The organism is Paenibacillus sp. JGP012, from assembly GCF_014203995.1.
Lineage (GTDB): Bacteria > Bacillota > Bacilli > Paenibacillales > Paenibacillaceae > Paenibacillus > Paenibacillus silvae.
On the sequence record NZ_JACHKG010000014.1, the window covers coordinates 115,344 to 156,312 of the forward strand.

Annotated in this window: 31 protein-coding genes, 1 pseudogene and 1 riboswitch (1 of these 33 running past the window's edge); of the genes and pseudogenes, 20 read left to right on the forward strand and 12 right to left on the reverse strand. The window is 48.1% G+C overall.

Translation table 11 applies throughout. The features are described from left to right. On the reverse strand, positions 1-10 hold the 5' portion of the coding sequence (gene melA / locus HNR77_RS17665; protein WP_184187069.1) for an alpha-glucosidase/alpha-galactosidase. Its footprint begins 1,292 nt before the window's first position; 10 of the gene's 1,302 nt are visible here — the first part of the coding sequence; the start codon lies at positions 8-10; its stop codon lies beyond the left edge, outside the window. Positions 11-286: 276 nt separating this feature from the next. Between melA and HNR77_RS17670 the strand changes: the two genes are divergently transcribed. The 6 genes from HNR77_RS17670 to HNR77_RS17695 all read left to right on the forward strand — a co-directional run bounded on the left by HNR77_RS17670 (position 287) and on the right by HNR77_RS17695 (position 6,665). Continuing rightward, positions 287-1,120 (forward strand): AraC family transcriptional regulator, encoded by an 834-nt coding sequence (locus tag HNR77_RS17670; RefSeq protein WP_184187072.1) that lies wholly within the window; start codon positions 287-289, stop codon positions 1,118-1,120. Positions 1,121-1,248: 128 nt separating this feature from the next. After that, positions 1,249-1,443: riboswitch (cobalamin riboswitch) on the forward strand. A gap of 165 nt (positions 1,444-1,608) precedes the next feature. Next, on the forward strand, positions 1,609-2,547 hold the full coding sequence (gene nikB, locus HNR77_RS17675) for a nickel ABC transporter permease (protein WP_184187076.1): 939 nt from the start codon (positions 1,609-1,611) through the stop codon (positions 2,545-2,547). Beyond that, positions 2,548-3,381 carry a nickel transporter permease gene (nikC, locus tag HNR77_RS17680; protein WP_184187079.1) on the forward strand — a complete coding sequence of 278 codons (834 nt, stop codon included), beginning with the start codon at positions 2,548-2,550 and terminating at the stop codon, positions 3,379-3,381. A gap of 17 nt (positions 3,382-3,398) precedes the next feature. Continuing rightward, positions 3,399-5,012, forward strand: coding sequence for an ABC transporter substrate-binding protein (locus tag HNR77_RS17685; RefSeq protein WP_184187082.1), 1,614 nt, complete (start codon positions 3,399-3,401; stop codon positions 5,010-5,012). A gap of 2 nt (positions 5,013-5,014) precedes the next feature. Beyond that, positions 5,015-5,836 carry an ABC transporter ATP-binding protein gene (locus HNR77_RS17690; RefSeq protein WP_221443895.1) on the forward strand — a complete coding sequence of 274 codons (822 nt, stop codon included), beginning with the start codon at positions 5,015-5,017 and terminating at the stop codon, positions 5,834-5,836. Next, the gene (locus tag HNR77_RS17695) at positions 5,826-6,665 is read left to right on the forward strand and encodes an ABC transporter ATP-binding protein (protein WP_184187085.1); all 840 of its coding nucleotides are present in this window, start codon (positions 5,826-5,828) and stop codon (positions 6,663-6,665) included. The genes HNR77_RS17690 and HNR77_RS17695 overlap by 11 nt, the downstream gene beginning before the upstream one ends. Positions 6,666-6,855: 190 nt before the next feature. On the opposite strand, the gene HNR77_RS17700 is transcribed toward HNR77_RS17695, so the two are convergent. Beyond that, positions 6,856-9,699, reverse strand: a complete 2,844-nt coding sequence (locus tag HNR77_RS17700) for a DUF5704 domain-containing protein (RefSeq protein ID WP_184187088.1) — start codon at positions 9,697-9,699, stop codon at positions 6,856-6,858. Between the two features lie 310 nt (positions 9,700-10,009). On the opposite strand from HNR77_RS17700, the gene HNR77_RS17705 reads away from it, so the two are divergent. Further along, a complete protein-coding gene (locus HNR77_RS17705) occupies positions 10,010-10,237 on the forward strand; it encodes a hypothetical protein (RefSeq protein ID WP_221443896.1) in 228 nt (75 codons plus the stop codon). On the opposite strand, the gene HNR77_RS17710 is transcribed toward HNR77_RS17705, so the two are convergent. The 6 genes from HNR77_RS17710 to HNR77_RS17735 form a co-directional block, all read right to left on the reverse strand. After that, a complete protein-coding gene (locus HNR77_RS17710; RefSeq protein ID WP_184187093.1) occupies positions 10,234-11,514 on the reverse strand; it encodes an S-layer homology domain-containing protein in 1,281 nt (426 codons plus the stop codon). The two genes, HNR77_RS17705 and HNR77_RS17710, sit on opposite strands and share 4 nt — an antisense overlap. Positions 11,515-11,848: 334 nt before the next feature. Further along, entirely contained in the window at positions 11,849-12,178 is a 330-nt protein-coding gene (gene csaA, locus HNR77_RS17715) for a chaperone CsaA (RefSeq protein ID WP_145405761.1), read from the reverse strand. Between the two features lie 150 nt (positions 12,179-12,328). After that, positions 12,329-12,961, reverse strand: coding sequence for a uridine kinase (udk, locus tag HNR77_RS17720; RefSeq protein WP_184187096.1), 633 nt, complete (start codon positions 12,959-12,961; stop codon positions 12,329-12,331). Positions 12,962-13,161: 200 nt separating this feature from the next. Continuing rightward, positions 13,162-13,743 (reverse strand): VanZ family protein, encoded by a 582-nt coding sequence (locus HNR77_RS17725; protein WP_184187099.1) that lies wholly within the window; start codon positions 13,741-13,743, stop codon positions 13,162-13,164. 33 nt (positions 13,744-13,776) lie between these two features. Next, positions 13,777-14,901, reverse strand: a complete 1,125-nt coding sequence (locus HNR77_RS17730) for a DUF4179 domain-containing protein (RefSeq protein ID WP_184187102.1) — start codon at positions 14,899-14,901, stop codon at positions 13,777-13,779. Beyond that, positions 14,885-15,421: a sigma-70 family RNA polymerase sigma factor gene (locus HNR77_RS17735; RefSeq protein WP_184187105.1), complete on the reverse strand. Its 537-nt coding sequence runs from the start codon at positions 15,419-15,421 to the stop codon at positions 14,885-14,887. Before HNR77_RS17735 ends, HNR77_RS17730 begins: the two co-directional genes overlap by 17 nt. 330 nt (positions 15,422-15,751) lie before the next feature. On the opposite strand from HNR77_RS17735, the gene HNR77_RS17740 reads away from it, so the two are divergent. The 4 genes and pseudogenes from HNR77_RS17740 (at position 15,752) to HNR77_RS17755 (ending at position 21,412) form a co-directional block, all read left to right on the forward strand. Then, on the forward strand, positions 15,752-16,597 hold the full coding sequence (locus tag HNR77_RS17740) for a PRD domain-containing protein (RefSeq protein ID WP_311768645.1): 846 nt from the start codon (positions 15,752-15,754) through the stop codon (positions 16,595-16,597). 139 nt (positions 16,598-16,736) lie between these two features. Continuing rightward, positions 16,737-18,665, forward strand: coding sequence for a beta-glucoside-specific PTS transporter subunit IIABC (locus HNR77_RS17745; RefSeq protein ID WP_184187111.1), 1,929 nt, complete (start codon positions 16,737-16,739; stop codon positions 18,663-18,665). Between the two features lie 324 nt (positions 18,666-18,989). Then, entirely contained in the window at positions 18,990-20,447 is a 1,458-nt protein-coding gene (locus HNR77_RS17750; RefSeq protein WP_184187114.1) for a glycoside hydrolase family 1 protein, read from the forward strand. A 60-nt stretch (positions 20,448-20,507) separates the two neighbouring features. Continuing rightward, positions 20,508-21,412: pseudogene (locus HNR77_RS17755) on the forward strand (2-keto-3-deoxygluconate permease). 103 nt (positions 21,413-21,515) lie between these two features. Here HNR77_RS17755 and HNR77_RS17760 read toward each other — a convergent pair. Then, positions 21,516-22,199 (reverse strand): type 1 glutamine amidotransferase domain-containing protein, encoded by a 684-nt coding sequence (locus HNR77_RS17760; RefSeq protein ID WP_184187116.1) that lies wholly within the window; start codon positions 22,197-22,199, stop codon positions 21,516-21,518. A 282-nt stretch (positions 22,200-22,481) separates the two neighbouring features. Between HNR77_RS17760 and HNR77_RS17765 the strand changes: the two genes are divergently transcribed. Next, entirely contained in the window at positions 22,482-22,949 is a 468-nt protein-coding gene (locus tag HNR77_RS17765) for a hypothetical protein (RefSeq protein WP_221443897.1), read from the forward strand. A 129-nt stretch (positions 22,950-23,078) separates the two neighbouring features. Here HNR77_RS17765 and HNR77_RS17770 read toward each other — a convergent pair whose 3' ends face one another. Next, positions 23,079-26,111: a DEAD/DEAH box helicase gene (locus tag HNR77_RS17770; protein ID WP_184187119.1), complete on the reverse strand. Its 3,033-nt coding sequence runs from the start codon at positions 26,109-26,111 to the stop codon at positions 23,079-23,081. Next, a complete protein-coding gene (locus tag HNR77_RS17775; RefSeq protein ID WP_184187122.1) occupies positions 26,108-27,949 on the reverse strand; it encodes an SWIM zinc finger family protein in 1,842 nt (613 codons plus the stop codon). Before HNR77_RS17775 ends, HNR77_RS17770 begins: the two co-directional genes overlap by 4 nt. Positions 27,950-28,176: 227 nt before the next feature. On the opposite strand from HNR77_RS17775, the gene HNR77_RS17780 reads away from it, so the two are divergent. Continuing rightward, the gene (locus HNR77_RS17780; protein WP_184187125.1) at positions 28,177-28,995 is read left to right on the forward strand and encodes an endonuclease/exonuclease/phosphatase family protein; all 819 of its coding nucleotides are present in this window, start codon (positions 28,177-28,179) and stop codon (positions 28,993-28,995) included. A gap of 250 nt (positions 28,996-29,245) precedes the next feature. Here HNR77_RS17780 and HNR77_RS17785 read toward each other — a convergent pair whose 3' ends face one another. Then, positions 29,246-30,073 carry a methyl-accepting chemotaxis protein gene (locus HNR77_RS17785; RefSeq protein WP_184187128.1) on the reverse strand — a complete coding sequence of 276 codons (828 nt, stop codon included), beginning with the start codon at positions 30,071-30,073 and terminating at the stop codon, positions 29,246-29,248. A 371-nt stretch (positions 30,074-30,444) separates the two neighbouring features. Between HNR77_RS17785 and HNR77_RS17790 the strand changes: the two genes are divergently transcribed. The 7 genes from HNR77_RS17790 (at position 30,445) to HNR77_RS17820 (ending at position 40,334) form a co-directional block, all read left to right on the forward strand. After that, entirely contained in the window at positions 30,445-32,748 is a 2,304-nt protein-coding gene (locus HNR77_RS17790) for a glycoside hydrolase family 88/105 protein (protein WP_184187131.1), read from the forward strand. A gap of 221 nt (positions 32,749-32,969) precedes the next feature. Further along, positions 32,970-34,301, forward strand: a complete 1,332-nt coding sequence (locus HNR77_RS17795) for an ABC transporter substrate-binding protein (protein WP_184187134.1) — start codon at positions 32,970-32,972, stop codon at positions 34,299-34,301. Between the two features lie 101 nt (positions 34,302-34,402). Beyond that, positions 34,403-35,353, forward strand: a complete 951-nt coding sequence (locus tag HNR77_RS17800) for a carbohydrate ABC transporter permease (protein WP_221443899.1) — start codon at positions 34,403-34,405, stop codon at positions 35,351-35,353. Beyond that, the gene (locus tag HNR77_RS17805; RefSeq protein ID WP_184187137.1) at positions 35,350-36,198 is read left to right on the forward strand and encodes a carbohydrate ABC transporter permease; all 849 of its coding nucleotides are present in this window, start codon (positions 35,350-35,352) and stop codon (positions 36,196-36,198) included. The genes HNR77_RS17800 and HNR77_RS17805 overlap by 4 nt, the downstream gene beginning before the upstream one ends. A 27-nt stretch (positions 36,199-36,225) precedes the next feature. Next, on the forward strand, positions 36,226-38,061 hold the full coding sequence (locus tag HNR77_RS17810) for a sensor histidine kinase (protein ID WP_184187140.1): 1,836 nt from the start codon (positions 36,226-36,228) through the stop codon (positions 38,059-38,061). Further along, complete coding sequence (locus HNR77_RS17815) at positions 38,058-39,665, forward strand: response regulator (RefSeq protein WP_184187143.1); 1,608 nt, start codon at positions 38,058-38,060, stop codon at positions 39,663-39,665. Before HNR77_RS17810 ends, HNR77_RS17815 begins: the two co-directional genes overlap by 4 nt. 114 nt (positions 39,666-39,779) lie before the next feature. After that, positions 39,780-40,334 carry a GNAT family N-acetyltransferase gene (locus tag HNR77_RS17820; RefSeq protein WP_184187146.1) on the forward strand — a complete coding sequence of 185 codons (555 nt, stop codon included), beginning with the start codon at positions 39,780-39,782 and terminating at the stop codon, positions 40,332-40,334. The last annotated feature ends 635 nt before the right edge of the window (positions 40,335-40,969 follow it).

Here is a 40,969-nt window from a genome sequence, read left to right on the forward strand (position 1 = left end):
TTTTGTTCATCTCAAGTTCATCCTCCCTGAAAAAATGTTGTACCCCAACTATAGGCCGAACAGGCCCGTATCACTATGGCTCAACCCCTCTCAAACATGGCATAATCCCATTTTTGTTCCCGTTTTCAGTCCAAATTTGCGTTATACAGCTGTTATAATTTAAGGTGAAGTAAGTGAGGGGAATTGTAATGAAGTAAATGAGGTTAGACGTAGTGAAGTGAGAGGGATTATGTATGTAAGTTTACGTCCAAGGCTGCATGACTGCTGCATTGAGAGGAGGAGAAGCATGAGCCGGAAAATAGAGATGAACGTGGTTTCTGCGGGCTGGACGCAGATGGAGCTGGTTTTGTTATTTTACGGATGGGAAGCGTGTGATTCTGCCCATTACTGGGGGCCGGGTGTTCGGGATTCCTATATTGTGCACTACATCCATGAAGGCTTCGGCACAGTGTATATGGGGGATCGGGAGTATCGTCTGACTAAGGGAGAGGGCTTCATCATATTGCCTGACACGGTCATCCATTATGAGGCTGATGCGCACGAGCCCTGGACTTATTCATGGTTTGGCTTCAAAGGCGTGCAGGCCAAGGCGTTTATGCAGCGTGCGCAGCTAAGCGCCGAGCATCCGGTATTCAAGGCGCGTGATGCTGAAACGATGGCGCTTTTATATGACGAGATGGTTCAGGCTGGAGCGAGCCCCCTTCCGGGAGGGGATGTGCTTCATCAGAGTTTGTTATATCGACTGATCGCGGCTTTGATATCTTCCGCCCCTGCCAGTGCTGAGGATCGCCAGCTGCTTTCGACCAAAGAAACTTATATTCGGCAGGCTGTGCAGTTTATGGAGAACCGCTACAGCCAGCGCACCTCTATTCTGGATATTGCTCAGGCTGTCGGACTGGACCGAACATATTTATCAGGTCTCTTCAAAGAACGATACGGCAAGTCACTTCAGGCCTTTTTCCTGGAATATCGTATGAACCGTGCAGCGGAGCTGCTTCGCAACCCTGCCCTTTCTGTCAGTGAAGTAGCACATTCTGTTGGTTACACGGACCCGCTTTTATTTTCCAAAATGTTCAAGCGTGTGACAGGTGTATCCCCAAAGGGCTCACGGGGGTCGTGAATTCGTAATTAGCGGTATCCAAGATTTTAATTTTGAAATAAAAGTTTTGAACATTAATCGGCATGCCGCTATACTGATACAGAAGTGCTATCCTTTTTGTGTAATTTTTAAATTGGTACTACGACTTAATTGAATATGTGGAGCTTGGTGCTCTGCCCGCTGGGGCAGAAGCTTAAAAGGGAAGTCCGGTGTGATGCCGGCGCGGTCCCGCCACTGTAACAGAGGAGTCTAGCAGCATATCCACTGGTCTGGAACAGACCGGGAAGGAGCTGTTATGACAATGACGCTGAAGCCAGGAGACCTGCCAGGTTTGACAAACACAGCAGTACCCTACGGGAGATAGGAAGGTGTTTAAAGAGCATGATTTTTTCTGAAAATCTGTTTATTTAAGGCGTCCTTATCCAGTACAACGGAGAGGGACGCCTTTTTGGAATGCACAGAAAATGGCGGTATATGTATGCATTACATCGGGAAGGGCGTTTTGTTCATTGGGCAGGTACATCATTAAACGATTATTACAGCTGGTCGCCGTTCTGTTTGGCATTACATTTCTGACGTTCCTGTTAACGTATCTGTCTCCGGGAGACCCTGCAAGGTTAATGCTAATGTCCACGGGAGTTACGCCTTCGGATGAGCTCGTCAGACAGGTGCGGTCTGAACTGGGGCTGGATCAGCCATTTCTGGTGAGATACGGAACGTGGCTTGCACAGGTGGTTACCGGAGACTTTGGTACCTCATATAAATATGGACGCCCGGTTCTGGACGTTTTGATGGCAAGACTGCCTGCTACGCTGCGGTTAACAGGAAGTGCGATGCTGCTCGTTATTCTGATCTCCTTTCCGTTAGGGATACTTGCGGCTGTGCATCGGAACCGGCTGCTGGACGCTGTGATTCGGCTGTTTTCGTTTGCCGGTCTGTCGATGCCCGGCTTCTGGCTGGGCATGCTGCTGATGCTGGTGTTTGGTGTGCAGCTGAAGCTGCTGCCTGTTATGGGAAGCTCGGGCTGGACAAGCCTTATTCTGCCTGCAGTCACACTGGCTATTCCGTTGATTGCCCAGTACAGCAGGCAGATTCGCGTGGTTCTGCTGGAGGAGACCAGCCAGAATTACGTGGTGGGAGCAAGAGCAAGAGGGGTAAAGGAGTCGATCATTATGTGGCGACATATACTGCCCAATGCCATGCTGCCGATTGTAACCCTTCTGGGTATGACAACCGGAGCATTGCTTGGCGGGGCAGCGATTGTGGAGAGCTTGTTCGTATGGCCGGGCGTAGGCCAGATGGCGGTGGATGCGATTTTTACACGGGATTATCCGTTGATACAGGGGTATGTCATGTGGATGGCGATCATCTATGTCACATTGAACCTGCTTGTTGATCTGTGGACACATCTGCGTGATTCGCGCATTCAACTGGATGTGGATGTCTAGATGCGCAGCATTCGATGGATGCTGACGGAGCGTCGCACATTTATGTTTCTGCTGTCTCTGACCGCAGGCTGGATCATTCTGGCTATCGTGGGTCCGCTATTTGCGCCGCATGATCCACTCGCTGCGAATTTTACCCAGGTGCTGCAGCCGTCCAGCCCGGAATATCCGCTTGGTACAGACCAGCTCGGGCGCTGTGTTCTGTCCCGTCTGCTCTATGGAGCGAGGACGTCGCTGCTGCTTACGTTCATGATGATCGGTATTGTATTCACTCTCGGTGTTGTGATCGGTACAATTGCCGGTTTTGCAAGAGGGGTGACGGATACAATCATGATGCGGCTGTGTGATACGCTGATGGCGTTTCCGGGATTGATTTTTGCCATTGCTGTGGTCGGTATGTTGGGTCCTGGTCTGTTTAATACCGTCGCGGCGCTTTCCGTTGTCTGGTGGGCAAAGTATGCGCGGATGGCTCGAAGTCTGGTCATTTCTCTTCAGCAAAAAGAATTCGTCACCACCGCAGCCTTCAGCGGTGCGCGTAAAATACAGATCATCGGCAGAACGATACTGCCCAATATGCTGTCGCCCTTAATCGTAATGGCCATGATGGATGTAGGTGGCATGATGCTCTCTATCTCGGGCTTGTCCTTTCTTGGACTTGGCGCACAGCCTCCAGACCCTGAGTGGGGAGCGATGCTGAATGAAGGCAGGCGATATTTGCAGACAGCGCCGTGGCTTCTAATTTATCCGGGGCTGGCGATATTCAGTACCGTGATCATTTTTAATTTGCTGGGAGACAGTTTGCGAGATGTGCTTGATCCCAAGAAAAATACAGCGTAACAGGGGGAAGTAAAGGCATGAGCAAGGTTCAAAGAATAGGGTTGTTTGCTCTCATATCCATGCTGGTGGTTCTGGTGCTGGCTGCTTGCGGCACCAATCCAAATTCATCGGCTTCATCATCATCGAATGCAGCAGAGAATGCGGGAAAATCATCAGGTGCAGATGCGGGCGGCACAGGTACTGCAGGCAAGAAATCACATCTGAATGTGGCATTGTTCTGGCTGGGCAGCAGCCTTGATCCTGCCGAGGAGTGGAACGGGTGGACGCTGGCACGGGCTGCGATCGGGGAGACGCTGATCCAGTTCGATGAACATATGAAGATGGTTCCCAAACTGGCGGACAAGTGGGAGCGAGTCGACGACACAACGTGGCATTTCCACATTCGTGACGGGGTTACATTTCATAATGGCAATCCGGTAACGGCTGACGCGGTCAAAAAATCGATTGAACGCTCCATCTCGCTGAATGAGCGAGGTCAATCTACACTGCCGATTGCTTCCATGACGGCTAAAGGGCAGGACCTTACGATGAAAACCACAGAGCCGGATGCCTCTCTTCTGGGCAACATTGCCGAGCCGCTGTTCATTATTGTAGATACCAGCGCAGATACGTCGAAGTTCAAGAGTGAGCCGATTGCTACCGGGCCGTTCATGGTTACCGGATACACTCCGGACCAGGAGATCAAGGTCAAAAAGTATGAAGGATACTGGGGCGGTGCGGCTGACCTGGACACGATGACCTTGAAGTATATCAAGGATGACAGCACACGTGCGCTCGCGTTGCAATCAGGGGAGATTGATGTAGCAAGTAATATAGGTCGCAGCAGCATGTCTCTTTTTCAGGACAAAACACAATATACGATCGATGAAATTCCTAGCCTGCGTACACAGTTCGTATGGTTTAATACGACTCATCCGTTGCTGAGTGATGTGAAGGTTCGCCGTGCCATCTCTTACGGGATTGATCGGGAGATGTATGCAAGTACGCTGGTTGGTGGACAGGCAGCCAAAGGGCCATTTACATCTGCCTTGCCTTTCGGGTACGACAAGATCAACGGATATAATTATGAGCCTGCAAAAGCAAAACAACTGCTGGATGAGGCAGGCTACAAGGATACAGACGGGGATGGAATTCGGGAGAAGGATGGGAAAAAGCTGTCTCTACAGCTCATTCTTAACTCGGCGTATGAGTCAGATTCCATTGTGGCGACGGCAATGCAGTCTCAGCTTAAAGAGATTGGCGTCGGACTTGAGCTAACCTCGTATGAAGATCTTACGGATCATCAGAAAAGTGGAAATTATGATCTCGCCCTGACGAGCATCAATACGGGGATTACGGGTGATCCGCAGTATATTCTTGACTTTTATTTCAAGACCGGGGCAGAGTGGAATGTTGGCGGGTACAGTAATCCGAAGCTGGATGACATCATTCAGCGTCTTCATTCGGAGTTTGATGTAGAGAAACGGTACGCCCTTGCCGCAGAAGCACAGCAGATTATTCTGGACGATGCCGCATATATGTTTGTGACCTATACACCGATTAATATAGTCAGTAAAAGTAATGTAAAGGGTGCAACGATGTACCCGATTGACTTCTATCTGCTGGATCGCAATATCAAGGTTGAGCAGTGAGCATGTCAGGACGAGTGGCAGGGATGCCCTTGCTTGAGGTAACGAATTTGTCTGTCAGCTATAAGGAGGACACTGCTTCCTTGCACAATGTATCCTTTTCCATGAACCCGGGGGAGATCATTGGCATCGTAGGTGAGAGCGGCAGCGGGAAGTCCACCCTGCTTAGGGCAGTGCTGGGACTGCTTCCAGCAGGCGGGAGATATACGAGCGGAGAGATTGTTTTTCGGGAGCAGATGCTGTTCAGTAACAATACCCGGAAGCAGGATTGGCAGAGGGTGCGCGGTAAACAAATAGCGATGGTGTTCCAGGACAGCGGGGCATACCTGAATCCGATTCGCAGTATCGGGAGCCAGTATGTGGAGGCTATTCGTGCTCATCTTCCGATATCCCGCAAAGATGCTCAGGAGCTGGCTGTTCGGACATTGGCGAGTATGGGGCTGAATGATCCTGAACGGGTGATGCGTTCCTATGCTTCCCAGCTTAGTGGCGGGATGAAGCAGCGCACTGCAATCGCAATGGCGGCTTCGCTGGAGCCTGAGCTGCTGCTGGCAGATGAGCCCACCAGCGCACTGGACGTTACCACCCAGAACGAAGTGCTGAGCGAATTGAGCAGACTCTGTGGTGAACAGGGAACAGGCCTGATTATGGTGACACACAATATGGCTGTTGCGGCTCATATGGCTGACCGCATCGGTGTGATGCTGGATGGCAGACTGGTGGAGCTGGGAGATACGATGGACGTCATATCTTCTCCCTCGCATGAATACACGCGTAAGCTGCTGGATGCTGTACCTGAGTTGGAGGAGGATATGCATGACGGATAACCGATGGCCCATTTTGAAGTTAAATCAGGTATGCAAAACCTATGACTTGAAGGGGCAGCAGTCCGTTCAGGCGCTGCAAAACATAAATCTGGCATTATATCCCGGGGAATGTCTGGGGATTGTCGGACAGAGTGGAAGCGGCAAAAGCTCCCTCGCGAAATGTATAACTCAACTGGAACAGGTGACTTCAGGGGAAATCTGGTATCGTCAGCAGGAGATCACCCGTCTGAAGGGTGAGAAGCTGCGGCAGATGCGCAAACAGATTCAGATGGTGTTTCAGGAGCCTGCGGCAATATTTAACCCGCGTATGAAGGTAGGCAGGTTTATCTGCGAGCCGCTGTTGAATTATAAAATGATGAAGCGGGAGCAGGCCGTTCAGGAGATGCTGGTCTTGCTTGAGCGAGTCGGTTTGTCTGCTGCGGATGCGGATAAATATCCGCATGAGCTAAGCGGTGGGCAGCAGCAGCGAGCGGTCATTGCTCGTGCGATCGGTTTGCGTCCGGATGTCATTCTGTATGATGAGGCTACTTCGGCGCTTGACGTTTCCATTCAGCAGCAGATTCTCGATTTGTTGGTCGAGCTGCGAAGGGAGACAGGAGGTTCCTCCATTTTCATCTCACATGATCTTGCGGTGGTGCAGCAGGTAAGTGACCGTATTGCTGTAATGCATGAAGGGAAAGTGGTGGAGATTGTGGACAGCTCCAAGCTGACCAGTTCGGCGAATCATGAATATACCCGAAGTCTGATGTCCTCCGCATTATCCCTGCGAGCATTGAGAGACAGGGTGCAGATGCGGGAGCGTATAGAGGTTCTGGCAGGCAGTCGATAGAATAAGCCGATGATTTAAAAGGTACAAGAGAACAGTGTTATCCGAAGTGAGTTCATGAGATGCATGAACTTATTCTGGATAACCCTGTTGATGTGTCAGACGTATATATTCCGATCTAAACCTGAATGGACATCTTATATTTATACATGACTATATCTCATCTAAAGTGATCCTGTAGTACGATGCCTGCTTAATGTGGCACCTGAGACTGGAAGTCGCTGCGGCTGGACTGACTTGCATCATAGAAGAGGATATCCCCATCACTGAGCGGCCACCTGTCGCCGTTGTTGTTGGCAGGTGAGCGATCAAAGCCTTCTAATTGCCACTGGTTCATGAGCGGGGCATGGATATACTGTAAATGCGGTGCCGCTGTATTACCGTTGCGTAAACTTTCGATATTAAAATTAACGATGATGTACCCGTTTTTCAAAAATAGTTTCGATTTTTCATCTAACGTATTTTCCCTGGCCAGAGTTTCCAGATTAGTACCCTTGGGCACAGCATACACATCGGCTGGTAGACTGTACTCTCCATACCACCGCTGAATCGCGGCGTTGGCCCGATCTGCATTGACACTTGCGGGCAGGTTCGTCTTGGGGCCAATGAGGGTACGGATTGGCGCCGTCAGAATCATCCAGTCGTAACGTCCTGTCCATGTTTTCTGATGCGAAGTCTGGGTGACCACCTGTATCATATGCTCCGCTAACGATTTCCGGCTTCGTTCATCTGCAGAGAGTTCATAAGTATATTCGTAACGTGCTGCATCACTTAATTCTGTGTCAGGCACATTGCGAAGCCGTGAATTCAGAACAACAAAACGTTTCTCTATATCCTGCACAGAACCAATTCGGATCAAACGCTCCTGTCCCCGATGATAATAGAGATCCACATCCTGACGGGAAGCCCCATCCTTACTTATAAAGGAAAACGTGGGTGTAATCCGAATGCCGTCCTGTTTGCCAAACATATTGCCTTTTGTTTTGAGGTCAAACTTGAAGTGATAACCTGTTTTCACGGATGCATTCGCAAAACCCTGCACCGGATGGCTTCCGGGGCGGATGGGCAGCACAAATGGTGCAAAATTGCTTCTGGGGTCACCATCGATGTTACGGAATCCTGTCCAATAGCTATTACCCGTATGCTCGGAGCTGCCAGGGACTTGGCGAAATACATTCTCCCAGCTGTAGTCGGAGATGTCGGTGACATGAAAATCATACAATCTTCCAATCACATCTACAGGTATTCTGTCACTTGCCGTATGGTGGGCCAGATTGGTGTTGGCGTCGGGCTGCTCTGTAAAGTCGACTGGTGCATTCTCGGCTATGTTGCGAAACTCAATCGTATAGTTCCCTTCATCCACCCACACCGGAAGATAAAAACTCGTGTCCAACTGCTGTACGGGGATGTCTATCCATGTATGAGATGGGATGAAGCGTGCCCGATCGGCAGTGTATACATCAAACGGGAAGCGGACCTGCTTTATTCTGAAATATTTGGCATAGTCCTTGTTTCCGTAGCCGGGATAACTGGCAGCATTCAGATGCTGCCCCGATGTAGGGGTACGTACAATAAATTCACGCTCCAGAATAAGTGCAGCTCGGGTAGGATCAGGTACCGTTCTCTGATTATGCGGTTGATCGTCTGACACCCAAGCGTAGTTGACGACAGGAGTGTGAACAGTAACCGTGTTGATGCCGTTGATCGGCAGCACTTTGTCGGCTCCACCGTTCACGTTGCCAGGCAGCAGTTCGTAGTAGATCTGGCCCGAGCTTTCCGTGTTCGCCTTGTTAGGCAGGGAACTGCTAATTCCAAGATTCGGTGTGTACAAGACGTCCCGCCCAATCGTTGTAGGTGGCGGGATATGAGATGGTGTCGGGCCATCACGGGTTGTTTCCGCATCATTCATAATGGTTGCATGGTTAAACTTCACCAAGTCATTTTTCACAGTACTCTGCGGTGTGTTGGCTTCCGCCATTCCTTTCAATACGTCTGTATGATCCGGTACATCCGGGGGTGCATTCAGGCTACCTGTTAGCTTGGTAGGCGTGTATGATATGGTGGTGGTTTGTCCTGGCTTTACATGACTTGCAACAGAGGAATCGTTTCTGGATTCCAGCGCAGGTGCAATATAACCGGATGGATTCATCGTAATGGTTTCACCCGGCAGAGCATAATTCTTCATCGTAGCTTTGGCGATTTTGTACACTTCAAGATTGCTGATGGCCCAGTAGGAGTAGTCTCTTGTAATCTGGAAGCTGTATGGCTTCGTCACCGTATCGTTTCTGGGCTCAGGGGTGCCATCCGTGCAGCCTTGGTCATCGCATATCTTTGGTCCAGGCACAGTCCATTCTCTAGCATAGGAGATTGTAACGTTGCAGTCATAGGTAACTTTGCCGCTCATTTTCGTCCAAGCTTGTTTGAACAGATACTGATCGGCGAAGGCATTGGTGTAGAGAGACTCGGACGTTGGAATGCCTTTTAATACATTGAATATCTCATTATCTCTGTTATCTGACTTTATAACACCTGAAGCGTTAGGTTCGAGGTCAATCATGTTCATCGTTGTCCCTGGAGTTGGTGCTCCAATACTCGGAGTGCAGCCTCCACTTCCACCGCCACCGGTTTCCGTTTCCTGTTCAACACCCACGGCTGTTCTGGTCGTTAATTCGAATCCATCCTTTTTCCACAAAACCGTGATAAATGTCGTTCCTTTGCTGACTGCCTGCACCAGTCCCGAGCTGCTCACGGTTGCCACTGCGGGATTGGAGGACTCCCATGTGGTCGTTCCTCCACTGCCAGTGTTCACATTGGTTTCAGCACCAAAGCTGCCATCCCCGGTTTTGGTTTTGACGGTAGCTTGCAGCTGTTTCGTCTGGTTTAAGCTGATTTGTCCCCCGGGCGTGAGGTTGATTTCTTTGGTTATTTCGGCTTGGCCGAACCAATAAAGATCTGTGAAAAATACGTAGTCTGCAGAATATTTAGGTGGATTATAGGGTCTATAAGCTGTAGGTTCTATATTGCCACCTATCTGCATGTTAAATTTAGCCCTTTTCTCAGTAAATGATTCAACGTTTAGCAAGATTGGTTTTCCTACTTCGTAATATGCTGTATTGTCCATATATTTTGGAGAAAGCGAAGAGGAAGTAATATCACTTATACTGTATGTCTCATCATTTCTGTCCATATAGAATTGAGCTTGGTAACTAGGAGCCTCTAATGATAAATCGATACAGACAACTGAAGAAATAGGTTTATTAGTAGAGGGATTATTACTTAGAGTTTGACCATTACATTCCCCATCCACTCTCCAGCGCATATTATCTAATTGATAGATATATATGCCAATGTTTGTGAAACCTTTTCCTTCCACAGGCACTATTTTCTTTTGGATTTTGGCAGGTGAAGAAGGTTCGAAACGTGTAGGTTCTAATATTGGTTTAGTCCCTGGCCCCCCTGCTGCAAAAACCACAAAGGTCGAAAAAGGAAGCATTATCAAAATAATTGCCACAATTAAAATTTTTTTAGATACGGATGTTGAAAACATATTATATCATCCTCTAACTTCAGTTTAGTAAGTGGGCATTAATCTAAAAATAGTTCCATCCTTAAGAGTAATGAAAATTCCTGGTCTAAGTTCCTTGTCAAAATGTAATAAACCAGCCCCCCAATAAATTGGATTGTTCACGGTAAACACTCCCTTTGGACCAAGATATTCGTCAATGTGTTTTGCTCCATAATCTTTAAAAGCTTTGGTACTTGGTGAAGTTAGAGTGTTAATGGTAGGTGAATTTATCAGGCTTCCACCCTGTAGCTGATTCATAGATTTCTTGATATTGATTTCAAATTCAGAAAACGAGTAATATGCTCCTCGTAAAGGTTTGTTTTTTTCATCGACAAAAATAGGAAAGTAAATACTACGAGCTTCGTCCTCCACATATGGATTCACAATAATCCAATTCTTTATCTTTAAATCTGCATAATTAGTTACAGTAACCAGCTCTTGATTCCGAATTTTTGAGAAATCGCCAGTTATCTTGCTGTAATCATAAGATTCTGAGAATTTTTCAGGTCCGGGTTTCTGATACCTAGGTGCGATTACACTCAGATTAGTACCCGTCAAACCTACCTGTCGCAGTTCATTCAAACCTTGAATATCTGATGGCTTCGTTTGGGCAGTGGAGGCGTACCGGGCGATCAATACAGCAACCTCGGCACGGGTTGTGGTACGATCCACACCAAAGGTTTTATCATTAGCAACGCTCATGAGTCCTGTTCCGAGAGCGACAGCAACTGCATTTTTGTGTGAATCTGACAGCTTGCCTGTAAAATATTCCTTCGCAGGAATTACCGTGTTGGTGACATCGGAGAGCGCCTGTCCATAGTCTGAATTCACCACGCTCAATCCTTGTGTCAGCCAGTCAGCCATTTCACCTCGACTCAATGGAGCCTGAGCATCCAGTTTACCCTTGTAGCTGGAAGGATGAATAAAACCTTTTGCTATAGCCGTGGAAACGCTACTCTTGGCCCACTCGGGCACATCCGTGAAATTATTCGGTTCAGGCGTCTGCAGCTCCGGCTGATCAGTCAAACGTGCTAAAATACTGGCCATCTCTGCTTTGGTCACTGGAGCTCCTGGTTTGAACGTGCCGTCTGTATATCCCTTGAAATAACCCTGCTCTACTGCTGAATAAATCGCTGTCGATGCCCAGTGGGAGGCGGGTACATCCTTGAAGTTGCTTGCATCTTGTGCGGCTTTTGCAGAACTGTAGCCCACTGTGCCTGCAATTCCTGCAATGCCTCCTGTCAATAGTGCAAATGCGGTTAAACTGGAAATGATCTTTCTTCTCATGAATCCTACCCCTCTCGATAAAAGATGCTGACGCTGTTATGTACTGTTTAGGTTTATACACACTAAATTTGTAATAATAATTAACATTCTACCATGTATTACTAATCTATTGGCACGAATTATCACCGAAACGCCCCCTTGTCAGGATAAATAGATGAATGCTGAGGACCCTGTGTCTCTTCAAAAAACAACAAAAAAGGCCATGAATCCGCAGATTCACAGCCTTATGCTTTAAGGTCCAAAACAAAATTTATGTAGTTGATGCATCAATACATAAATTATACTCGATTTCCAAACATTTGAAAAGACTTTTTACGCCAATTCAAAAATATAGTCAGGCAATCGGTGTTCCATTGGGCAAGGGATGATCCGGTGAAAGCAGGACTACGTCTCCTTCGCCAGGCACACCACCCAGTACAAGTACCTCAGAGACGAAGCCCGCAATCCGTCGCGGCGGAAAATTAACGACAGCAACGACCTGTTTGCCAATCATCATGTCCGGCGAGTAGCGGTGGGTAATTTGAGCACTGGAATTTTTAAGACCAAGCGGCCCAAAATCAATTTTCATTTTAATTGCAGGAATACGCGCCTTCGAGAAGGCTTCGGCCTCCACCACAGTACCTACTCGAATGTCATGCTGCATAAACTCTTCAAACGTAGCCATAAGGTAAAACTCCTTTCAACCAACTATGCTATATAGTATAAATGAAGAGTTCTTTAGAAAAAAACAAAAATCCAGATTACGATACAGCGTAATCTGGATTTTCCTTGAATTGCAGTGATGAGATGCTACCACGAAAGACAATGCTTTCGATTAGGATCTGTTCCAGTTCTCTCCCGTGAGATACTTCTCGGTAAGAATAGACAGCATCTGAATACCCACTTCGTTATGCCCGCCTTCGGGGATAATGATATCGGCATATTTTTTGGACGGCTCAATAAACGCATCATGCATCGGTTTGACCGTTTCAAGATACTGCTTGTATACGGATTGGATTGTACGTCCACGCTCTTCCATGTCCCGCAGTACTCTGCGAAGAATCCGTACATCGGAGTCGGTATCCACAAAAACCTTGATATCAAGCAGTGTGCGGAGATGCTCATCAATAAGCACATGTAAACCTTCTACAATGACAATGTGGTTGGGCGCAAGCTCGATTGTTTCGCCTGCCGCACGGTTATCTATGGTGAAGTCATATACAGGAGCATAAGCGGCTTGCCCTTTTTTCAAAAGAGTAAGATGCTCAATCAGCAGGTCATTATCAAAGGCAAACGGGTGATCATAGTTTGTAAGCCGACGCTGCTCAGGTGTAAGGTCTGACTGGTCCTTGTAATAGTTGTCCTGGGATATGAAGGTCACTTTGCCTGATCCCAAACGTTCAATAACGGAGCGGGCTACCGTTGTTTTGCCGGAGCCAGTTCCTCCGGCGATACCAATAATGAGCATGGTTGTTCCATAAACCTCCCTAAAGTGGCAGTATGATCAATAGATGAAGAGTACTCAAAATGTTTACGTTTTGAGCTCAATCTGCATGTCTGTCTGCGAATACACAATTCCTTCATTGTATCACAGCTCGCAGACTTTTTCATCTAAAGCAGCAGACCATGTTTTGCCTTCAGGGGGCTTTATGCTTGTTCATATTCATTTTACTGCATATCTTTGGATGATACTCCCCGTGGTGACTGCCATAGGGCCATCAGGCGCTGTCCGATGGAACTTTTTGTGAACATATCCAGGATGACATAACCAAGAACACTTCCTGTTGTATTGGCTATCAAATCGTTCAGATCGGTGCTGCGACCGTTGCCTAAGGTTACTCGGAGCAGCAACTGTGTTATTTCGATGAGGAAACTTACGGTCAATCCTGCGAATGCTGCTGTTCGTATCGAATAAACCCAAGGCTTGATGAAAGGAAGCATGAACCCCAGTGGCATAAACAGCACAATGTTGAGGAGAAAGCTTGGTGCATCTGCAGTTAGAAGCGGAATCCATTGAATGCTTTGATACCATGGGGTCTGATTGGCATAGATTCCGATGTTCACGTCAATAGGGAAGAATACAAAGTGCATAACGCCCAACATATATATGACAAATGCGAGCATCGACACATACTGTCTGACCGTATACCTGGTTTTGCTCACCCTGGCATGGAGCATCAGGGCGAGCAGGATTAGAACGAATAATGGACCAAGTACGATGGGAGATGAGATTGAATATTGGATGGACATGCGATGGCTCCTTCACAAGGAAATGAGATCAGGCTATTGAAGCTGAATCTTCATTTCCATTCCCTTGATGAATTGAGTGTCTTTAACCTCTTCCGTAAAATCATCTTTGATCTTGAAAGGTTTCACTATCAGATATTTTACATCCTTGGCAGTTGTGGCATATATGCGTTCCGATTTCAGTTGGTAACCCTCGTATAGGCCTTCGCCGCTGAGAGCGGATAGCTGCCGCCCCTGATCATCATAGACGGCGAATCCGATGTGACGCAGCTGTTCTTGCTCTTTTGCCGTAAGTGTACTCTTATCGTTCAACCCAATCACGGTAGTTAAGCGGGTGGTGACAGGGGTAACCTCCGCTTCCGTAACAGCGGCCGTATACAGATCGTTGGTCATGACCGTTTTAGGCAGAACCTGATGAATGTTTTCTGTTGATTTGGCAAAAGGAACCGTCAACTCGAACTCATGATCGATGCCCTGCAACGTCAATTGAACCTTGGCCTCGAACTGATCCGGCAATTGTGCCGTTCCCTGATCGGAGGAAATGACCTGCTCAAAGAGCAGTGTATTTGGCTGCGTTTCTCCTACCGAACTATAGAACAGTCCGCTATCCGCAAGGGACCCGTTGACTTTGAAGAAGATATTCTCAATACCACTGCTCAGTTTCACGATGTCCTTGCCATTGTCATATTCACCCTGATTCAGATTAGGCGCAGTGAAATGAACCAAAAATGCAGCACGGGTACCATCATAAACTGTTTCAAGGACCTCCAGCTTCACATCTTGGTAAGCGACCTTACTGTTAACAGGGGTAGTCAAGCCGTCGTTGCCCGCCGTTCGCAGACCCATATCGGCTTCGATTGAGCTGAAGAGGCTTCCTACGAGTGGGATATTGCGCAAGGAGGCAGCCATGGCCGGAGATACAAAGCCGGATGCAAATACGGTCACGCCCAATACTCCGGCTGCGATTGTCGCAGCTGCAGCCTTGTGCCATCGCTTGTTCCGGCGACTGGAGCGCAAAGTCTGTTCGGTTTTCAATGTGTTTGGGGACGCCGGCAGAGAATCCAGTGTGGCATCAATCCGGTTACGAACGAGTTCAGACATCAGAGGACGCTCCTTCGCTTGGTTCTTTAATTCCTGCTCGATATTAAACGGGTTTGACATGTAAGTTTACCTCCCGAAAATTTTTGAATTTCTGATATAACTCCTGCCTTGCCCGAGTAAGTCTCATTTTCACTGCACTTTCGGAAATATTCAGCGCATCGGCGACTTGACGCAGGGAGAGGTCCTCAAAATAATGCAAAACGACTACAATTCGTTTCGATTCCTCCAGACGGTCTACCGCTTCTCGCATATCGACCTCATCATAGGGACTAGAATGCTCCCGCTTTTCTGAAGGTACCTCCGCATAAGCAGTGGATAGAGAGCGGCGGGAAAGCATCGTGTTGCATTCATTGATGAGGATCCGAAACAGCCAGGTTTTGAAATACCGGGGTTCCCGGAGCGTGTGCACCGATTTATATGCGTTCAGAATGGTCTCCTGAATGGCATCGGCCACGTCCTCCTCTTTTCGCAGCATGGATTTTGCTGTATTGTACAAAGCGTTCTCAATGTCTCGAATAAGCCGGATAAAGGCTTCACGATCTCCTTGGATGGCCTGGTTAACGAGATCGGTTGAATCCATGGGTAACAGCTCCTTTCGTATTGGAGGGATGAAGTCAGCACTTGGCTGGTTTTGATATGAATTAGACTGGCGGGTAGGGCATATGGTCACATTTTCTTTTTATAATTTTTAAAAAAGAGCGTAGTTATATATGACGTATCGGTTCTCTACGATCCCTTCAATGCTAAGAATGGTTGATTTTTCCTGAAGATTGGATGATTGACTTTTTCGAAAACAGCACTATAATAAACTTATATTCATAACACGGACTGTTACTGGGGAAACCAGGCATGACCGAATTCGATTGCTTTACTGTAATCGCTTTCGGTCTTTTTTTATTTTTGTTGGGGGGTGAGAACATTGAAGGTTATCAAGAAAGTAAACAATAATGTAGCCATTGCTATTAATGAACATAACGAAGAGGTATTTGTCGTAGGTAAGGGTGTAGGATTTCTGAAGACGCCCTATGAGTTGACGGAGACGGACTTGGTGGAAAAAATATTCGTAGCTCCGAAGAACATTCGGATGTATGATCTGCTGAACAGTATTCCGATTGAGGATATTTATCTCGCTGAGGAAGTCATCAAGCTGGGCAGTCAGATCCTGAATAAAACATTTAACCCGAATCTGCTTCTCACCCTGTCTGACCATATCAGTTTTGCATTAACCCGAACCAAGGAAGGCATCCGTATCAAAAACCCACTGGAATGGGAAGTGCGGACACTCTATCCGGACGAGACCCGGGTGGGAGAGGCTGCGCTGAAGCTGATTCAGGAGAAAACGGATATCGCTCTGCCGACAGCCGAAACAACACTGATTGCTCTGCACTTTGTCAATGCACAGGTGGGCTCTGGAGAGATGAGTGATACGACGAAGGTAACCACCGTGACGGGCGAGATCCTGTCGGTGATCAAGTATGCGCTCAAAATTGACTTTCAGGAAGATTCCATCCATTTTATGCGCTTTGCCACACATATCCGGTATTTCATTCTGAGGCAGATGAGCGGTAAATCGCTCAAAGACGAGAATGAATCGCTTTTCCTGATGGTGAAGGAGAAGTTTCCGAAAGAACTCGCTTGTGTGGAGAAGATTGCGGACTTTCTGAAAAACAACTATGGCTGGACCTGTTCCGATGATGAAAAATTATATTTAATCCTGCATATCCAGCGATTAATCTCAAACGAACCAACGGAATGAAATTGGTGAAGGAACTAACCGAATAATCCATATTGGACTGTTACTGATTCGATCAGGCATGACCAAGCGTAGGGAATGACGATTCCCCGGCTTGGTCATTTTTTATATATCCAATTTATTCATGTAGAGGAGAAGGGTCATGAACAACAAAGACTTGGCTAAAAACGTACTTGATCTCGTTGGTGGCGAGCAAAATATATCGGGTCTGACGCACTGTGCAACCCGCTTGAGATTCGTATTGAAGGATGACAACAAAGCAGATCTCAAATCGCTGGATCATCTTGAAGGCGTGCTTAAGGCACAAAATTCCGGAGGACAGATTCAGGTTGTCATCGGTGCTAAGGTAGATGCAGTCTATAGCGAATTGAAAAATCTGACCTCTGACCATATTGGCGAACTTACGGATTCTATAGACAGTGGACCGAAAAAGAGACGCAACCCCGTCAATGTCGTGCTCGAAACCATCGCAGGTATATTTACGCCTGTTCTGCCAGCACTTATAGGTTGCGGGATGATTAAATGTGTGGCCACCGTAATTGCTGCACTTGGATGGTTGGAAGGATCAGGGTTCATGAGCATCATTAATATGATTGGCGATAGCATCTTCTATTTCATGCCGTTCTTCCTGGCTGTTAGTGCTGCCAATCGCTTCAAAACCAATCCTTATCTGGCTGTTGCTCTTGCTGCAGGGTTGATGCATCCCGTTATTCTGGAGGCTGCCTCCAAAATTGCTGAAACAGGTGTGAAAAGCATAGACTTTCTGGGTATGCCGATTCTGTTGATGAAATATTCATCATCGGTTATTCCCATCATCCTCGCCGTATGGATTATGAGTTACGTATATCCGGTTGTGAATCGGGTAGTCCCAAAATTTTTGCAAGTCCTGATTACACCGATGATTGTGCTGTTTATAATGGTTCCACTTGAACTTATCATTCTAGGACCCATTGGTTCTTATATTGGTAACTGGCTTACGGATGGTATTAACTATTTATACGGCACGGTTGGTGTTCTGGCAGGTGCGATTCTTGGATTCTTCAAACCGATCATGGTTATGTTTGGAATGCATTATGCAATTATGCCTATTCAGATTCAACAGATTGCTACTATAGGTTCCACCATGCTGTTACCAGCTTCTTTGGCTGCCAATTTGGCACAGGCAGGAGCGGCATTCGGTGTACTATTTCTCACCAAGAATAAAACAATGAAATCCGCAGCTGGCTCCAGTGGTTTGACGGCATTGTTCGGGATCACCGAACCTGCCATTTACGGTGTTACGTTAAGATACAAACGACCATTCTTTGCTGGCTGTGCTGCCGCAGGTCTGGTAGGCGGTTTTTATACTTTGGTTGATGCAAAAGCAACTGCCATTTCACTTCCAGGTGTACTCTCTTTGGGGACTTATACAGCCGATCGGTATATCTACATCGTTATTGGCTGTATTGCGGCAGTTGTACTTGGTTTTGTCTTTACGCTGCTAGCAGGCATCAAGGAAGATACAGAAGGAAGTAAATCGAAACAGCAAGCTACTGATAGAGTTAATGAAAATCCAACATCCGCTGCCACAGAGGTAACTTCAGAGTCAGCAGCATCACTGACATCCACATCTTCTGACATGCTTATCGTTAGTCCGATGACAGGGGAGATCAAACCGATCTCTGAAGTGGAAGATCAGGCATTTGCTCAAGAGTTGATGGGTAAAGGTATTGCAATTGTTCCAACAGAGGGCAAGGTATATGCTCCATTTGATGGAGTAGTCGAGGCTCTTTATCGTACTAAACATGCTATCGGATTGAAAGCCGCGAATGGTGTTGAGATCCTGATCCATATCGGTGTCGATACCGTTAGCTTGAAAGGGAAATATTTTAACGCACACATCGAACAGGGACAGACCATCAAGGCTGGCGATTTATTAGTGGAGTTTGATCCAGAAGGCATTACGTCAGCAGGATATAACACCATTACATCCATTGTTGTTACCAACATGCAACAGTACGGAGACGTACTGACCACAGCGTCCAACGGCCCAATTCGGGAGAGCGAAGCAATGATCAAGTTAATTCCGTAAGAACTGCTCGTCTTTTCATTGATTAAGCTACGAATTACAAGCTATATAAGTTGAACTAAAGATGGTTTTCACTGACACTACGATGACAGAATAACCTGGAGAGTAGCGGTTATCCCCAGATTTTTTCGATTCCCTTTCTTGAAGGGAAAATCCGGTGATAAAGGCGAAGCGTATGCTTCCGATGCAGCTTTCTTCCAGAAAGCTTTTAGCTTCGCTTTTTCAGGTTTTTTCTGTCCTCTCCGTAGTCGTGTAAATGATTAGTTCAACTTATATAGATGTTTTAAATAAGACCTTAATAACAGGTAATAACAGGAGGAAACTAAAATGACGAATCCCCATTTTCCAAAAGGTTTTTTGTGGGGCGGTGCACTATCCGCCTGTCAGGCAGAGGGAGCTTATAATGTGGATGGCAAGAGTCTAACCATTCCCGAAGTGATGAAGTTTAACGAGAAGAACGACCGCAAGGTGACCAAGCAGATCAGGGTAAATTGGGAGATGATTGAAGAGGCCAGGAATGACCCGGATACTGTGAAATATCCGAAGCGGCGGGGGATCGATTTCTATCATAACTTCCGTGAGGATATCGCATTATTCGCCGAGATGGGTTTCAAAGTATTCCGTTATTCCATTTCATGGGCCAGAGTATTTCCAGGTGGCGACGATGCCGCTCCGAATGAAAAGGCACTAGAGTTTTATGATCAGGTTATTGATGAATGTCTAAAACAGGGTATGGAGCCCCTGATCACCATTAGCCACTTTGATACACCGATTGTACTGATGGACAAGTTCGGAGGATGGTACAACCGCAAGCTGATCGATCTGTATGTGAAATATTGTGATGTGCTGTTCAATCGCTACAAGGGCAAAGTGAAATATTGGGTGACGTTCAACGAGATTAATATGAGCGTGAAAGCATCGGCCAAGACGCTGGGAATCATTGATTACGATGCGCCGAATTATGAGGAAATGTTATTCCAAGGGTTGCATCATCAATTTGTAGCTGCGTCCAGAGCAACCAAGATGGCTCATGAGATTGATCCGAATAATCAGATCGGAAGTATGGTGGCTTATTTTACAACGTACCCGTACACATGCAAGCCGGAGGATGCACTTCAGATGCAGCAGGATGATCAGATGAAAAATCAATTCTACCTGGATGTGCTCAATAAAGGCGAGTACCCTTACTATAGTAAAACGTATTTCAAAAACAAGGAGATTCAGTTGAACATCGAGGATGGCGATCTGGATAGCATTAGCGCACATACGGCTGACTTCGTGGGGATGTCGTATTACAACTCCATGATATCCAGTAGTGATACCGAACAACTTGAATTAACAGCCGGGAATGTACACAGTGTCTACAAAAACCCGCATTTGCCTGCAAACGAGTGGGGGTGGCAGATTGATCCCATTGGCCTGCGGTATACGTTGAATCTCGTCTATGATCGGTATCAAAAACCAGTCTTCATTCTGGAGAACAGCTCAGGCTTCTACGACAAGCTGAATGAGGACGGAACGATCAACGATCCCTACCGGATTGATTTCCTGAGCAAACATATTGAACAGATGGGGCTCGCCATTGCGGATGGGGTCGAAGTGTTGGGTTACACGATGTGGGGGCCGATCGACATGATCAGTTCAGGGACTTCCGAGATGAGCAAACGGTACGGGTTTATCTATGTGGATCAGGATGACTATGGCAATGGTACGCTGAAAAGATATCGGAAGGATTCGTTCTTCTGGTATCAGAATGTGATCCGTACCAACGGAGCAGAACTGTAACAGGTCATGAATATTCTGGGCCGTATCAAAAAAATCCCTGGCGGCTTGCTGATTGTTCCCATGCTTGCCGCCGCGGTCATCAACACGGTGTTTCCATCGTTTTTTCAAATCGGAGATCCAACGACAGCACTATTCACATCGAAAGGTACCATGGTGCTAATTGGCATGATTTTGCTCCTGTCCGGTACACAGCTCAATCTGTCACAGCTTCTGGTGACCTTGAAGAGAGCAGGAGTACTCTGTATTTCACGTATTCTCATCAGCAGCCTGTTCGGCTGGGCATTTGTACACTTTTTTGGCATTAGTGGGGTCGGGGGAGTTTCGGCGGTAGCTTTCATTGCTGTACTGACCAGTTGTAATCCGGGATTATATCTGGCCTTGATGAATACGTACGGAGATGATGTGGATCGTGCTGCGTTTGGCATTCTGAACCTGATTGCCGTTCCGGTTATTCCGGTCATGATATTGAATTCGGCAAGCGGTGTCGGTATCGATTACTCAGTGTCCTTGCTACCCTGGTGCCTTTCTTCATCGGCATATTGCTTGGCAATCTGGACAGCAACATTCAGAAGATGTTCGCTCCGGGAACACTGATTCTGCTGCCTTTCCTGGGTACAAGCTTTGGGTCCAATATTGATCTGCGTATCGCATTTCAGTCCAGTCTGTCCGGCTTGCTGGTCACGGTATTATTTTTGCTGATCTGCATGCTGCCGCTCATTGGAATTGATCGTACGATATTAAGGCGGCCCGGTTATGCAGCGGCAGCGACATGTTCGGTTGCTGGACTCTCTATGGTCGTGCCATCGATGGCTGCTGGGTTCAATCCGGCATATGCGCCCTATGTGGACACAGCCATCGCTCAGATTGCGTTTGCCGTGATCCTGACATCGGTGACCGTGCCTTATATCGTGAAGCGACTGGCTAGAGGAACAGCGACGGAAGCTTGGACACAAGCAAATCATTAAAAAAGCAGCATGTGTTCTGTCAGGTCATGACGGATCACATGCTGCTTTTGCTTTGTACATCTATATGATCTCCTGGGGGAGGAGAGGAATGAATCGGTTTATTTTACAGACCCAGCAACAGTTTAACACTTTCAGCTACCGCTTTGCTGGATTGAGGATTCTGTCCTGTGACTAAGCGGCCATCAGTTGTGACATAAGAGCTGAATGCAGCAGCTTTATTGTATTGTGCAGCGCGTTCTCTCAAAGCATCTTCCAGCAGGAAAGGAACATACTCGGTTTGTTGAGCCAATGCTTCCTCTTCATTCGTGAAGCCGGAAACCGTTTTGTCGTTGATCAAAAGCAGGCCGTTGGACAACTTCACATTCAGCAGGGCTGTAACCCCGTGGCACACGCCGGATACAACGCCACCTTTTTCATAGATTTCACGAGAAAGCTCTTGAAGTTCCACATTGTCCGGGAAATCCCACATCGTACCGTGTCCACCCGTGAAGTAGATGGCGTCATAGTCGCTTGCGCTAACTTCGCTCGGTTTTAGCGTATTTTTCAACTTGTTCATGAAGGATTCGTTCTCGTAATAAGCTTTGGTGCTTGCGTCCAGAGAATCGCCCAAGCTTTTTGGATCAAGCGGCACGTTGCCGCCATTCGGGCTGACCAGATCAATCTGTACATTCTCGTTATGGTCGAACTCTTCAATGAAATGAGTCGCTTCACTCAGCCACAGACCAGTAGGCTCATCCTTGGTTGCATACTTATCGACATTCGTCAAAACAACTAGTATTTTTTTCACGGTAAAACCTCCTGTATATTTTGCATTGTTTATATTCTACATACAAACAAAATTAAATTGCGTAAAACTTAATTGGTATAAATATAACATGAGTATAGTTCAAAGTAAACTTTTTCACATGATTTGAAACAGAGCCTATTTAATTTAATAAAATACGAGTAGCTTGAGTTTAACTAAAATTTAAAATAATAGATTCAAAGTCCTAGTTCCTCTGGTATAATCATGTCGAATGATGTCAATCTTCACCAGATATCTTTCTACATATGTCGGGAGGTCTATTCTATGAAAAAGTCAATCAAGCTTCTGTCTTCAACAGCTGTTGCCGCAATTGCAGCTGTATCGGTTGTTACTTCGGCATCTGCAGCAAGCAGTTATGCGATTCAACCGATATCTTCGTTATCCAATGTAGACATTTCTTCAATGGATATTGAAACGGCATTGATGATGGTTCAGCAGGAGCGCAGCAAATTGCTGGAATCCCAGCTGCAATCACAGATTCAAGTGGTTCAGCAGCGCAATCAGCAAATTGCAGAGCTGAATGCACAATTGCAAGCGGCGCAGCAAAGAGGGGATCAAGTAGCGGTGCAGTCACTGAAAGGGCAGATTGATGCCCTCAGCAATTCGCAACAAATGGATATGCTTCGTTTGCAATCCCTGTCTAACAAACGGAATGAAGCTTTTGATCTCATGACAAATTTCATTAAAAAAATGCAAGACTCCAGATCCTCCATCATTGGCAACATGCGTTAAGCGATTGCTGCGCAGCCTTTCAAGGTTGCCCGATCGTTTACAGGTTCATAACATAACGGCATGAAATGAAAAGAGCGAAGCCGGGACTAACCTTCCCAAGCTTCGCTCTTTTTTTAAAAAGAATAAAATTTAACCAGACCAGTCTCTGCGCCGGGTGAACAGGTCCTTCAACTCATCCGTAGACAGCTCTGTAATCCAGTTCTCGGAACTGGTAATGATGTTGTCGCTTAGCTGCTGCTTGCTCTCCAGCATCTCGTCGATTCGTTCTTCCAATGTGCCGAGAGAGATGAACTTGTGCACCTGCACATCCTTGGTCTGGCCCATCCGATAAGCCCGGTCTGTCGCCTGATTCTCTACCGCGGGGTTCCACCAGCGGTCGAAGTGGAAGACGTGATTGGCCGCCGTCAGATTCAGCCCCACACCGCCAGCTTTAATCGACAGAATGAAGACCGAGGGTTGTTTGTCCGCAGGCAGACTGCGAGACTGGAATTCCTCAATCATACGGTCCCGTGCGGTCTTCGATGTGCCTCCATGCAGATACAATACAGGCTCCTGCAATTCCTGCCGCAGCACTTGCTGAAGCATCTGCCCCATACCGATATATTGTGTGAAAATAAGGCAACGCTCGCCCTCATCACGCAGCTCACGGACAAGCTCCATCAAGCGCTCCAGCTTGGCGGAACGGCTGATCAGCATCGCCATATCCTGCGGGCTGTACACGTCATAAGCCGAGCCAGCCGAGCCCTCATCTGCAAGTTCCTCTGGCAGCGTTTCCTTGGTCAGCAGCAGCGGATGGTCACACAGCTGCTTCAACTGGGTTAAGGCGGATAGAATCGCGCCTTTCCGCTTGATGCCTTCAAGTTCCTTCATTTTATCCATCAGTGCCTGCACGGTTTGATCATATAATGCGCTTTGTTCACCTGTGAGGTGAATATAAGTTTTCATTTCATTTTTGTCAGGCAGATCAAGCTGGATATTCGGGTCCTTTTTCTTACGGCGAAGCATGAAGGGTTTCACGAGCTGCTGCAGATCCTGCATGCGCTGCTCATCCTTATCCTTCTCAATGGCGCTGATGAAGCGAGTCTGGAACGCGCGAGCGCTGCCGAGATACCCTGGATTGATGAAGTCATAGATGGACCACAGCTCGGCTAATCGGTTCTCAATCGGCGTACCCGTGAGTGCTATGCGATGTCTCGCCGGGAAGCTGCGCACGGCCATGGATTGTTTGGTCTGTGCGTTTTTGATATTCTGCGCTTCATCCAGACAGATCGCAGACCAGGTGTAGTTTTCGAGCAGCTCCTGATCCAGTGTCGCTGTGGCATATGAGGTAATTATAATATCCGACTGCTCAGCCTGCGCCTGAAATTCCTCCCCGCTTAACCGCCGTGCGCCATAATGAAGGCTCACCCGAATGGAGGGAGCGAAGCGGCTGATCTCCTTCTGCCAGTTACCCAGCACAGAGGTGGGGCAGATGAGAAGTGCCGGGGCTTGTCCGGGCAAACGTGGCTCATGCTCCTTGATGTGCAGTAAATACGTAATAAACTGAATGGTTTTACCAAGCCCCATATCGTCAGCAAGACAAGCTCCCAGACCAAATCTGCGCAGAAATCCAAGCCAGGCAAAGCCCTCCTTCTGATAGGAACGCAGCTCTGCATGAAGTCCTCCCGGAACAGGAAGAGAGGGAGCGCCACCTTGGCCGCCTCCGAGCTGGGCAATGACCCGATTCAGGTGCTCGTTTAACTCCACTTCAAGCCGGACACTCTCGCTGGTCTGAGCTTGCGGCTGCTCTTCTTCGGTCTGCTGACCTTCCTTCCACTTCTGCTTGGCATATTCCCGCTGCTCATTGTGAAGCAGGTGCAGGTGCAGAATATCTTGAAACGAGAGCCCCTGCTCCCGATCCACACCGCCCATCGCTCGTTTGATCTGTTCCAGCAGTTCGGGATCGAGCGGTATCCATTCGCCGCGAAAGCGAACCAGTCGCTCGTTGCGGGCCACCAGGTCGGCAAATTCCTCTTCACTAAGATCGGTATCTCCAATTGCGATGCGCCAGTCAAAATGAATAATGGAGTCCAGTCCGAAGAAGGACTGTCCACGCTCGCTGCCTTCCTCCGGTTTCACCTTGGCACGCAGCTTAGGTTTTTTTCTGCGGGCTGCTTCCCACCAGCCTGGCAGAAGCACTTGCCAGCCTGCTGCCAGCAAGCGGCCGCTCTCCTGAGTCAGGAACTGCCAGGCCTGCCTGTCATCCAGCGGATCACCCAGCACATCACGTCTGCCGCTGATGGAGCTTCCAAGACGCGGCAGCTGAGCGCGCAATTGCTCCAGCCAGCCCGCTGCACGATCCAGAATGAACGGCGTCCACGCTTCAGGCCACTCGCCTTCCAGTCGTCCGCGTGAATCAAGCATAACGGGCACGAGCCCGGCAGCGTCCAGCTTGTTCTGAAGCACCAGGCGCAGGCGCCAGGATGTGTTGTCCTCATCTGGCTCCTGCAGCTGCAGCATCGGCCGGAATGGTGCGGCATCGGCCTTCCAGCCGATGGATACCAGCCATGACCGGGCATCAAGACCTGCCGTGCGCGGAATCATCCCGCGCTCGGGAAAGAGCTGCGGGAACTCGCGCCGCAGATCGGCGGCTGCTTCTTCGGTGCTGTACCATTGCTGGAATACAGCGGCAGAGTAGGCAGCGCCGAGCCCTTCGGCATAGCTCTCGTCCGTATGCCGGAACGCTTCATGCAGTACGGCGAGGTCCTGCTTTTTCAGGCTGTCAGAGTCCCAGCTCCATTGCAGCTGACCAGCGCGGTAGGCCTCGAAGCTGGGAACATATTTGCGGTTCTCGATAGAGAAAGCAAGCATGGGTGACAGCTGAATCAGATACGCTGCCTGCTCGTCCCATTTCCACTCGATATGAGTCAGGGTGTTCATTGAAGCGAAGAATGGAATGACTTCTTCCGCGGGCAGTACGACCAGCTCAACTTCTTCAACCTGGCGAATTTCCAGCTCCGTACCGTAGAAGGATGGAACATGCCAGGCGAAGAGACGCTGCTTCAGCGACTGGCCGGAGACAAAGTGATGTGTATTCAGGGCACCATAGAACAAGGCGTCGCCATATCCGGTCAACGCAACATGTACCTCGATTGTTTCTGTATACGGATGTAATAGACTCATGGAATCAGCTTACCTTTCCGAAGCTCCTCCTGCAGGGCGCGTAACCTGCTGTTGCGGACAGAGAGGGTAGTGATGAAGTGCTCCCACTGCTCATCATGCTTCAATTTTTTATAGATCTTGGACAGTCGTTTCAGCAGCTTGACTGCTGCTTTGTAACCATCCCTGTTTTTATGTCCAATATATCGCTCCACCGCCTGATGATAGAACGGAAGCAGCAATTCAGGTGCTTCCTTCTCGATCGGCTGCAGTACAGCAACGCGAAATTCAAGCGGCTCCGTACCTGTACTCAGCTGAAAATCAATCCACCTGCGCCATTGTCCGCGTGAATGCATAGCCTCTTCGTAGGCAGGGCGAGAGTGAGGGAGCATGCTGACAAGCGTGTCCCACATGCGATGCTCTGATTCCGGCACATGCTGGATGGTTAAATCCCACAGCTGCATGTAGTCCTGCAACGGCGTGTTGCTCCGATTGGTCAGCATAGGGCCTAGCTGCACCAGCCATGCGGCTAGACGTGTCCATTCAGCTGCATCGACCAGTGTATGCAGGAAATATAGCAGCTGCTCAGGAGGTACGCCGTACGCAGTGCTGCCATGGACAAGCTTTTGCCATGCAGCTGTATCCTGCTTCAGATGGTAGTGCATCCAGCCTTGAGCCAGAACAAGCGGCAGCTGAAGAATGACTTTTTTGACCGGTCTCTGCCGGTTAAGCTCCTGCTCCTTCGCCTGCTGCACAGCATCCTGCTCAATGCGATCCAGGGTAGCCAGTTCTGTCTGCAGCAGATCTGCATTTCCCTGAGGCTGTGTTACAATCCAGTTCAGCCATAGCTTGGTATATACTGGCGTAAAAAACATCATGTTTGCCGTCTCGGGCAGCATTTCTGTCCGCAAATAACCTGCGGTCTCAACCAGCCTTGCCCAGAACTGCTCAAGTGTCAAACCCTGAAGACCAGAACAGTCAAGCGGCTGGAGCAGCAGGGATTCAAGTCTCTTCTGGAGTGCATCCACGGCCAGCTGGGCCGGGTAACTTAAATACACAGGTGTATTTGTGATGGAATTACGTGCAGGCGGGATACAGTATCGCATAAGGTAGAGCAGCACATGCATCTCAAACAGCTGCTCCATGGCAGCAGGTAGCTTGGGCTTGATGGCATACAGCTCATCGGAAGCCTCCTGAATGTAAGCTGTAGTGGCTGTACCTGTTCCCAGCCGCCGGAGGCTGTCACGAAACAGCTCATGCCATTCCGGTATGCTCATGCCGGCCAATGCTGCTGCTTGCTCCCTGATCTCGCTGTACTGGCGTCCGTCCACAGCGTTATTGTCTTCGAAGGTCTGCCCGTGATCCGAGGTACTGTCAAAGCTGTATGCTCTCCCGGAGGAGGCAGTGACCACGGATTTAGCAGCTTGCTTCAAGGAGGTAGTTGCATGTGCATTCACAAGTGCAGGGACAGGGCGCCCCTGCTGCTCGGCATAACTCATCAGTACGGCAGCCATATGTTTGCACGGCGTGTTAACAGGACAGGTGCAGCGGCTGGTCGACAAGGCTTCCATGTACAGCACAACCGTATAAGCTTCCGTACCCTGTACCTCGGCAGTAATCGTCCCGGATTCATTAGAGTCTGCCTGAGTAAAATCCAGAGTGAAATTCTGAGTATGATCGTAGATTGCCGCATTATTATGAGGCATTGTCTGGCGGTGACTGAAGAGTAATGGTCCAACACGTTTCTGTTTATAATATTGGAATCCGCGCATGATCGTCAGGTTGTTATAAAGCTCCGCCACCTTAAAAATCAATGCCTGCCACTGCGCATCATCCATTTTCCATTCGTCAGGTATATTCATCATTCCATCTCCTGGGGTAAACATGGGTTAACTAAGGGTGACTTGTGCCACGTCCATGCCTAGAGTATCAATGATTCTATCATATCAGTTCCAGAGCTGCTCGTGCAGATATGCAGGAATAGTTCATATTGTGTATGCTTATCATATGTATTCCTTTTGAGAGCAATGCAGAGAGCAAGGCGGCCAGAAGCTGTGGCCAGATTATTTTAGAGCAGGAGAGAGACATCGTGAAGATCCTTACATTAAATGTCCATGCCTGGGCAGAAGAAGAGCAACGGAACAAAATCAGCCAGTTGGCTGACTTTATCAATAAGCATCAGTTCGACGTTATTTCCATGCAGGAGGTTAACCAGCCCATTGAGGAGAGTGCGTTGCCTGAGGAAGCGTTAAAGACGTATGTACCCACTGATGCGGACGCTGTGATTAAAAAAGATAACTATGCCCATGTCCTGCTGCAGCAGTTGACAGAGACGTATTATTGGACCTGGGTTCCAACCCACATCGGGTTTCGAACCTATGATGAAGGACTGGCGATTCTAAGCCGGACGCCAATTACACGTTCGTTTGGGGAGTATGTATCCCACATTCGGGACTACAACAATTACCGCACACGTAAAATCGTAGGCATCGAGACGGTTGTACACGGAGAAGCGGCATGGTTTGTTAATGGACATTTCAATTGGTGGGATGATGCGCAGGAACCTTTTAAGGGCCAGTGGGATTTGACGGAGAGCAAGCTTGCACCTTACATGCATCAGCCCTTATATCTGATGGGCGATTTTAACAACGTGGCAGAGATACGCGGAGAGGGCTATGACTACATGATGCAGCATGGGTGGAACGATCTGTATACGACAGCGAAGCAAAAGGATGATGGGGCCACCGTTGTCAAAGCGATTGCCGGGTGGGCCAACAATGAGCGACCGTTGCGGATTGATTATATTTTCTCGAATCGTCCGATACAGGCTCAGTCTTCCACAGTGGTGCTTGATGGCAAGAACGGCCCTGTCGTGTCGGATCACTTCGGAGTTGCAGTTGAAATCTGATGTTCATAACTGGACAAAGTTCTCATTCTGACATGCTGACTTGAGAGCTGCTAATTTTGCTTCAACGTAAGAAACCTCTGTTCATTTTCTTGCCAGAGAAAACGAACAGAGGTTTCTTCATTTTGTATTGAATTCATATGTTATGTATATCGTGATGGCTAGTATGGACGTTCTTAATTGAACAGAATTAATGAAGCATTAAACGGAATTACTGGAGCATGAAATGAAGTTACTGGAACATTAGATGAAATTACTCGAGTGCCAGCATTTGCTGTACAAAGGTTTTCAGGCTGGCACTGGTCTCGCCCAATTGTTCTATACTCTGCATAAATTCGGTTACAAGCTTGGCCTGATCCACCGTGGCTGTTGATATTTGTGCAATCTCCTGCTCCATATGTTTCATGGAATCCTGCACGCTTCCCAGCGAGGTTTCGATATCTGACGCAGCTTGCTTCGTATGGTCGGAGAGCTTGCGAACTTCACTGGCAACTATGCCGAATCCGGCTCCTTGCTCCCCGACACGAGCGGCCTCGATCATGGCATTCAAGCCAAGCAGATTCGTCTGCTCGGATACCTCGCGAATGACATTGGTTACTTTGGTGACGTTCACAGAGTTCTCGGAAGCCTTCTTCGAATTTCGCAAAATTTCCTCCGAGGTTGCCGACAGCTGCTCTGAATGAGCTGCGATTTGTTGAATGCCTCCAACGAGAGCGTTGATGGTTGTTTCATTTTCGCTGATTAAAGTTTCCAGTTTCAGGTGATTATCAAGAGCGTAGTTAACCCCGAGAATACCGACAACTTGCCCGTTCTGCTTCACAGGAATAAGGATGGAATCAAAGGGTCTACCCTGGAGATCACCCGGCATGCGCACGATGGTACGCGAGTCTTTGTTCGTCAGCATCTTGAAATCCTTATAGTCATCATGCAGCTCGTCTCCGGATTTTACACCGATATCCAGACTTTTGGCTTCGGAGAAATATAATACCTTTTCATGATCATTAATAGAGATGGAGATATCATCACGGAACATTTGACTGACAAACGGCATTGCGTGGACCAGAGCTTCAAGTGTATTCAATATCAATCTGTCCTTCCAAAATGAGATGGGATAATCTGGAGTTATATGATATATTTATCGGTCATGTTCCCAGAAATGATTAAACAAATATTGTAAAATTATGACTATAATCTTGTAACGGTTAGGTAAATGACAGATTACAGTGTAAGCGCAAACAAAAATCTGTAGCCACCATGAGCCATGTCAGTTATACTAAGGATATTCATTCAGAGGTGTTCATTAAAAGTAAAGCGACTACCTTCCCGTCCAAGGGAAAGTTCTACGAAGGTTAAGCGCTATATCTACTTATCGAGAAAATAGATTCTCGTCCTGCATACAGGCGTGATTTGAAAATTAAAAGTGTATTCCAACATGAGAGGGATGTGGCATTCATGACAACATATTTCAGTGAACCGCAGAGCATGTATTATCGATTCGGAGAAGATCAGGAGCAGGTTTTGAAGGTGCTCGCAGAGAGATATATCGGTTCCAATGCACAGGCTGATTTCGTATACCGCGTGTTTCAGCAGTCGGGCATTTTGCAAAATGACAAAGGGCTTTATGATCTGAATATGAGTAAACGCTTTCCTGATGCGCCCAAGGATCACATTTCCTACGCCGCTGCACTGGTCTGGGGGGATGAGAAGCGTAATCTGGATGTGCTGGTACGCTGCTATGGGCCGGTACGCTTCTATTTCAACAATGAGTTAATCTACCGTTCAACGGTTATCGATGAGATTACACCAGATGCAACGGTGAAGTTGGGAATCGACATTCAGCCTGGCTGGAATACGGTATGGCTGGAGATGAAAAATACACCTGCAGGTTTTGGATGCCAGTTCGGTTCTGATGAAGGCAAAGTGCGGATTTTGAATGTGCTGGCGCCTTTTCAGGAGCGTTCAGGGCATGCGGGCTGGGTCTTCTCCAAGCCTGTGTCATCCGCACGTACGCAGCCGAACCTGCTCGCAGGCCAGGAAGAGAATGATTTGAAATGGCTGCCAGAGGTTCAGTGGTCTGCATCCGGGCAGAATAAACCTGCTCTGGAACGAATCTATGGGCTGCTCCCTGGAAGACATGCTTATGCATGGACACATCTGGACAATCGCGATGCAACTGGACGTCCTCTTCGGTTAACCGGACAATCTCAGGGCTCCATGCGCATATGGCTTGATGGTCAATCGGTTGCAGAAGTCAACGAAGCGGGACCGTTTGAAGTGGAAGTAACAGCCGCATTTGGCCAGAGTGATCTTCTCATTCGCAGTGAATGTCAAGCAGGCTCTGACTCATGGGGGTTCGAACTGGAGGCATTCGCCGGGACAGAAGCGCTTCAACTCAAGCTTCCGCACCGAGTGCAGGGAGCGTCAGGCGATAGCTGGCTCTATGCTGGCCCATTTGAGGCTGGTGCGGAACCCGAGCTTGCGGATTTAATGCGTATGGATCGTGTGTACCAGACAAGTGCAGCGAAGCAAGGGGAAGAAGAGAGAAGCGCCGTTGTAGGATCGGCACGGACATACTGGCGGCTGGATCGGCCAGATACCTTCATCCGACCTTACTATGAGAATGCGATGCTGAGCAATAAATGGACAGTGGGCAGTGTGACCAACTATGGTCGCTGGGATTATCCGCTGGGTGTTACCGTTTATGGATTGCTTCAAGCTGGACGTTATTTGCAAAGACCGGATATTACACGTTATGCAGCTGAGCACGTGCAGGCTTGCACCCGGATGTATGAATATTCGCTGTGGGATCGTGAGCAATATGGCTTCCCGGCAATCAATCAGCAGCTGATTATGCTGAAGATGCTGGACAACTGCGGTTCCTTTGGCTCGGCGATGCTGGAGTCATATACCGAATGCAAGGAACCAACCTTCCTGCCGATTGCTGATCGCATCGCAGATTTCATGCTTTCCCGCCTGGAGCGCAGACCGGATGGGGCATTCTATCGTATATGTGCCGGAGAATATGCGGAGAACACCATGTGGGCAGACGATCTATATATGAGCACCCCATTCCTCGTGCGGTATGCACGTGTGACAGGGAAGTCCGAAGCGCTCGATGAAGCAGCGAAACAGTTTACATTGTACCGGAAATATCTGTTCATGCCAGAATACAAGATTATGTCTCATGTGTATGATTTCAAATATGAACAGGCAACACAGATTCCTTGGGGCCGCGGTAACGGATGGACGCTGTTCTCCCTGACAGAAGTGTTGGAGGCTCTGCCGGAAGAACATCCTGAGCGTCCCGCTCTTATTGCCTTTTTCAATGAACTATGTGAAGGTTATGCAGCCCTGCAGAGCGAGAGCGGACTCTGGCATCAGGTGCTGAACAATCCACAGACATATCTGGAAGCTTCCTGCACAGCCATGTTTGCTTATGGTTTTGCGCGTGGAGTGCGTTTCGGCTGGTTCAAGGACCCGGCAGCCTATGTCGCGGCTGCTCAGCGGGCCTGGAAGGGACTCGTATGCAGCGCAATTGACCGTCAAGGCAATGTTCACGGTGTATGCAGCGGATCAAGATATGCATTTACAGCCGAGTATTACGATCAGGACTTGCGTACAGTGACCAATGATAACCACGGCATTGGGATTATGATGCTGGCCGGGACAGAGGTAGCCAAAATGGAAAAGCACCTGTCGGAACGTATCACGAGCTCGCCCGTTGCATCTGTTTCAACCGCTTCAGCAGCACATTAAACATGAAATATTTGAAAAGCATATAGTGAACGAAGGATATCCATCATGTTTGAGGAATGGAGCGCCACCGGGGATATGATTTCCGGTGGTTTTTCTTCCCCGGGAACCCCTTACTTTTTTGACAGGATAGCTTACTTTTGTTTATGTCATGTGCAGTGACAGGCGTTTACAATATATTTGTAAGCGATTTCATATAAGCAAAAAGGGGAGGAAATTCATTCATGATCAGCACAAAAAAGTGGGTAACTCTGTTCTGCCTGTCCCTGTTATTATTTGCTACAGCCTGTTCCAATGGAGCCTCAAATGAGCCTGCATCTTCTGGGGAGACAAGCCAAGGCGATGCAGCTGACAAGATTGAACTGCGCATGACCTGGTGGGGATCACAGACCAGACATGATCTGACCACCAAAGTAATCAAGTTGTTCGAAGAAAAGCATCCAAACATTACGATTAAACCAGAGTATTCGGGATGGGATGGATATTTTGACAAGCTGACAACTCAGGTTGCCGGCTCCAATGCCCCGGATATTATCCAGATGGACTATGCCTTCCTGACAGACTTTGCACGGCGCGGTGCTCTACTTGATCTGACTCCATATGCGGATAAAGAGCTGCGGATTGCAGATCATGACAAAAGCATGATTAAAGCGGGCTCGATTGACGACAAGTTATATGCGATTACCCTTGGCGTGAACGCACCGGGTGTCATCTACGATGCAACTTTATTCCAGCAGCTGGGCATTGAAGAGCCAAAAGAAAGCTGGACTTGGGATGATTTCTCCGCGATTGCAGCCAAAATCGCTGCGGACAAGGGAGATGGCTTCTACGGCTCGGCTGACATTTCCGGTGCTACGAATATGTTTGAGGTATTTGTGCGCCAGTCAGGCAAAGGTTTGTTCGAAGACGGTACGATCACAGCGACCAATGATCAATTGAAGCAGTGGTTCGAGATGTGGGCTAAGCTGCGTGAGAACAGAGGGGCTACCTCTGCAGAAGTTACAGCTTCTACAACCAATGCCCTGGAGACAAGACCGATCTCCTTAGGTACAGCTGCAATGGATTTCGCCTGGTCGAATCAGTTGCTGACATTCCAGCAGGTGAACAAAAACCAGGATCATAAGCTTGGCATTCAAGTGCTGCCTCATGGCGTGAATGAACAGCGGATTGGTGAGTACCTGAAGCCAGGTCAGTTCATGTCGGGTTATTCCAAGTCCAAGCATCCGAAAGAAGTTACCATGTTCATTGACTTTATGGTGAATGACCCGGAAGCAACGGCGATTCTTGGCTCGGAGCGCGGTGTGCCTGTTAATGCAAGTATTCGTGAGCAGATGCAGCCGAAGCTGTCAGAGTCCGAGCAGGTTATTTTCCAATTCATTGATACGGTATCCAAACACTCCAGTGAGATTAGCCCGCCATACCCGCAAGGATTCGCTGAAGTGGACACGAGTTTCAAAAGTGCAAGCGAACAGATCGCTTTTGGCCAAGGCAGCATGACAGACATTATCACTCAGTTTATTGAAGGTGCCAAAGCAACGCTTGCATCCAGCCAGTAACGAGTTGAAGCCGTAACGGTAAACAAGCTCAACTTGTGCCTCACATGTAACTGGTCGATAACCGTTCCGAATACTTCAAATACTGCGGGGAGGTTGCGAAAATGACGACATCACAGGTCAGTCAAGCCAGAATCGAGAAAGTAGCCGCCCGGCGTGTGAAACGTCGCTACGCCCATAATGGAGCCGCATTATTATTTCTCGCGCCCTGGCTTGTCGGATTATTGTTCCTGACCCTGGGTCCCATGCTTGCATCGTTATATATTTCCTTTACCGATTACAGTATCCTGGCCGCCCCGAACTGGGTCGGTCTGGATAACTACACTACCATGTTTACGTCTGACAAATTGTTTGCCAAGTCGCTTCAGGTGACGTTCACCTATGTTGCTGTATCTGTGCCGCTTAAATTGATCTTTGCCCTGTTTGTTGCCATGCTGCTCAATAAAGGCATCCGCGGCCTGGGGATTTACCGCACGGTGTATTATATCCCGACACTGCTCGGGGGCAGTGTAGCTATTGCGATGTTGTGGCGTAAAATGCTGGGCGGTGACGGACTGCTCAACAGTGTGCTGGCGATGGTAGGGATCAAGGCACCAGACTGGGTAGCGAATCCGAAATATGCACTGTACTCCATTGTACTATTGTCCGTATGGCAGTTCGGTTCGTCGATGATCATTTTCCTGGCAGGACTCAAGCAGATTCCACCGGAGTACGATGAAGCCTCGGCTGTTGATGGAGCAGGTCCGATGCGCAGATTTTTCTATATCACATTGCCGATTCTGTCTCCGGTCATTTTCTTTAATCTCGTTATGCAATTGATCACATCCTTTCAATCGTTCACGCAGGCCTTCATCATTAGTAACGGTAGTGGTGGACCCGTGAACTCAACACTGATGTACTCGCTGTATCTGTACAAAAAAGGATTTTCCTTCTTCCAGATGGGCTATGCTTCCGCGATGGCGTGGGTGCTGGTAATTCTGATCGGCGTATTTACATTGCTCGTATTCCGCAGCAGCAAGCTGTGGGTACACTATGAGGATGGTGGAAAATCATGATTGGACAACGGAATTCAGCAGCATGGATTGTGACCAAGCACGTACTGATCTCGGGCATCGCTTTTGTCATGCTTTATCCTGTCTTATGGATGCTGGGCAGTTCGTTCAAGCCGGGACACATGATTTTTACGGAGACCTGGTTCTGGCCGAAGGAGTGGAATTGGCAAAATTATATGACAGGTTGGTCAGGAATTCAGGGGAATGCCTTTTCCAAATTTCTGACGAACTCCATCGTACTATCGCTGGGGGCCGTGCTGGGCAATGTGATCTCCTGCTCTATGGCGGCATATGCCTTCGCCCGGTTGAATTTTCGCTTCAAGGCCATCTGCTTCGGATTGATGCTGATGACCATTATGCTGCCTCATCACGTTACGCTGATTCCGCAGTATATTCTTTTTAATCATCTGGAGTGGGTGAATACGTACTTGCCGCTTGTCATCCCGAAATGGCTGGCAACGGATGCCTTTTTCATATTCCTGATGGTACAGTTTTTCCGGGGACTGCCTCAAGAGCTCGATGAAGCGGCGACGATTGATGGATGTGGTCCAGTGAGAATCTATACGAAAATCATTATCCCGCTCGCTTTTCCGGCACTGGTAACCACGATGATCTTCACGTTTCTGTGGACATGGGATGATTTCTTCAGTCAGCTGATCTACCTGAGCGATGTGAGCAAGTACACCGTTCCGCTGGGACTGCGGTTGTTCCTCGATTCCAGCTCACAATCCGATTGGGGTCCAATGTTCGCGATGTCTGTTTTATCCCTTGTGCCATGTTTCATCGTATTTATCGTGTGTCAAAAGTATTTCGTGGAAGGAATCGCGACCTCCGGGCTCAAAGGGTAATTCCAAGACGAAACGAGTTGATTCCGTATGCGAAAGGCAAGATGGTCTTCCTATATTCTTCAAAAGCTGCAACAAAGCAAGCTCTCCACGTTGATGGTGACTTGCTTTATTGCGTTTAATCTGTTGCTTGTTTCTATTGTCGTCTGGTTGTCCTATCAGTCCTTCTCTGCCGTTACCTTTACTGAAATCAGTAAAGCGCGACTCGCGCTTCTGAATGAGAGCACAAGACGGGGCTTTGACTTTATCACAGGAGTGACAGGTACAGCCTATAGCCTGGCGAGCAACAGAGAGTTGTCGAGTTTGCTAGAAACGACCAATACGGGAAGGCTTGCACAGATCCACCAGCGGCGAGAGGTTTCGCGAATTCTCGATCATACCATCGTGGTAAGTGAAGGCATCACCTCAATTGAGCTGTATACGGATGCATTTAATGAAGTGACTGTTACGATGGCTGACCATATTTTTACGTTAGATACCCTTGCGAATGATTCATGGTTTTCTGCGCTGGAAAAGGCAGATGCCGCCTGGGTTCCACTTCGTGAGAATGAATCAGGGCAATCCTTGGTTGGATATGCACAGCGGATCTATGACAGTCGAGGCGGGACGGTCGCTTATGTACTCATTCGTCTAAGCAGAGCGGATATCGTTCGCAGGTTCGCTGATGTACCGATGGTGCTGGATGGCAATGTGCTGCTGGTAGATACTGCTGGCAATGTCGTGATGCAGATGGGGAAAGCTGCGGCGGCAGGGGGGGATGCCTGGTCAGATCAGGCTTATATAGATTCGTCTTCTTCTATTATAGATAGCGACTGGATTCAGGAGCATGCCCGTCCTGGTGAAGATGGTTTTGAAGTGGTGTCGGGTCAAACTGGAGGTGCTCAACTGGTGCTCTACTCCAAACCGGCGATGCTCCAATGGCGGCTTGTGCAGACGATTCCCGTGTATACGCTGTTGTCTCCGGTTCGGCAAGCGGGCTGGCAGATCCTTGGTATCGCGGTGCTCGGACTGCTGTGCTCCGCTGTGCTTGCTTATTTGTTTGTACGGCAGATTATCCGCCCGTTGCGGCAATTGATTAAACGTATGAGACAGCTTGAAAAAGGAGATTTCAGCACCCGTGTGCAACTGTCGTTTACGGAGGAATATGCCCACTTGGCATACGGGTTCAACCATATGGCTTCACAGCTGACAACGCTGATGGAGCAGGTTAAGGATGAGAGTCGTGCCAAACGAGAAGCCCAGACCAGCCTGCTTGAAGCGCAGATCAAACCCCATTTTCTGTACAATACGCTGGATATGATTCACTGGCGTGCTCTCGATTATGAAGCCAAGGACATCAGTCGCATGATTGTACAGCTGAGCAAGCTGCTGCGGATCGGGCTGAGCGGGGGCAGACTGTTTATTCGTGTGCGTGATGAGCTGGAGCATGCCCGGTGTTACGTCAGCATTCAATCCGAACGTTTGCCGTTTGCTATTCAGTATCAGGAACGGATTGATCCGCGCATTCGGGGTTGTTATATTCCGAAGATCATTTTGCAGCCTTTTATTGAAAATGCCGTTATGCACGGACATGCAAATGAAGAAACACTCCGCATTCAGGTGCATATTGATCAGAGCGATGAACCTGTACCTGATATCAGGATACGGATTGTGGATAATGGACAAGGTTTGCCGAATGAATGGAGCATAGAAGATTCGAAAGGGATTGGTGTACGCAACGTGCATCAGCGCATACAGCTGTATTGCGGGCAAAGGTACGGCGTGCAGCTGAGTAATGGAGGTTCAGGCGGTGTGGAGGTGCAAATCACGCTGCCGCGCATTGAGACCGAAGAGCAATTAAATCTGTGGCTGGACGGTGAAAAATGATGAAGACCATTATGCTTGTGGATGATGATCCGCATATTATTAAAGCGCTGACCGAGCATATCGACTGGCACTCATTGGGCCTGAGCATTGCAGGTACTGCTGCAAGCGGGGAGGAGGCGTTGGAGCTTTTCGACCGTATGCACCCTGATCTCGTGATGACCGATGTGTATTTGCCGGGCATGACTGGACTTGAGGTTACGCAGGCGCTGCGGCGCGACTATCCTCATCTGCCGATTATCATCCTTAGTGGATATGACGAGTTTGAGAACGCCAGAGCGGCTATGCGCTGGGGCGTGAATCACTTTTTGCTGAAGCCGGCGGAGGTAGAGGAGATTGAGTCTGTGCTGCGGGAGGTACTGCTGGAACAGGATGTGCGAGAGCGGCATGAGCGGCTGGAGCGGACGTACAAACAAGAAGCAGGGCGGGTGCTCCCTTATCTGCGCAAACAGTTTCTGCATGAACTGCTTACCACCCGCTATCGAGCCGATGAATTGCCTGAAGCGAGAATGGAATATATCGGATTTCGGATATACGCTCAGGTTCGAGCCGTTAGTCTGCATCTGAATCGTCCTGGTTTTATGACACGTATGAAGGAGCGGGACTGGCAGCTGCTGCGCTACGGGGCGGCAGATATTATTCAGGAGACGGTGAAGGAACATGGCTCCCGTATGGCAGATTGTCGGCTGGAGATTGTAGACTATTCGGATCAGGTATTTGTGCTGCTGATGCTGGGGGATCAGGATTATTTTGAAGAATTACAGGTGCTTGTAGGCCGAATGATGGATCAGATCTTTACGTATCTGAAAATTGAGGTCAGTGCAGGTATTGGCCGGGTAAAGCACCACCCCTGTGAGGTCATTGACTCTTATCTGGAGAGCCGGGAAGCGGTAGAAAGGGCAGAATTTCAAGGTGGAAGCCGTATATATCACTATGAGGCATCCGAGGGAGAGGGGCGTAATGTAACGGATTATTCCTTGCTGCTTCACCAGTGGAATGAGGCTTGGGCTGATATGCGAATCAGTCTGGCAGAGGAAATATGGCTTGAGCTGCTTCATTCTCTGCAGGAAGGAAATTGTGCGGGCATTCAGGATGCGCAGGTCATTGCAGTCAGTTTGTTTGATACGATGATGCACAGCTGGAAGAAGCAGCACCCGATGTTGAACCCTCCGCTCACAATGAGTGATTTCTTGCGCGAGATACAATCGAAGTATGCCCTGCATGATCTGATTGGCTGGATGAATGGTGTGATCCGGGATTGGCTGGAGCAGCTTCGCAAAGAGATGGGCGAAAAGAAAAGCAACAAGCTCATTGCACAAGTGAAACAGTATGTTGAGGAGCATTACGCAGAGGAGATCAGTTTCGAGGCGATTGCAAAAAGTCTTTTTGTGCACCCCAAATATTTGAGTCAGTTATTCAAAAGGGTGACGGGAGAGAATTTTGTCAGCTATCTGAATGGATATCGTATCCAGCGAGCGATGGAGCTGCTGCAATCAGGACATTATATGGTTTATGAAGTGAGCGAGATGACGGGATTTCGCAACGCGACGTATTTTAGCCAGGTGTTTAAGATGCTGACGGGAAAAAGCCCGTCCGAGATTGGTTAGTGTGGGCGATCTGACAGATCGGTGATGGCACGGCTGAAAACGAGCGTGATCTGTGAATGGAGTGAGGATTTGAGCGGTTTTATTTTATAATGGGAAGGAGGAGAGTGGATCAAGGTGATTATTAAGCAGCAGGAGTATGAAGTTAAAGGCATGAGATACACGATTCGTTCAGCCGAGGTAGAGGATGCTGGCATCTTAAGTGCACTTCGTGTGCAGCTGGACGGGGAAACGGAAAATATGGATCGTGAAGCAGGGGAATCTTTCATCGATGAAGCGGGTTTTGAAGAACTCATTCGTATGGATGCTGAAAAGAGTACGAATCTTTTTCTGGTAGCTGAGGTATCGGGTCAGATTGCTGCATACTGCCGATGTGCGGGGACAGAGTTGAAGCGTTTCAAGCATCAGGTAGAGTTTGGAGTGTGTGTCGCCCGTTCTTTCTGGGGGTACGGCATCGGCAAAGAGTTATTGAAGTTGTGTCTGGAATGGGCGGACAAGAATGCTGTGGAAAAGGTAACACTAAAAGTGCTTGCAACGAACGAGAAGGCTATACGCCTGTATGAGATGCACGGGTTTGAGGTTGAGGGTATTCTCAAGAGGGACCGACGACATGCTGATGGACAATATTACGATACCCTTATCATGGGGAGATTCGCTAATGTGATACCATGAGGAGTAATCAACAGGAACGATATTGGAATTGATGAGTTGAGGGCTTTTATAATAGGAGTCTTTGAATCGAAGGGACTTTTACACGGCCAGATGTTGTAAGCATGATCAGAGGAAAAAACTAAATGTACGATGTGGGTTGATATGTGGGTTTTTATATGTTGATTGTGACTATAAAGTCAAAGGTTTTGTATGGTGGCAAGTATTTTTGAGGGAAGCTGTTGTGGGATATTTTACAAGTTGTCAACTGTTTCGTTGTATGGTATATTCTAATTCCGGCCAAGAAAACACGGTTTACACGGTGCGGCAAGCGACTTACAAAAAAAGCTTCGAAAGAAACTTGGAAAAAAGAGCTTGCAAAGTTGGTTCGGACATGATAAGATATAAGAGTTGCTGAAGCGAACGAGAAACAGTGGCAAAAATAAGTTTGATCTTTGAAAACTGAACAACGAGTGAGTGATCATTCTGCTTGCAGAATGAATGTGAAGGTTTTCGGTGCATGTCATCCGACTGTATGAAAACTAGAACAACAATGAGATTAACAATCTCGTCAGATTCAAAATGAGCTTATCGCTCTTTTCAATACTTTATTGGAGAGTTTGATCCTGGCTCAGGACGAACGCTGGCGGCATGCCTAA

Excerpts from the sequence above, each read along its gene's own strand:
- HNR77_RS17670 (WP_184187072.1), top strand. The coding sequence starts at position 287 with ATGAGCCGGAAAATAGAGATGAACGTGGTTTCTGCGGGCTGGACGCAG.
- nikC (WP_184187079.1), top strand. The coding sequence starts at position 2,548 with ATGCGCAGCATTCGATGGATGCTGACGGAGCGTCGCACATTTATGTTT.
- HNR77_RS17685 (WP_184187082.1), top strand. The coding sequence starts at position 3,399 with ATGAGCAAGGTTCAAAGAATAGGGTTGTTTGCTCTCATATCCATGCTG.
- HNR77_RS17690 (WP_221443895.1), top strand. The coding sequence starts at position 5,015 with ATGTCAGGACGAGTGGCAGGGATGCCCTTGCTTGAGGTAACGAATTTG.
- HNR77_RS17695 (WP_184187085.1), top strand. The coding sequence starts at position 5,826 with ATGACGGATAACCGATGGCCCATTTTGAAGTTAAATCAGGTATGCAAA.
- HNR77_RS17700 (WP_184187088.1), bottom strand. The coding sequence starts at position 9,699 with ATGCAGATAGGTGGCAATATAGAACCTACAGCTTATAGACCCTATAAT.
- HNR77_RS17705 (WP_221443896.1), top strand. The coding sequence starts at position 10,010 with ATGTTTGTGAAACCTTTTCCTTCCACAGGCACTATTTTCTTTTGGATT.
- HNR77_RS17710 (WP_184187093.1), bottom strand. The coding sequence starts at position 11,514 with ATGAGAAGAAAGATCATTTCCAGTTTAACCGCATTTGCACTATTGACA.
- csaA (WP_145405761.1), bottom strand. The coding sequence starts at position 12,178 with ATGGCTACGTTTGAAGAGTTTATGCAGCATGACATTCGAGTAGGTACT.
- udk (WP_184187096.1), bottom strand. The coding sequence starts at position 12,961 with ATGCTCATTATTGGTATCGCCGGAGGAACTGGCTCCGGCAAAACAACG.
- HNR77_RS17725 (WP_184187099.1), bottom strand. The coding sequence starts at position 13,743 with ATGTCCATCCAATATTCAATCTCATCTCCCATCGTACTTGGTCCATTA.
- HNR77_RS17730 (WP_184187102.1), bottom strand. The coding sequence starts at position 14,901 with ATGTCAAACCCGTTTAATATCGAGCAGGAATTAAAGAACCAAGCGAAG.
- HNR77_RS17735 (WP_184187105.1), bottom strand. The coding sequence starts at position 15,421 with ATGGATTCAACCGATCTCGTTAACCAGGCCATCCAAGGAGATCGTGAA.
- HNR77_RS17745 (WP_184187111.1), top strand. The coding sequence starts at position 16,737 with ATGAACAACAAAGACTTGGCTAAAAACGTACTTGATCTCGTTGGTGGC.
- HNR77_RS17750 (WP_184187114.1), top strand. The coding sequence starts at position 18,990 with ATGACGAATCCCCATTTTCCAAAAGGTTTTTTGTGGGGCGGTGCACTA.
- HNR77_RS17765 (WP_221443897.1), top strand. The coding sequence starts at position 22,482 with ATGAAAAAGTCAATCAAGCTTCTGTCTTCAACAGCTGTTGCCGCAATT.
- HNR77_RS17770 (WP_184187119.1), bottom strand. The coding sequence starts at position 26,111 with ATGAGTCTATTACATCCGTATACAGAAACAATCGAGGTACATGTTGCG.
- HNR77_RS17775 (WP_184187122.1), bottom strand. The coding sequence starts at position 27,949 with ATGAATATACCTGACGAATGGAAAATGGATGATGCGCAGTGGCAGGCA.
- HNR77_RS17790 (WP_184187131.1), top strand. The coding sequence starts at position 30,445 with ATGACAACATATTTCAGTGAACCGCAGAGCATGTATTATCGATTCGGA.
- HNR77_RS17795 (WP_184187134.1), top strand. The coding sequence starts at position 32,970 with ATGATCAGCACAAAAAAGTGGGTAACTCTGTTCTGCCTGTCCCTGTTA.
- HNR77_RS17800 (WP_221443899.1), top strand. The coding sequence starts at position 34,403 with ATGACGACATCACAGGTCAGTCAAGCCAGAATCGAGAAAGTAGCCGCC.
- HNR77_RS17805 (WP_184187137.1), top strand. The coding sequence starts at position 35,350 with ATGATTGGACAACGGAATTCAGCAGCATGGATTGTGACCAAGCACGTA.
- HNR77_RS17810 (WP_184187140.1), top strand. The coding sequence starts at position 36,226 with ATGCGAAAGGCAAGATGGTCTTCCTATATTCTTCAAAAGCTGCAACAA.
- HNR77_RS17815 (WP_184187143.1), top strand. The coding sequence starts at position 38,058 with ATGATGAAGACCATTATGCTTGTGGATGATGATCCGCATATTATTAAA.